The 57,671-nt window shown below is 38.8% G+C and carries 57 protein-coding genes, 1 other RNA gene and 3 other annotated features (1 of these 61 running past the window's edge); of the genes, 6 read left to right on the forward strand and 52 right to left on the reverse strand.

All coding sequences use genetic code 11. The features are described from left to right. Positions 1 to 130 precede the first annotated feature (130 nt). The 14 genes from BAZO_RS11705 to BAZO_RS11765 form a co-directional block, all read right to left on the reverse strand. Positions 131 to 421 carry a DUF1292 domain-containing protein gene (locus BAZO_RS11705; protein WP_003331743.1) on the reverse strand — a complete coding sequence of 97 codons (291 nt, stop codon included), beginning with the start codon at positions 419 to 421 and terminating at the stop codon, positions 131 to 133. A 13-nt stretch (positions 422 to 434) separates the two neighbouring features. Next, on the reverse strand, positions 435 to 851 hold the full coding sequence (ruvX, locus tag BAZO_RS11710; protein ID WP_003331744.1) for a Holliday junction resolvase RuvX: 417 nt from the start codon (positions 849 to 851) through the stop codon (positions 435 to 437). Next, complete coding sequence (locus tag BAZO_RS11715; RefSeq protein ID WP_003331745.1) at positions 851 to 1,123, reverse strand: IreB family regulatory phosphoprotein; 273 nt, start codon at positions 1,121 to 1,123, stop codon at positions 851 to 853. Before BAZO_RS11715 ends, ruvX begins: the two co-directional genes overlap by 1 nt. 89 nt (positions 1,124 to 1,212) lie before the next feature. Continuing rightward, positions 1,213 to 3,849 (reverse strand): alanine--tRNA ligase, encoded by a 2,637-nt coding sequence (gene alaS, locus BAZO_RS11720; RefSeq protein WP_003331746.1) that lies wholly within the window; start codon positions 3,847 to 3,849, stop codon positions 1,213 to 1,215. A 71-nt stretch (positions 3,850 to 3,920) separates the two neighbouring features. Continuing rightward, positions 3,921 to 4,151 (reverse strand) — a binding site (T-box leader). A gap of 65 nt (positions 4,152 to 4,216) precedes the next feature. After that, positions 4,217 to 5,299 (reverse strand): AI-2E family transporter, encoded by a 1,083-nt coding sequence (locus BAZO_RS11725; protein WP_003331747.1) that lies wholly within the window; start codon positions 5,297 to 5,299, stop codon positions 4,217 to 4,219. Positions 5,300 to 5,492: 193 nt separating this feature from the next. Continuing rightward, positions 5,493 to 5,630 carry a YrzQ family protein gene (locus tag BAZO_RS21760; RefSeq protein WP_003331748.1) on the reverse strand — a complete coding sequence of 46 codons (138 nt, stop codon included), beginning with the start codon at positions 5,628 to 5,630 and terminating at the stop codon, positions 5,493 to 5,495. Between the two features lie 26 nt (positions 5,631 to 5,656). Beyond that, positions 5,657 to 5,848 carry a hypothetical protein gene (locus tag BAZO_RS11730; protein ID WP_003331749.1) on the reverse strand — a complete coding sequence of 64 codons (192 nt, stop codon included), beginning with the start codon at positions 5,846 to 5,848 and terminating at the stop codon, positions 5,657 to 5,659. A gap of 47 nt (positions 5,849 to 5,895) precedes the next feature. Next, a complete protein-coding gene (locus tag BAZO_RS11735; RefSeq protein ID WP_003331750.1) occupies positions 5,896 to 6,390 on the reverse strand; it encodes a PRC-barrel domain-containing protein in 495 nt (164 codons plus the stop codon). Between the two features lie 78 nt (positions 6,391 to 6,468). Then, entirely contained in the window at positions 6,469 to 8,814 is a 2,346-nt protein-coding gene (recD2, locus tag BAZO_RS11740) for an SF1B family DNA helicase RecD2 (protein ID WP_003331751.1), read from the reverse strand. Positions 8,815 to 8,826: 12 nt separating this feature from the next. Continuing rightward, positions 8,827 to 9,492 (reverse strand): tetratricopeptide repeat protein, encoded by a 666-nt coding sequence (locus tag BAZO_RS11745; RefSeq protein WP_003331752.1) that lies wholly within the window; start codon positions 9,490 to 9,492, stop codon positions 8,827 to 8,829. A gap of 53 nt (positions 9,493 to 9,545) precedes the next feature. Continuing rightward, a complete protein-coding gene (gene mnmA / locus BAZO_RS11750) occupies positions 9,546 to 10,664 on the reverse strand; it encodes a tRNA 2-thiouridine(34) synthase MnmA (RefSeq protein WP_003331753.1) in 1,119 nt (372 codons plus the stop codon). 20 nt (positions 10,665 to 10,684) lie between these two features. Next, entirely contained in the window at positions 10,685 to 11,836 is a 1,152-nt protein-coding gene (locus BAZO_RS11755; protein WP_039957471.1) for a cysteine desulfurase family protein, read from the reverse strand. Between the two features lie 116 nt (positions 11,837 to 11,952). Continuing rightward, positions 11,953 to 12,372 carry a cysteine metabolism transcriptional regulator CymR gene (gene cymR, locus BAZO_RS11760; RefSeq protein ID WP_003331756.1) on the reverse strand — a complete coding sequence of 140 codons (420 nt, stop codon included), beginning with the start codon at positions 12,370 to 12,372 and terminating at the stop codon, positions 11,953 to 11,955. Positions 12,373 to 12,594: 222 nt separating this feature from the next. Then, positions 12,595 to 13,239: a YczE/YyaS/YitT family protein gene (locus BAZO_RS11765; protein WP_003331757.1), complete on the reverse strand. Its 645-nt coding sequence runs from the start codon at positions 13,237 to 13,239 to the stop codon at positions 12,595 to 12,597. Positions 13,240 to 13,413: 174 nt separating this feature from the next. Here BAZO_RS11765 and BAZO_RS11770 point away from each other — a divergent pair, with 174 nt between their 5' ends. Both BAZO_RS11770 and BAZO_RS11775 read left to right on the forward strand, forming a co-directional pair. Continuing rightward, complete coding sequence (locus BAZO_RS11770; protein ID WP_039957477.1) at positions 13,414 to 14,673, forward strand: replication-associated recombination protein A; 1,260 nt, start codon at positions 13,414 to 13,416, stop codon at positions 14,671 to 14,673. A 103-nt stretch (positions 14,674 to 14,776) separates the two neighbouring features. Beyond that, complete coding sequence (locus BAZO_RS11775; RefSeq protein WP_003331759.1) at positions 14,777 to 15,493, forward strand: RsfA family transcriptional regulator; 717 nt, start codon at positions 14,777 to 14,779, stop codon at positions 15,491 to 15,493. 45 nt (positions 15,494 to 15,538) lie between these two features. Here BAZO_RS11775 and BAZO_RS11780 read toward each other — a convergent pair whose 3' ends face one another. From BAZO_RS11780 to BAZO_RS11835, 13 genes are all read right to left on the reverse strand, one after another. Beyond that, positions 15,539 to 16,303: a tRNA threonylcarbamoyladenosine dehydratase gene (locus BAZO_RS11780; protein WP_003331760.1), complete on the reverse strand. Its 765-nt coding sequence runs from the start codon at positions 16,301 to 16,303 to the stop codon at positions 15,539 to 15,541. Positions 16,304 to 16,505: 202 nt separating this feature from the next. Beyond that, a non-coding RNA gene (gene ssrS, locus BAZO_RS21765) (6S RNA) lies at positions 16,506 to 16,713 on the reverse strand. Between the two features lie 43 nt (positions 16,714 to 16,756). Next, on the reverse strand, positions 16,757 to 18,529 hold the full coding sequence (aspS, locus tag BAZO_RS11785) for an aspartate--tRNA ligase (protein WP_003331761.1): 1,773 nt from the start codon (positions 18,527 to 18,529) through the stop codon (positions 16,757 to 16,759). Between the two features lie 13 nt (positions 18,530 to 18,542). Next, complete coding sequence (gene hisS, locus BAZO_RS11790; protein WP_003331762.1) at positions 18,543 to 19,811, reverse strand: histidine--tRNA ligase; 1,269 nt, start codon at positions 19,809 to 19,811, stop codon at positions 18,543 to 18,545. Between the two features lie 247 nt (positions 19,812 to 20,058). Further along, entirely contained in the window at positions 20,059 to 21,627 is a 1,569-nt protein-coding gene (locus BAZO_RS11795; protein WP_003331763.1) for an IS200/IS605 family accessory protein TnpB-related protein, read from the reverse strand. 309 nt (positions 21,628 to 21,936) lie between these two features. Further along, positions 21,937 to 22,177: a binding site (T-box leader), on the reverse strand. Positions 22,178 to 22,263: 86 nt separating this feature from the next. Next, positions 22,264 to 22,440 (reverse strand): hypothetical protein, encoded by a 177-nt coding sequence (locus BAZO_RS11800; RefSeq protein ID WP_003331764.1) that lies wholly within the window; start codon positions 22,438 to 22,440, stop codon positions 22,264 to 22,266. Between the two features lie 121 nt (positions 22,441 to 22,561). Then, positions 22,562 to 23,002 carry a D-aminoacyl-tRNA deacylase gene (gene dtd / locus BAZO_RS11805; protein WP_003331765.1) on the reverse strand — a complete coding sequence of 147 codons (441 nt, stop codon included), beginning with the start codon at positions 23,000 to 23,002 and terminating at the stop codon, positions 22,562 to 22,564. 68 nt (positions 23,003 to 23,070) lie between these two features. Then, positions 23,071 to 25,272: a RelA/SpoT family protein gene (locus BAZO_RS11810; protein WP_003331766.1), complete on the reverse strand. Its 2,202-nt coding sequence runs from the start codon at positions 25,270 to 25,272 to the stop codon at positions 23,071 to 23,073. 147 nt (positions 25,273 to 25,419) lie between these two features. Next, positions 25,420 to 25,932: an adenine phosphoribosyltransferase gene (locus BAZO_RS11815; RefSeq protein ID WP_003331767.1), complete on the reverse strand. Its 513-nt coding sequence runs from the start codon at positions 25,930 to 25,932 to the stop codon at positions 25,420 to 25,422. Continuing rightward, positions 25,929 to 28,295: a single-stranded-DNA-specific exonuclease RecJ gene (gene recJ / locus BAZO_RS11820; protein ID WP_003331768.1), complete on the reverse strand. Its 2,367-nt coding sequence runs from the start codon at positions 28,293 to 28,295 to the stop codon at positions 25,929 to 25,931. Before recJ ends, BAZO_RS11815 begins: the two co-directional genes overlap by 4 nt. A gap of 80 nt (positions 28,296 to 28,375) precedes the next feature. Next, positions 28,376 to 29,269, reverse strand: a complete 894-nt coding sequence (locus tag BAZO_RS11825) for a cation diffusion facilitator family transporter (protein ID WP_003331770.1) — start codon at positions 29,267 to 29,269, stop codon at positions 28,376 to 28,378. 113 nt (positions 29,270 to 29,382) lie between these two features. Then, positions 29,383 to 31,656, reverse strand: a complete 2,274-nt coding sequence (gene secDF, locus BAZO_RS11830; RefSeq protein WP_003331771.1) for a protein translocase subunit SecDF — start codon at positions 31,654 to 31,656, stop codon at positions 29,383 to 29,385. A gap of 192 nt (positions 31,657 to 31,848) precedes the next feature. Further along, positions 31,849 to 32,130: a post-transcriptional regulator gene (locus BAZO_RS11835; RefSeq protein ID WP_003331772.1), complete on the reverse strand. Its 282-nt coding sequence runs from the start codon at positions 32,128 to 32,130 to the stop codon at positions 31,849 to 31,851. 110 nt (positions 32,131 to 32,240) lie between these two features. On the opposite strand from BAZO_RS11835, the gene spoVB reads away from it, so the two are divergent. Beyond that, the gene (gene spoVB / locus BAZO_RS11840) at positions 32,241 to 33,830 is read left to right on the forward strand and encodes a stage V sporulation protein B (RefSeq protein ID WP_003331773.1); all 1,590 of its coding nucleotides are present in this window, start codon (positions 32,241 to 32,243) and stop codon (positions 33,828 to 33,830) included. Positions 33,831 to 33,860: 30 nt separating this feature from the next. Here spoVB and BAZO_RS11845 read toward each other — a convergent pair whose 3' ends face one another. Continuing rightward, a complete protein-coding gene (locus BAZO_RS11845) occupies positions 33,861 to 34,523 on the reverse strand; it encodes a DUF421 domain-containing protein (protein ID WP_003331774.1) in 663 nt (220 codons plus the stop codon). Between the two features lie 234 nt (positions 34,524 to 34,757). Here BAZO_RS11845 and BAZO_RS11850 point away from each other — a divergent pair, with 234 nt between their 5' ends. Continuing rightward, positions 34,758 to 35,135 carry a TIGR04086 family membrane protein gene (locus BAZO_RS11850; protein WP_003331775.1) on the forward strand — a complete coding sequence of 126 codons (378 nt, stop codon included), beginning with the start codon at positions 34,758 to 34,760 and terminating at the stop codon, positions 35,133 to 35,135. 65 nt (positions 35,136 to 35,200) lie between these two features. Here BAZO_RS11850 and yajC read toward each other — a convergent pair whose 3' ends face one another. From yajC to nadB, 13 genes are all read right to left on the reverse strand, one after another. Next, positions 35,201 to 35,461, reverse strand: coding sequence for a preprotein translocase subunit YajC (gene yajC / locus BAZO_RS11855; protein WP_003331776.1), 261 nt, complete (start codon positions 35,459 to 35,461; stop codon positions 35,201 to 35,203). Between the two features lie 104 nt (positions 35,462 to 35,565). After that, complete coding sequence (gene tgt, locus BAZO_RS11860; protein ID WP_003331777.1) at positions 35,566 to 36,705, reverse strand: tRNA guanosine(34) transglycosylase Tgt; 1,140 nt, start codon at positions 36,703 to 36,705, stop codon at positions 35,566 to 35,568. A gap of 15 nt (positions 36,706 to 36,720) precedes the next feature. After that, positions 36,721 to 37,749, reverse strand: coding sequence for a tRNA preQ1(34) S-adenosylmethionine ribosyltransferase-isomerase QueA (queA, locus tag BAZO_RS11865; RefSeq protein WP_003331778.1), 1,029 nt, complete (start codon positions 37,747 to 37,749; stop codon positions 36,721 to 36,723). Positions 37,750 to 37,773: 24 nt separating this feature from the next. Continuing rightward, a complete protein-coding gene (locus tag BAZO_RS11870) occupies positions 37,774 to 37,965 on the reverse strand; it encodes a DUF2905 domain-containing protein (RefSeq protein WP_003331779.1) in 192 nt (63 codons plus the stop codon). Beyond that, positions 37,965 to 38,966 (reverse strand): Holliday junction branch migration DNA helicase RuvB, encoded by a 1,002-nt coding sequence (gene ruvB / locus BAZO_RS11875; protein WP_003331780.1) that lies wholly within the window; start codon positions 38,964 to 38,966, stop codon positions 37,965 to 37,967. The genes BAZO_RS11870 and ruvB overlap by 1 nt, the downstream gene beginning before the upstream one ends. 14 nt (positions 38,967 to 38,980) lie before the next feature. Beyond that, positions 38,981 to 39,592, reverse strand: coding sequence for a Holliday junction branch migration protein RuvA (gene ruvA, locus BAZO_RS11880; RefSeq protein WP_003331781.1), 612 nt, complete (start codon positions 39,590 to 39,592; stop codon positions 38,981 to 38,983). 194 nt (positions 39,593 to 39,786) lie between these two features. Next, the gene (locus tag BAZO_RS11885) at positions 39,787 to 40,329 is read right to left on the reverse strand and encodes an intercompartmental signaling factor BofC (RefSeq protein ID WP_003331782.1); all 543 of its coding nucleotides are present in this window, start codon (positions 40,327 to 40,329) and stop codon (positions 39,787 to 39,789) included. A gap of 142 nt (positions 40,330 to 40,471) precedes the next feature. Further along, positions 40,472 to 41,059: a YhcN/YlaJ family sporulation lipoprotein gene (locus tag BAZO_RS11890; protein WP_003331784.1), complete on the reverse strand. Its 588-nt coding sequence runs from the start codon at positions 41,057 to 41,059 to the stop codon at positions 40,472 to 40,474. Between the two features lie 126 nt (positions 41,060 to 41,185). Beyond that, positions 41,186 to 41,926 carry an NAD(+) synthase gene (gene nadE, locus BAZO_RS11895; RefSeq protein ID WP_003331785.1) on the reverse strand — a complete coding sequence of 247 codons (741 nt, stop codon included), beginning with the start codon at positions 41,924 to 41,926 and terminating at the stop codon, positions 41,186 to 41,188. Between the two features lie 189 nt (positions 41,927 to 42,115). Next, entirely contained in the window at positions 42,116 to 43,612 is a 1,497-nt protein-coding gene (safA, locus tag BAZO_RS23055; RefSeq protein ID WP_003331786.1) for a SafA/ExsA family spore coat assembly protein, read from the reverse strand. Positions 43,613 to 43,753: 141 nt separating this feature from the next. Beyond that, positions 43,754 to 44,863, reverse strand: a complete 1,110-nt coding sequence (nadA, locus tag BAZO_RS11905) for a quinolinate synthase NadA (RefSeq protein WP_003331787.1) — start codon at positions 44,861 to 44,863, stop codon at positions 43,754 to 43,756. Then, positions 44,863 to 45,705, reverse strand: coding sequence for a carboxylating nicotinate-nucleotide diphosphorylase (gene nadC / locus BAZO_RS11910; RefSeq protein WP_003331788.1), 843 nt, complete (start codon positions 45,703 to 45,705; stop codon positions 44,863 to 44,865). Before nadC ends, nadA begins: the two co-directional genes overlap by 1 nt. Continuing rightward, entirely contained in the window at positions 45,702 to 47,270 is a 1,569-nt protein-coding gene (gene nadB / locus BAZO_RS11915) for an L-aspartate oxidase (protein WP_003331789.1), read from the reverse strand. The genes nadC and nadB overlap by 4 nt, the downstream gene beginning before the upstream one ends. A 198-nt stretch (positions 47,271 to 47,468) precedes the next feature. On the opposite strand from nadB, the gene BAZO_RS11920 reads away from it, so the two are divergent. Together BAZO_RS11920 and BAZO_RS11925 are read left to right on the forward strand one after the other, a co-directional pair. After that, positions 47,469 to 48,608, forward strand: coding sequence for an IscS subfamily cysteine desulfurase (locus BAZO_RS11920; protein ID WP_003331790.1), 1,140 nt, complete (start codon positions 47,469 to 47,471; stop codon positions 48,606 to 48,608). A gap of 13 nt (positions 48,609 to 48,621) precedes the next feature. Continuing rightward, positions 48,622 to 49,170 (forward strand): transcription repressor NadR, encoded by a 549-nt coding sequence (locus BAZO_RS11925; RefSeq protein WP_003331791.1) that lies wholly within the window; start codon positions 48,622 to 48,624, stop codon positions 49,168 to 49,170. A 12-nt stretch (positions 49,171 to 49,182) separates the two neighbouring features. On the opposite strand, the gene pheA is transcribed toward BAZO_RS11925, so the two are convergent. The 11 genes from pheA to minD all read right to left on the reverse strand — a co-directional run. Continuing rightward, on the reverse strand, positions 49,183 to 50,064 hold the full coding sequence (pheA, locus tag BAZO_RS11930) for a prephenate dehydratase (RefSeq protein ID WP_003331792.1): 882 nt from the start codon (positions 50,062 to 50,064) through the stop codon (positions 49,183 to 49,185). Between the two features lie 31 nt (positions 50,065 to 50,095). Next, positions 50,096 to 50,536, reverse strand: coding sequence for an ACT domain-containing protein (locus BAZO_RS11935; protein ID WP_003331793.1), 441 nt, complete (start codon positions 50,534 to 50,536; stop codon positions 50,096 to 50,098). A 259-nt stretch (positions 50,537 to 50,795) separates the two neighbouring features. Then, the gene (gene obgE / locus BAZO_RS11940) at positions 50,796 to 52,079 is read right to left on the reverse strand and encodes a GTPase ObgE (protein WP_003331794.1); all 1,284 of its coding nucleotides are present in this window, start codon (positions 52,077 to 52,079) and stop codon (positions 50,796 to 50,798) included. 23 nt (positions 52,080 to 52,102) lie between these two features. Beyond that, positions 52,103 to 52,642 carry a sporulation initiation phosphotransferase B gene (locus BAZO_RS11945; protein WP_003331796.1) on the reverse strand — a complete coding sequence of 180 codons (540 nt, stop codon included), beginning with the start codon at positions 52,640 to 52,642 and terminating at the stop codon, positions 52,103 to 52,105. A 169-nt stretch (positions 52,643 to 52,811) separates the two neighbouring features. After that, positions 52,812 to 53,096 (reverse strand): 50S ribosomal protein L27, encoded by a 285-nt coding sequence (gene rpmA / locus BAZO_RS11950; RefSeq protein ID WP_003331797.1) that lies wholly within the window; start codon positions 53,094 to 53,096, stop codon positions 52,812 to 52,814. Positions 53,097 to 53,229: 133 nt separating this feature from the next. Continuing rightward, positions 53,230 to 53,565: a ribosomal-processing cysteine protease Prp gene (locus BAZO_RS11955; protein ID WP_003331798.1), complete on the reverse strand. Its 336-nt coding sequence runs from the start codon at positions 53,563 to 53,565 to the stop codon at positions 53,230 to 53,232. Positions 53,566 to 53,577: 12 nt separating this feature from the next. Continuing rightward, positions 53,578 to 53,886, reverse strand: a complete 309-nt coding sequence (gene rplU / locus BAZO_RS11960) for a 50S ribosomal protein L21 (protein ID WP_003331799.1) — start codon at positions 53,884 to 53,886, stop codon at positions 53,578 to 53,580. A 13-nt stretch (positions 53,887 to 53,899) separates the two neighbouring features. Next, positions 53,900 to 53,974: a sequence feature (ribosomal protein L21 leader region), on the reverse strand. Between the two features lie 60 nt (positions 53,975 to 54,034). Then, the gene (locus BAZO_RS11965; protein WP_003331800.1) at positions 54,035 to 55,525 is read right to left on the reverse strand and encodes an Rne/Rng family ribonuclease; all 1,491 of its coding nucleotides are present in this window, start codon (positions 55,523 to 55,525) and stop codon (positions 54,035 to 54,037) included. Positions 55,526 to 55,748: 223 nt separating this feature from the next. Next, a complete protein-coding gene (locus BAZO_RS11970; protein WP_039957476.1) occupies positions 55,749 to 56,609 on the reverse strand; it encodes a M50 family metallopeptidase in 861 nt (286 codons plus the stop codon). A gap of 14 nt (positions 56,610 to 56,623) precedes the next feature. Continuing rightward, a complete protein-coding gene (locus BAZO_RS11975) occupies positions 56,624 to 57,427 on the reverse strand; it encodes a M23 family metallopeptidase (RefSeq protein WP_051015812.1) in 804 nt (267 codons plus the stop codon). Between the two features lie 167 nt (positions 57,428 to 57,594). Beyond that, a protein-coding gene (gene minD, locus BAZO_RS11980) for a septum site-determining protein MinD (RefSeq protein ID WP_003331803.1) crosses the window boundary here: on the reverse strand, positions 57,595 to 57,671 show its 3' portion. Its footprint extends 721 nt past the window's final position; only the last 77 of its 798 coding nucleotides appear in the window; the start codon falls outside the window, past its right edge — the gene reads right to left on this strand; its stop codon occupies positions 57,595 to 57,597.

Here is a 57,671-nt window from a genome sequence, read left to right on the forward strand (position 1 = left end):
CTCTGTTTGGTGAGGATTAATCTTTGTTATCTATTATCAAACGGGCTGCGAACTCTGTTTGGTGAGGATTAATCGTTTTGGTGATCTAAAAAAGACGAACCAGTACAGGTCCGCCTTTTAAACTATATTATTATTCTTCGTCCTCTTCTTGTTCTGAGAAGGTGTTTAACATCTCTTCAACTATATCCCACTCTTCATCAGTTTCAATAGGGAATAAAGCAAGGTCTTCTTCATCTTCACCATCTTCGAAACGGAAGGCAAATACTTCAACTTCTTCGTCTTCGTCGCTAGCGCCGACAGGTTCTACTACCATATAGGATTTACCAGATTCTTCTACATCAAACGTAAATAAAACTTCAAATAGATGCTCTTCACCGTTTTCATCTGGAATAATAATTCGTTCTTTTTCTTCTTTAGCCATTAGTTTCCACTCCTTATTGTTTACTATCAAGGTATCCTTGCAAAATCATGACAGCTGCCATTTTATCTATTACTTTTTTTCGCTTTTTACGACTGACGTCACCACTTAGTAAGATCCGTTCAGCAGCCATAGTTGATAGTCTTTCATCCCAAAGAACTACCTCAATATGAAATTTCTTTTTCAAAAGTTCAGCAAATTCCAGGCAAGCTTCCCCACGCGGACCTACTGTTCCGTTCATATTTTTTGGAAAACCAACAACTATCTTTTCAGGATTATACTCATTAATAAATGTCTTAATCCGGTCAAGCCCATAATCATTTTGATCTGCATCTATTTTAATTGTTTCAATACCTTGTGCAGTCCATCCTAGTTCATCGCTGACAGCAACACCGATCGTTTTTGTACCTACATCTAAGCCAATCACTCTCATTAGTTTGTGCCTTCCCGATGAGTCTCTAAATAGGATTTCACTAATTCTTCAATTAATTCGTCTCTTTCAAGTTTGCGAATAATATTACGTGCATCCTTGTGGCGTGGGATATAGGCAGGGTCGCCTGAAAGTAAATAGCCTACTATTTGGTTAATCGGATTATAACCTTTTTCCTGTAAGGCTTCATATACTGTAAAAAGTACATCCTTCACATTTGTATCAATTGGCTCTTCTTGAAAATTAAATCGCATCGTATTATCCAGTGAGCTCATCATGACACCTCCGTTCTAGAAGTGAGTGAGAGATTAGACTCTCGCTCTTTTTCATGTTCATATATCCATTGTACACTATATTGAAGCATTTACGAAATAGATTTCATCCACTCTTCTGCATAATTTAAGGCATCTACTAGTTGTTCTGGATTTTTTCCACCGGCTTGGGCCATATCCGGACGGCCACCACCACCACCACCACAACGTGTCGCAACCTCTTTAATTAATTTTCCGGCATGATAGCCCTTTTCTATTAAATCCTTTGTTACTCCGGCTGTAAGATTCACTTTATCATCACTTACTGCTCCAAGGATAATCACCGCTGAACCTAATTTTCCTTTTAAGTCGTCTACCATTGTACGAAGGCTATTCATGTCTTTAACATTTACCTTCTTCGCAAGCAGTTTTACTCCGTTGATTTCTTTTACTTCATTCACAAGGTTAGATGATTCAATATTGCTTAATTTCGCAGACAATGATTCATTTTCACGCTCGAGCTGACGAAGTTCACCATGCAATGCCTCGACTCTAGCAGGCACATCTTTTAAATTCGTTTTTAATTTATTAGCAGCTTCTTTTAAGATATTGATTTGGTCATTCATTAATAGATATGCACCTTGTCCTGTAACGGCTTCGATACGACGAGTTCCTGCACCGATACCGGATTCAGAAACGATTTTAAATAAACCGATTTGCGCTGAATTCGATACGTGACAACCTCCGCAAAGCTCTAAACTGTAATCCCCGACCTTAACCACACGTACAACATCTCCATATTTTTCGCCAAATAGAGCCATTGCACCCATTTCTTTTGCTTCTTTTAAGGCTTTTTGAGAGATTTCCACATCAAGGCTATTCCAAATTTTATCGTTTACAATCGCTTCTACTTTATCCAGTTCCTCCGGCTTTACTTGTCCGAAATGAGAGAAGTCAAAACGCAAGCGATCCGGTGAGACTAATGAACCAGCCTGTGCAACATGGTTGCCAAGAACATCCTTTAACGCTTGGTGCAGCAAGTGTGTTGCCGTATGGTTTTTAATGATCGCATTACGCTTTACTTCATCAATTTTTGCTGTTACTTTCACGCCTTTAGTTAAGATGCCTTTTTCAACAACAACGGAATGAAGATGCTGCCCATTTGGTGCTTTTTGAACATCTTTAACACAAAGTGTCAGCCCGTCATTGACTAAATATCCTTGGTCAGCAATCTGACCACCAGATTCTGCATAGAACGGTGTCACATCCAGAATAATTTGGGCCTCATCACCTGTTTGAACATGTTCAATAAATTCATTGTTTTGTAAAACAACTTCAATCAGAGACTCTGCATCAACTTGGTCATAACCGATAAATTTACTTTCAATCTTAATATCTCCAAGTACACCACCTTGTACTTGCATGGAGCCTTCATCATGGCGTGCACTACGAGCTCTCTCGCGTTGTTTCTCCATTTGTACATTAAAGCCATCTTTGTCGATCGTCATGCCCTCTTCCTCGGCATACTCCTCTGTCAACTCATACGGGAAGCCATATGTATCATATAAACGGAAGGCATCTTCGCCAGGAATAACAGTACTTCCTTGGCTTTTGGCTTTTTTAATAACCTCGGAAAGAATAGCTAGACCCTCATGTAATGTTTCATGGAATCGCTCTTCTTCGTTTTTAATAACCTTTTGAATAAATTCAGTTTTTTCCTTTACCTCCGGATAAAAATCAACCATAATTTCTCCAACTACTGGTACAAGTTCAAACATAAATGGACGATTAATATTTATTTTCTTTGCATAACGAACAGCACGGCGCAGTAATCGACGTAATACGTAGCCACGGCCTTCGTTTGAAGGAAGGGCACCATCACCAACCGCAAAAGTTACTGTACGAATATGATCTGCAATAACTTTAAATGCCTCATCTTTTTCAGTGCTTTCATTATATTTTTGACCTGAAATTTCTTCGGTTGCCTGAATAATTGGCATAAAAAGGTCTGTATCAAAGTTGGTTGGAACCTCTTGCATGACAGAAGCTACACGCTCTAAGCCCATTCCCGTATCAATATTTTTCTTTGGAAGCGGCGTATAAGTATGGTCTGGGTTATGGTTAAATTCAGAGAAAACTAAGTTCCAGATTTCGAGGTATCTTTCATTTTCTCCACCTGGATATAACTCAGGGTCATTAGGGTCATTTCCAAATGCTTCGCCACGGTCATAGAAAATCTCCGTATTTGGACCACTTGGACCTTCCCCGATATCCCAGAAGTTTCCTTCAATGCGAATGATTCTTTCAGCAGGGATTCCAATATCGTTTAACCAATAATCATACGCTTCATTATCCTCGGGATGGATGGTTACTGATAGTTTTTCAGGCTCAAGTCCAAGCCACTTCTCACTCGTTAAAAATTCCCATGCAAATTCAATCGCTTCTTTTTTAAAATAATCGCCGATTGAGAAATTTCCAAGCATTTCAAAGAATGTATGATGTCGTGCAGTTTTCCCTACATTTTCAATGTCATTGGTACGAATGGACTTTTGGGCATTACAAATACGCGGATTCTCAGGAATAACACGTCCATCAAAGTATTTTTTTAATGTGGCAACCCCACTGTTAATCCATAATAATGATGGATCTTCATGCGGAATGAGGGAACGGCTTGGTTCCACAGCATGTCCTTTTTCCTTAAAGAAATCTAAGTACATTTGCCGAATTTGGGCAGCTGTTAATTTTTTCATTATTAAATCCTCCTAATTATGTAAAATTAATTTTTTATAAAGTTAAAAAAGCTCCCATCCCTACAGTAAACTGCAGGGACGAGAGCTATTATCCTCGCGGTACCACCCTGATTACGAAAATCCCTTCCATTCGGAGAATTTTCATCACCTTTCACTACCTTAACGCGGTAAACGGCTTAGCTTTAAATCCAAGCACTCAGGAGTAGCGTTCGATTACCCTTCATTTAGAGTTCCTTTCAGCCTAGGGAAACTCTTCTCTTTTAAATGGGCTATAATCTACTTCGTTCCGTCATCATTCGGTTATAATCAAAATAAAGTTAAACATTACTAACCCATTTTAGACAAATACTGCAATATTTGTCAAACGTTAATCGATAGTTTCTTGTGTTTGTTTTTCGAAGTTAAGTTTTAAATGAGTGACCATCACCCGCAAAATAGCGAGAACTGGGACAGCCAATATCAAACCGATAACTCCGCCTATCTCTTCGCCTGCGAGTAAAGCTAAAATGATCACAACGGGGTGCATACGAAGACTTTTTCCAACTATTAATGGAGATAGAATATTTCCTTCTAGGAATTGCAGAATACCAATAATAATAGCTACAATAATGACCATTTTTATAGATATTGTCGAGGCTACAATGATCGTTGGTACAGCCCCAATAATCGGTCCGAAATAAGGAATAATATTCGTCACCCCAATAATGCTTCCCAATAATAGCGGGTAACTCATATCTGCAATCCAAAGTGCCGCTGAGGCTACAACACCAATAATGATACAAACAAACAGCTGTCCCCTTATGTAATTACCAAGCGATTCATCAATGTCTTTTAACAACTCCATTCCTGCTCTTCTCCATTTCCTTGGTGTCATATACCATGCTGCTTTTTTAAATAAGCTTATATCTTTTAACAGATAAAATACAATTAACGGTATAAGGGCAATAAGTACAAGAGAATTGAGCAATCCTTTCAAAAATGTCATAATAGATGAAATGAATTGATTCACTGCAGTTTCAACACCGCTAATTCCTTGTTCAATACGTGTATGAATTTCTTCCGGAAAATTTTTCGTTTGAAAATCGATTTCTTCAATCCATGTACGGTATGTATTCATTAAATATGGAAGATTTTCACTTAAATCCTTTAATTGTTTAATTATTTGTGGGAACAGCTTATAAAGGCCAAAACCGATTCCTCCGAAAAATAACAAATAAATGCCTAAAATTGCAACTGTTCTAGGAATTCCCCGGTTATAAAGTCCTTCCACTATTGGAAGCAATAAATAGGTGATAAAACCCGAAATAAGAACTGGCATAAAAACGGTTAAAATGATCCGGTAAATGGGTTCCCAAATTGGAGTCAGCTTAAGAAATACGAAAATGCACAAAAAAACGATCAATAATGTAGCGGCCCGTATTAACCATTTATAACTCCGGGAAAATCCCATAACCACCCAACTCCATTTCTAATCAAATGCGCCTTGGCGTATTTGTGCCCAGATTTCTTCGAGCTTGCTCGAAAATCTACCTTTAAAAATCGCAAGGCTTGCCGGAGGCTTTAACTATATTCAGTAGTGCTTCTACTAAATATAGTTAAAAAGGCTGAGGATTTAGCCTCAGCCCTTACAAATCATTTATTTTTTAATAAATAGCCTTGGAAATACGTTTTCGCATTCTCTTCATTGTCCGGGCATTTATTATATTATTGTTCCCTTTACTCATACTATAAGCAGCTGCACCAATTCCTAAAGCTAGTAGCGATGTCATTGTTTTATTCATAAGAACCGTCACCCCTAGAAGAAAGTTTACATTTCTAATCGCAAATCCTCTTCCGAAAAAAGATCATCTAATGAACTGAGTGTACCGTCTTCTTCCACTTGATGGGTAAAGAAACGATCTTTGTTTACTGATAATTCAATAAAGCAGTTCCAGCAATAATATTGGTTCACACCGATCTTTCCAATATCTTTACTGGCACAATTAGGGCACTTCATCATAGGGTACTGTCACTCCTCTTTCCTTACAACATGTATGATTTTATTTCTTATCTATTTTCGTTTTCTTTTAGATCAACGATTACGACATTTTCACCGATAGTTAAAGGGTTTCTTGATTTAAAAATCTTTCGACCTTCCGTCATATCGGCAAAAAATCCATCTGTAACTTCATACCCTACAATGGTTCCCAATTCTTCTTTAAAATATACATCTTCTACCAATCCAAGCTTTTCACCTTCGCTTGTCACTAAAGGTTTACCAATGATTCGGTCTTGGCCGTTTTCAAGAAAATGCATTCCCATCAACTTTTGAGTCATACGCTCTTCTTCCGGTTCATTAGCTAACATGATCCCATCCGCTCCAAAAGAGAAAATCTGGGAAAGAGGTATGAGTTTGTTTTTTTTCAATAGCCCCTTTGTATCCATCATTAACCCGTTTACAGTGCCCATTTTATCGAAACAAAGATCCAATACTTTTCCAAGTTCCTTCCCAGAACTTATGTCATAAACTGGTAAGTCTTTAATCGACGAGAACGTTCGCATAAGGACCCCACCCCTCGAACATTCATACACTTGAGTCGACCGCACCACCTTAGTCAACTCATACTTATATTACGGAATTTACATAAAATCATACGGAGATAATGTTTCCATGTTTTCATTTCCGTGTTCTTGGACATCAGTTCCCTCAAACCGCTCTATAATTTTCTCCGCCAATGTCGTTTGTCTTAAACCTTCATCTTGGCGCAACACGCCATTTCTTAATGCATCCTCTTCCCCGCACAGAATCAAATAATCTTTACTACGAGTAACAGCTGTATAAATTAAATTTCTCCTTAGCATCCGATAATACCCTTTCACTATCGGCAAAATGACAATTGGAAATTCACTACCTTGTGATTTATGGATAGAGCAGCAATAGGCATGGGTAATATTATTCAGATCCTGTCTTGTATACAACACTTCGGTTCCTTCATAGCTGATAATGATTTGATCTTGCTTCTCTATATTTTCTTTGGCATAAATGATGCTCACAATTTCACCAATGTCCCCGTTAAATACATTATCATCGGGTTGATTCATAAGCTGCAATACTTTATCGCCGACACGGTAAACTATTTCACCGAACAAAAGCTCTCGTCGCCCATCAGCTTTTGGATTAAACAAATTTTGGAGCATTTTATTTAAAGCATCAATACCAGCTGAGCCTCTATACATTGGAGCAAGCACTTGAACATCCTTAGCCGTATATCCTTTTTTTAGTGCATTTGCACTAACCTGGCGAACGACATCCAACACTTGGTCTTGTTTACATTTAAAAAAGGCTCTGTCCACTTTAGGTTTGGCTATATCCTCAGGAATTACACCAACCTTCATACTGTGTGCTAAATCAATAATGGATGAGCCTTCAGATTGACGATAAATATCTGTTAAACGCACAACGTCAATCTTTTCAGTTCTAAGCAAATCCTTTAGCACCTGACCAGGGCCTACAGAAGGTAATTGATCCTCATCTCCAACAATGATTACCTGAATTTTCTGAGGCAACGCTTTAAATAGCTGATTAGCAAGCCACACATCAACCATCGAAAATTCATCGATAATGACAAGCTTTCCGTCAATTGGATTATCTTCATCATGACTGAAGCCTTCAGAGCCATTCCAACCAAGAAGACGATGAATGGTTACAGCCGGAAGACCCGTGGATTCCGTCATTCGTTTTGCCGCTCTGCCTGTCGGGGCGCAAAGGATAATAGGAAAGCCGTCATCCTTATCATAATCTTTAGGATTTAAGGAACAGCCGTGCAGCTCCGAATAGATTTCGACAATCCCTTTAATTACAGTCGTTTTTCCAGTGCCTGGACCTCCGGTTAAAATCATTAATGGAGAAGAAATAGCGGTCTGAATTGCTTTTTTCTGTGAAGGCGCATATTGGACCTTTAATCTTTCCTCCAAACCTCCGAGTGCCTTTAAAAATTCAGATTCAGGAAATTGTTCAGTAAACTCACTCTGTTCCGTAATTTTCTTTAAGCTTGTAACTAAGCCCTTTTCGGAAAAATAAAGCGATGGCAGATAAACTCTGTCCTCTTCAATGATAATTTTTCCTTCTTCACCAAGACCAATTATTTCCCGAGAAATGTCGATTTCCGAAACCTTGTTCCCTTTTGCTTTTTCGTTAATCAATTTATAAACTTGTAACAAAAAAGGCTCCAACTTTAAGTAAACATGACCCTCTTGTATAGATTGCTGGTTTAAAATATAGATACAGCCTGCTCGGATTCGGTCTGGATGATTACCAGATATACCAAGTGCCTGTCCTAATTCATCGGCTCTGGCAAAACCAATTCCTTCAACATCCTCAATCATTTTATAAGGATTATTTTGAATAATTTCGAGTGTATCTTCCTTATAGGTTTGATAAATTTTCATCGAAAGCTGTGGACCAAAGCCGTAATTTGATAGGGAAATCATGATTTGTTCTAGCCCTTGGTGATGCTTTAAAGTATCATAAAGCAATTTTGCTTTTTCCTCAGGCAATTTCGGTATCGTTGTCAAAACAGAAGGGTTTTCTAAAATTTTGGAAATAGCCCTTTCTCCTAATGTATCAACAATTTTTTTAGCTGTTTTTTTACCGATACCTACAAATAAATCACTGGAAAGGTATTGGATGATTCCATCCTTTGATTGAGGCAATTCCTTCCGAAATTGGTTGACTTGATATTGCAGCCCGTGTCTAGGGTGGTTGTGAAGGTTACCAAAAAATGTATAGACCTCATCTTCATGTATATATGGGAAATAACCAGCAACAACAACTTCTTTATCCTCATATTGCTCGTTCGTCTCGGTAATTCGAATTCTCGCAACTGAATATAATGTTTGTTCATTGTGAAAAATCATAACAATGACCTTTCCTTTTATATATTTCTTTTGTTCTTCCATTAAATCCATTGATTGCTGTTTTTCCATTGTTATTCCCCTTTAATGCTTACGAAAGAATTCCTCAACATTTTTCTTTCCGTTTGCAGCCAAGAAATGGTCCGGTTGAATGTTTAAAGCATTTTCAAACATCTCAAGTGCTTTTTCAGATTGATCTTTGAAAGCATAAGCAACGCCCAAGTTGTAATAGGCATCAGGATGCTCATCATTTAATTCGATTGTTTTTTCAAAATGAGGTATTGCTTCATCAACCATTTCCAGCAATGCCAAACATAAACCATATTGAAAATGGGCTTCTTCATCTAAATCATTCAATTCAATCGCTCTTTGGAAATATGGTAAGGCTAACTTTTCCTGACCCAGCTGGGCTAAACACATCGCGAGCATAAAATAAACATCTGCTTCCTGAAGCCCAAGCTTTACCGCTTGTTCAAAGTTATCCTTAGCTTTCACATAATCTTCCTGATTGTAGTATGTATTTCCTGCTCCAAAATACGCAGTTGCTAAAGAATCATCGATTTCAATAGCCTTATTAAAAAAGGCGATGGCGCGGACATTTTCCCCTACTGCTGCAAGTAAATTACCAAAATTTATATAGGCGATAGGATCATTGGGGTCTTGCTCAAGAATTTCATTAAAAATTCGGGCTGCTTCTTCATATTTTCCTTGCTGCATATATTGAATTCCTATGCTATTTTTATCTATCATTTTGTCTCCTCCTTCTAAAATTAAGAAGCAAGAGAACCATCTCTTGCTTCTTCCTACACGTATGTCAAACGTTCATTATTTTTATATACCGCATCAATGGTTGCCCCACCTAAGCATTCGTCACCATTATAAAAAACGACAGATTGCCCTGGTGTAATCGCCCTAACCGGTTCACCAAATATTACTCTAACTTTATCTTCTTCGATTATTTCCACTGTTACCGGGATATCCGGTTGACGGTAGCGGAATTTGGCTGTACAAACAAATGGTTCAGTTGGCTTTCGATCGCTCACCCAGCTTCCATTAACTGCGATGAGGGAATCGGAATATAGAGCATCGTTATGAAAGCCTTGTCCAACGTAAAGAACGTTTTCCTTTAAGTTTTTACCGATCGCAAACCATGGTTCCCCAGAGCCGCCAATTCCTAGACCATGCCTTTGGCCGATTGTATGATACATAAGGCCTTCATGAGTACCTTTAACTTCACCATCTAATGTCGTCATTTTCCCAGGCTGTGCCGGTAAGTAATTACTTAAAAATTCTTTGAAATTACGTTCACCAATAAAACAAATTCCAGTGCTATCCTTTTTAGTAGCTGTCGCTAAACCTGCTTCTGCTGCAATTTTGCGGACTTCAGATTTTGGCAGGTGCCCTAATGGAAACATAACTTTAGAAAGCTGTGCCTGACCTAATTGATTAAGAAAGTAGGTCTGATCTTTATTATCATCCACACCACGGAGCATTTTATATTCGCCATCACGGTATTCAACTTGTGCATAGTGACCTGTTGCTAAATAATCCGCACCTAATGTAAGGGCATGCTCTAGAAAAGCTTTAAATTTAATTTCTTTATTACACATTACGTCCGGATTTGGGGTACGCCCAGCTTTATATTCGTCTAAAAAATACGTAAACACCTTATCCCAATATTGTTTTTCAAAATTTACAGCATAATAGGGGATGTCAATTTGATTACAGACGCGAACAACATCATTAAAGTCTTCAGTAGCCGTACAAACACCATTTTCATCAGTGTCGTCCCAGTTTTTCATAAAAATGCCGATTACATCATAACCTTGTTGCTTCAATAGTAATGCCGCAACAGATGAATCAACACCACCAGACATGCCGACGACAACTCTTGTCTCAGCCGGAGTTTTAGGATTGTTCAACTTGGTCACCTCCTATCCTTTTATCGTTCTGTTATTTTTTTTACAATTTTCGTTATACTTAATGCCGCTTTTTCAATTTCGTCCAACGTATTTTCGAAACCAAAACTAAATCGAATTGAATTAGTAGTTCTGCTTGATTCATTCCCAAACATTGCCACGAGAACATGGGAAGGTTCAATCGACCCTGCTGTACATGCAGACCCGCTAGAGGCAGCAATACCTGCTAAATCAAGATTTACTAGCATTGATTCAACATTGGTTCCGGAAAATGAAATATTTAAGACATGGGGTAGAGAGGATTTTGCACCTTCTCCGTTGATTTCAAACTGAATTTTTTCTTGTTCGAAAATAGATGCCATCCGATGTTTAAATTGTTCATATTTCTCAATTTTCCCCTGTAATCCATCGTGGGCAAGACGTACAGCCTCTTTAAAGCCAGCAATTCCAGCTACATTTTCTGTTCCAGCACGGCGTTTCCGTTCCTGCTCCCCGCCATATTGGCGCGGAACAAATTTTATCCCATTTTTTGCATATAAAAATCCAATCCCTTTTGGACCTTTTATTTTATGAGCAGATACTGACATTAAATCTAAATGCAAATCTTTAACGTCAATTAGCTGCGTGCCATATGCTTGAACTGCATCAGAGTGGAATATTATAGGAGAATCAGAGAGCAATTCACCAATTTCCTTTATCGGTTGAATCGTTCCAACCTCATTATTCCCATACATGATAGATACTAATATCGTAGACTCTGTAATTGCCGCCTTTAATGCATCTAAATTAATTTCTCCAAATTCATTTACTGGCAAATAGGTAATCTCAAAGCCTTCTTTTTCTAGCTGATTGCAAGTGTGTAAAATAGCATGATGTTCAATCGAAGTTGTTATGATGTGATTTCCCTTTTCTTTATTTGCCATAGCGACCCCGAATAGTGCAGTATTATCAGCTTCAGTACCACCGCTTGTAAAAATAATTTCATTTTCTGATGCATTAATGGATTTAGCAATAAAAGCCCTTGCATCATCAATTATATGTCGCGCTTGTCTTCCAAAGGAATGAATACTTGATGGGTTTCCGAAAGTATTTACCATACAGTCCATCATCACCCGAGCCACCTCAGGGTGAGCTGGAGTTGTAGCTGCATGGTCTAAGTAAATTCGTTGTTGCATAATTTCACCTACCTAATCAAATACGCCTTGGCGTATTTGCACCCAGATTTTTTCGAGCTCGCTCGAAAAACTACCTTTGAAAATCTGAGGCATCCGCCGGAGGCTTAACTTTTAAGTTAAATGTAGAACATATAGGCATCTTGAGCGTTGTCGCCTTCATAATCTGCAAGATATTGAAGTGTTGTTGTATCTAGTACCTCTTTTACCGCATCTCTAATTTTTATCCATAATTCACGCTTTGCAGGCTCTTCATCCTCCAAAACTTCAACAGGACTAATTGGTCCCTCAAGAACTCGAATAATATCACCTGCTGTAATATTTTCGGCATCCCTTGCTAAAATATAACCACCATATGCCCCGCGGATACTTTTTACTAAACCAGCATTGCGTAAAGGGGCAATCAATTGCTCAAGATAATGCTCTGATAAATCATGGTCTTTTGCGATATTTTTAAGAGGAATAGGTCCCTCTCCTTGTTTTTTCGCCAACGCAATCATGATCGTCAGCCCGTAACGACCTTTTGTAGAAATTTTCACAGTTTTCACTCCTTATCAAATATGCCTCGGCATATTTGCGCCGGAGGCTTTAACTTCATTCAGCCTAAGATTGGAGCCCATTGAATTTATATACTAATCTGTATACCTCAAGTCATTTGTGCAATAGGGAAACTCTACAGAATGAAGTTATTTTACGACAATTTCCGACGCATCTTAGTCACCGCTATTATACCATGAAATGATTAAAAGTGCCTTTTGATGTTATAAGCTATTGTTTGGCACACGATCTTCGATAACCTCAACGGGTCTCTTCTTCAACCAATAATCTGTCATTTTTTGGCATTGCGGCAGGGCAAATCCGGCTATATGGCCGATTAATAAACTGAGGATGACGGTTCCAATACCGACCGGGCCACCTAACATCCAACCCACCGCCAAAACAGTAACCTCCATAATTAGTCGAACCCATTGTACCTTTATTCCTGTCCTTTGCATAAGGGCTAACATTAGACTATCTCTTGGACCAGTCCCAACATTTGCTGAAATATAAATAGCCATCCCATAAGCATTAAGGATGATTCCAATTAACAACATAATAAATTGACCGAGCATCGTTTCCGGTGTATCAAGCCATGGTATTAACATATACATGTCGATAAAAATTCCACATAAGAGCATATTTAAAAATGCACCTATTTTAGGGATAGCTTTTGACAAAATTGCGGAAGAACCAAGTACAAATACACCAACAATGATCGACCAGCTTCCTATCGTTAAACCAAACTGTTTATAAAGGCCGATATGAAGGACATCCCATGGGGCACTACCAAGATTAGCTACAATCACCAAAACAAGACCTAAGGTCATGATTAACAGCCCAATTAAGTAAACTAACCATTTTCTCATATAAATCCTTCTCTCCTAATCAAATGCACATTATGTAATTGTAGCACGATATTTAGCAAATATGAAATATAAGAAAAGCATGAAATTATATGATAAAGTATTAAAAGGAGCAATAAAAAAGAGGTGATTTGATTGCTGTTTGATTTCTTAGTTGAGGAACCCCTCTCTTATCGAATGCGACCTCGTAATATAGATGAGATCGTCGGTCAAAAACATGTGATAGGTAAAGGTACTTCACTTTATAAGATGATTCAAAATGGATATGTTCCTTCTATGTTGCTTTACGGGCCTCCAGGTGTAGGAAAAACATCGATTGCCAAAGCAATCGCCGGGACCGTTAGTTTTCCGTTTGAAGGTATCAATGCAACAACAGCCGGAAAAAAAGAAATAGAACAAGCGGTTGAAATCGCAAAAGCAGAAGGTAAATTAATTTTATTTATTGATGAAATTCATAGATTTAATAAAGCACAGCAAGACTATCTTTTACCACATGTAGAACGCGGATTAATTACCTTAATCGGGGCTACGACAGAAAACCCATTTCACGATGTAAATCCTGCGATTAGGAGCAGATGCGGACAAATTAAAGAATTAAAGCCACTTATGCCAAGTGACCTAGAAGAATTATTATGGCGCGCTTTGTTAGATGAAGAGCGCGGCTTAGGAAAAATGAATATCGAAATATCAAAAGAAGCCGTCGAAATGATTTCTGTTTCAACAAATGGGGATGCCCGATCAGCTTTAAATACTCTAGAAGAAATAACACGTGCATCCAAAAACAACAAATCAGGAAAAATAGAGGTCGAAATCGAAGTAGTAAAAGAATGCGTTGAAAATAAAGGGTTTTCCCATGATAAACATGGTGATATCTTTTATAATCTTTTATCCTGCCTGCAAAAGTCCATTCGTGGAAGTGACGTTTCCGCTGCTCTCCATTATTTAGCTAGACTGATCGAAGGTGGGGACATAACTTCTATTTGTCGCAGATTAATAGTAATTGCCTACGAAGATATAGGACTTTCTGCACCAGAGGTCGGTGTCCATACTGTAGCGGCAGTCGAAGCGGTCGAACGCCTAGGTTTACCGGAGGCAAGAATACCTTTAGCGAACGTAGTCATTGAACTATGTCTATCACCTAAATCAAATAGTGCCTATAAAGCTTTAGATGCAGCGATTGAAGATGTAAGGAAAGGATTGATTGGTGAAATTCCACCCCATTTAAAAGATGCCCATTACAAGGGAGCAGCCGTAATGGGGCATGGCACAGGCTATAAATACCCCCATGATTACCCTAATTCCTGGGTAAAGCAACAGTATTTGCCTGATCTATTAAAGGACAAGCAATACTATTCCCCAAAGGAAAGCGGACAAGAAAAGCACTTTTCAAAGGTTTATGAACGACTTGAGGAGCTAAAAAAGAAAAAGGACCGATAAGTCTACTTTATATCATTCCCTAAAACTAGCATTGGTTTGCAAAAGTATAATCATATTACAATTGGGCAAACTACTAGAAACTAGATATTAGGGAGATGAACATATGAAAATTAGACAGGACGCATGGTCCCATGAAGATGACCTGCTTTTAGCAGAGACGGTATTACGGCATATTCGCGAAGGCAGTACACAGTTGAACGCTTTTGAAGAGGTTGGTGATAAATTAAATAGAACATCGGCAGCTTGTGGATTCCGTTGGAATGCTGAGGTACGCAAGAAATACTACCAAGCGATGGAACTAGCGAAAAAGCAGCGAAAAGATCGGAAAAGAGCTCTAGCGGGGCAATCACAGCAATATATTAATCACAACCACCAATCTATGGTGAATGAAGTATCGGTCCCAGCGCAAACGACTGCCCCCGCGCAAGCAAAAACGGTGGAAACCGTATTCGATTACACAACATATAATAATATCAATAAAACCAATGAGCTATTAACTAGACAAGTAGAAATAAAGGAAGAATTTGCGAACGAAATTAATTTAGATTCCGTGATTTCCTATCTTTATTCAGTAAAAAATTTAGGAATGAATTCTCAAATTTTACAGTCTGAAAATGAAAGACTTAACAGAGAAAATCGACACTTGTTAGAGGAAAAAGAAAAAATAGAAAGAACGTTACAGCGATTAAAGCAGGAAAATATCGTTATTCAAGAGGATTATCAAGCTCTTGTACAAATAATGGATAGAGCCAGACGGATGGTTTCGTTTACCGATCCAAACAATCTTAACAATGATGATTTTGGACAAATTGCAAAATGAGGCTGAATGTTCAGCCTCATTTTTTGTCCAGCGCTTCCGCTTTTCCTATTCCGGAGCTACCCTATCGATTTTAATATCTTTTAAAATTTGTTGAACTACATATGCTCCCATGATTAAGCCTGCAGTTGAAGGGCAAAAAGCATTTGAAGCAGGTGGCATTTTTGCCTTTCTAATTGCTGAATTCTCATTAGCAATTTCTTTTCTAATTTCTTCACGAATGACAATCGGGCTTTCATCTGAAAAGACTACTGGAATACCCTTGCGTATCCCTTCTTTGCGAAGCTTCTGACGAACAACCTTGGCAATCGGATCTGTATGGGTTTTGGAAATGTCGGCAATTCTAAAGCGCGTAGGATCCATTTTGTTAGCCGCACCCATACTTGATATGATCGGTATGTTTCTTTTTAAACATTCCTTCATTAAATGGATTTTATAAATAATTGTATCTGATGCATCAATGACAAAATCCAACCCATAATTAAAAATTTCTTCGTATGTTTCTTCCGTATAAAACATTTTTAAGGCAATAACTTCACACTCTGGATTAATGTCAGCAATGCGTTCCTTCATCAGTTCTGCCTTCGATTTTCCAATCGTTGATAATAGAGCAATTAACTGTCTGTTAACATTCGTTATATCGACATCGTCCTTATCTATTAAAACTAATCTGCCCACCCCTGTACGTGCTAATGACTCTGCTGCAAAAGAGCCGACACCGCCAATACCTAAGACGGCAACAGTCGTATTTTTTAATAAATCCAATCCTTCTTTACCAAAGGCAAGTTCATTTCTAGAAAATTGATGTAGCAATGTTTTCACTCTCCAAAACGTATGAATTAGTAATGTTTTATCCTAAATTGATTCGTTTCATTCAGGTTTACTTTTCCTATAATTTTACTTGGTAATCAACTGAATAACAATATTCTTGGTTAAAAATATTCGACTTGCGGAATATTAATTTGCATAAAAAACCCTAAGCAACTCTATGCTTAGGGTTATCATTCTTAAGTATGAAAGTCCCGTTTGTGTCGTCACTCGGCCTTTGTTTTGAACCCGCTTAAAGCAGGTGGGTGCTCTATTTCAGGCCTTTGTACTTCCTCCGGGCGGCGGAAATGCCAGCTTCCGATTGAGGCATGTACGTAACTAGAAAACTCCAAGCTCCCCTAGTTAATATGTTCGGTCAAAACGAATAGGTTAAATAACGTGCACCTCAGGACTTTGTATTTAAATCTTAACATATTGATGTTTTAATATCAATATGATTTATAGTTTAACCTGTAAATTCAATTCCAATAATTGATCATGACTAACATGACTTGGTGCATTTGTCATAATGTCGCTTGCACTTGCAGTTTTCGGGAACGCAATTGTATCGCGAAGATTTGTGCGTCCAGCAAGAAGCATAACAAAACGATCAAGTCCAATCGCTATACCACCATGTGGAGGTGTTCCATAATCAAACGCATCTAATAAGAAGCCAAATTGTTCGCGAGCTTCCTCTTCAGGCATTCCTAGAACTTTGAACATTTTTTCTTGAATATCACGCTCATAAATACGTGAAGAACCGCCGCCAAGCTCGTAGCCGTTTAAGACGATGTCATAGGCTTGTGCACGAACTTGACCAGGATTTGTTTCTAATAATGGCAAATCTTCACGCACCGGCATTGTGAATGGATGGTGCGCTGCGAAATAACGGCCAGCATCCGCATCAAACTCTAAGAGCGGCCAATCCGTAATCCATAAGAAATTGAATTTGTTTTCATCGATTAATTGTAAATCCTTTGCAAGCTTCCCGCGAAGAGCGCCTAAGCTATCTGCAACAACCTGCTTGGAATCAGCTACTAACAAAAGTAAGTCTCCAACTTCTGCCTCAAGAGTTTTTTGAATTCCAGCTTGTTGGTCTTCATTGAAGAACTTAGAAATCGGACCTTTCAAGCCATCTTCCTCCACTTTAAACCAAGCCAACCCTTTTGCTCCGTAACGGCTTACATATTCCATTAACGCATCGATATCTTTTCTAGAGTATTTTTCAGCAGCACCTTTTACGTTAATCGCTTTAACTTGTCCGCCGCCTGAAATTGCATTGGCAAATACTTTAAACTCAGTATCTTTTACTAATTCGCCGACATCCACAAGCTCCATACCGAAACGTGTATCCGGCTTATCAGATCCGTAACGTGACATTGCTTCGTCATAAGTCATCCGAGGGAATGGAGTTTGGATGTTAACGCCTTTTACTTCTTTAAGCACTAATGTCATCATTTTTTCCATTAAGGCAATTAAATCTTCTTTATCTAAAAATGAAGTCTCAATATCAACTTGTGTAAACTCAGGTTGACGATCGGCACGAAGGTCCTCATCACGGAAACAACGTGCGATTTGATAATAACGATCAATACCTGAAACCATTAATAGCTGTTTGAACAGCTGTGGTGATTGTGGCAACGCATAAAATTGACCTTCATGAACACGACTTGGAACTAGATAGTCGCGTGCTCCTTCAGGGGTACTTTTTGTTAAAATTGGTGTCTCTACATCTAAGAAACCGTGTTGGTCTAAGAAATTACGGATTGTTGTAGATACTTGATGACGCATTTTTAATGTATTAAACATTTCCGGACGGCGAAGATCAAGATAACGATATTTCAAGCGAAGTTCTTCAGATGCATCAACATCGTCTTCAATCATAAATGGCGGTGTTTTGGATGCATTAATAATCGCTATTTCTTCAGCTAAAACTTCAATTGTTCCAGTTGGAATTTTATTATTAAAAGTACCTTCCGCACGTGCAACAACTTTTCCTTTAATATCTAAAACATACTCACTTCTTACACGGTCAGCAATTTTAACATTTTCTTCACCTGAAACTTCCGGGCTAAAAACAACTTGGATAATCCCTGTACGGTCCCTTAAATCTAAAAAGATTAGACCACCAAGGTCACGTCTTTTTTGAACCCAGCCTTTTAATTGAACGGACTCACCAACATGCTCTTCACGTAATTCACCACAATAATGACTTCTTCCTAACTCTGACATTCCTAAATCCTCCTTAACTTCTTTCAAGTAAATATTCGATAAAGTTTGACAGCTGAACTTCTTCTTGTGTACCAGTTGCCATGTCTTTTACATTAATTACATTTTTAGCAAGCTCGTCTTCACCAAGCACTGCAACATATTTAACATTCAGACGGTCCGCCGCTTTAAATTGAGCTTTTAATTTGCGATCCTGGTAGTCCTTATCAGCTGTGAACCCCGCTTTTCTTAATTCATATAAAAGAGAAGCCGATTTGTCTCTGGCCGAATCTCCAAGGGCAACAAGATAGCAATCAAGTCCTTTTTCAATCGGCAGAGTAATACCCTCGGCTTTTAAGGCTAAAAGTAATCTCTCAATACTTAACGCAAAGCCAATTCCCGGTGTTGCTGGGCCGCCAATTTCTTCAGTGAGGCCATTATAACGTCCTCCACCCATTAAAGTGGTAATCGCACCAAAACCTTCTGCATCACTCATGATTTCAAAGGCAGTGTGATTATAGTAATCTAAGCCACGCACTAAACGTGAATCGATTTCAAACTCGACACCTATGTCTGTTAAATACATTTTTACTTTTTCAAAGAAGGCTTGCGATTCCTCGTTTAAATAATCTAAAATGGATGGAGCCGATTTCATCAATTCATGATCACGGTCTTTTTTACAGTCTAAAATTCTCATTGGGTTTTTCTCAAGTCGGCTTTGACAATCTGAACAAAACTCACCGATTCTTGGTTTAAAATGGGCTATTAAAGCATTACGGTGCTCTTTTCGGCTTTCAAGATCCCCTAGGCTGTTAATCACAAGCTTTAAATGTTTTAGGCCCAGTTCCCGGTATACATCCATAGCGAGCGCTATAACCTCTGCGTCAATCGCAGGGTCATTACTGCCAAGGGCTTCTACCCCAAATTGGACGAATTGGCGCCAACGGCCTGCTTGTGGGCGTTCGTAGCGAAACATTTGACCTATGTAAAATAGCTTCGTTGGCTGGTTGGGGTCTCCATACATTTTATTTTCAACATAAGATCGAACAGTTGGAGCAGTCCCTTCCGGACGCAATGTCATGCTGCGACCACCACGATCTTCGAATGTATACATTTCTTTTTGAACAATATCTGTCGTTTCACCTACACCTCTTTGGAACAGCTCTGTTTGTTCAAAAATCGGTGTACGAATTTCGCTATAATTATATCGTTTCGTAATTTCTCTCATTTTTTGTTCCACATACTGCCATTCTTCAACTACACCTGGTAGGATATCCTGCGTACCGCGTGGAATATTAATCGCCATATTTTTTCCCTGGTTACTAAAATCTATAAAAAACTATCATTTATTTTTTATAGTGGTACCTTCGCCCCCGAACCAAGAAACTGGGACTTCTGTGACGATTCTCACGTCATTCCGTCAGGAGAGGGATCTAACCTCTGTCATGCACCAGATGTGCAAAACAACCTGCGGTGCTCTGTTAGAGCCAGCAATACGAAAGACCATTCCTTCTAGGTCAGCCTTTCGCAAGGTCTACTTTAGTAACCGAGGTTTACACCTCCTTCAATTTAAATACATGGTTCTCTAATCGTAATGTTTTATGAATAACATTCCATAATTTCCAAATATGATTTTCTTTAAATGTGTCAATGTTATTTAAAAGCATCCCAATATATTTTCTTCGCTGCTTACCTGTTTTTGTTTTTTTCTCGGATACTTCCATTGTCCCGAGAGTTTTAACTAAATGCGGTTTCACAACGTTTTGTATTTGTTTTAATACTTCTTTTGGAAGTTTTTCTTCAAAATAAAGACCTCTTCTTCCAATCACGAAAGAAGCTGCTTCATGAACAGATAATCCGTACATTTTGGTGTATTTAAAACGTCCGATCACAGATGTATAAGCTGGATTGACCATTTTAATTTTAAATCCAAACTTTACTCCTCTTAAAATTAACGCTTTTTGCATTTTGGTTTTCGCAAAAGAATGAGTTAATCGATTAACTCGACGATTTGTATCATGATCCTGTTTTATTTTTATATCTTCTAAAACGAAAGCACCGACATTCCAAGAAAGAAGGTAATCCATTATTTCTTTTGCCAATTCGCCTGCAATATTTGTCCTGCGGTTACTTTTCACATATTCCATTTCGTGACAGTAAAAGGTTTTACTTTCAAGTAAATTCCCTTGTTTTGTCAAAATAGAAACAGCAATTTTATCAATGTTCACATCAATTCCTGCCACAATATCAGAGGTTATCTTTTCGTCCCATTTCAACATTGAACCTAAAGTGTTGATATCGTGTGTAATATGCACGTACACCTTTTTATTCTTACGTTTTAATTCAATAGAATACACATTGTATTCTTCGATGGATTTTCCATTAGGAGTAGCCCCTGCTATATTCGGCATCACAACATTGACGATTTCATCGAAATACTTATCAGGTATATTCAATTTAAATAGTAATCTTGGGCTATGTTTGCCTTCTTTTGCTAGAAGTGGATTCGCGACTTCAAGATAAAATTGATGATCTGTTTCGTTCCAAACGATACGTGTATTCAAATTTCCCTTTTTGGATTTATCTCCACGAGAATAAAGGGTATTAGAACGAATTTCCTTCCATTTCTCTTTCGAAATTTTGTTTTCCATTCGGTCAAAAAAGTTACGTTTTCCACCGAAAATGACGGTTGGAATTGAATTGTGTTCTTGATGTTTAAGCAGTTCCTTTTCCTTTTCTTTTAGTTTTTCTAATCTGGAATGTAAACCTTTTAGACAAACCGCTAACGAAACCTTTTTAGGTTTTAGTTTTCCTGACATATAAAGATCCAATTTCTTTTCAGTCTTTTTAATTTTAGCTTGAATACCTTCGATACGTGAGGGCAGTAGTTCCTTTTGGCTTGTAATAATAGCCTGCGCTTGTAACACAGCATCTTCAGCAAAGCGTTTATTTAATTTGAATTGTGCATTGACCTGTTTAATTAATTCATCGGCTTTCTTCCCATCAAGAAGTCGGTTAAACGAAAAACGAATGGCGGAAGAAAACACAGCCATTAAATTAAATAACTCTTTTTCATCAGCCTTATTTTCAATGAATAATAGACCTGTGCGAGTCACTTTCATTTTTATCAACCTCTGTTATTATGATATAGATAATTATATCATAAATAGAAACAAACGTTCCTTGGAAAAGTATATTTTTGGAAGTATTTTAGAGGTTTATATAGTTTTGTGTATTTTTTTTGAAACTGTTTTAGCCTCCCGAACAATAAAATTTGAATTCGAAAAATTAGAAAGACACGATTTGCCGCCCACAATGGCGGAAGTACCTAAAGGTATGACCTGAAGGCCCTTGATGTCCTTTCTATACTGATTACCAATAAAATTTTAAACTTTATATCAGTACAAAAAAACCCCCACCCCTACATTAAATGTAGGGACGAGAGTTTACCCGTGGTGCCACCCTAGTTGAAAAGCAAAAAAATTAAATCCATATGCTTTTCCACTTTGTTCAGATAACGCCTGACACGTCCAGCTCCTACTATAGTTTATTTCAGAGTGGAACCTCTTGAGTGTTCTTCATTAAGTCATCATAGAGAAATGCTTTCAGCCTATGGCATTTCCTCTCTATCCATGTGTAATCCTAATTACTTTTCTCCGTTATAGGTTCAAAAAATTTAAATATGTAGTATCGATTTTTTTCGATAATATTTTCGCATTAATTACAATCTTATTGGATGAATAGCAGTCTTGTCAAGATTAATTTCTTTCAAGCCGCTTTTTCAAATCTTTAACTGTTCGCAGCGTTACTCCAAATTCTTGGGCAATTTCCATACTCGTTCCAGATTGTTCTTTTTGCATAAAATCATGAAAATCAACACCAAATAATTGATTTGCCGGATTCCCTGTCAGTTCTCCTTTTGCGCTATATCGCACCATCTTCATTCCCTTCATTGACACGTCTAATTATTTAGTTAGTCTTGTAATATCTTGCCCACAATTTACTAAATAATTACTTGTGAAGGAAAATTTGATTTAGCGACTTATTTACTCTAATTTATTTACCTTCAAGGATGATCGTAACAGGTCCGTCATTGATTAAGGAAACATCCATCATTGCGCCAAATATCCCTGTTTCAACTTGGACACCTTTTGACTTCAAGCGTTCATTAAATTTTTCATAAAGCTCATTCGCATACTCCGGCTTAGCGGCTTCCATAAAGTTAGGTCTTCTTCCTTTACGACAATCCCCATATAAAGTAAACTGCGAGATTGACAAAATAGCTCCACCAACATCGAGCAATGATAAATTCATTTTATCCTCTTCATCTTCAAAAATTCTAAGGTTCACTATCCTTTCAGCTATATAATTAACATCTTCAATTGTATCTGAATGAGTTATGCCAACTAAAAGTACCAAACCTTTCTCGATTTTCCCGACAATTTCTCCATTCACTTGAACACTTGCTTGTTTGCTTCTCTGAATAACAACTCTCATTGTGGTAGACAACTCCTTATGTAAAAAGGCGGCCATTCAGTTAGCGGCCGCCTTACGTTTTTTATTTCCTACTGCATAATTCTCCGTACAGAATAAATATCAGGGATTGATTTTATTCGATCAGCAATTTTTTGTAAATGATTTACGTTTTGAATTGGAATCGAAATATCGATTGTAACGATTTTATTTCGGTCCGTTCGACCTGATACTGCCGTAATATTTGTTTTTGCCTCATTTATTGCTTGAAGCACTTCATTTAAAAGACCGCGGCGGTCAAAACCGGTGATTTCAATATCGACATTGTACATTTTACCGCCCTCACCACCGCCCTCCCATTCTACTTCAAGGAGCCTTTCCTTCGCTTCCTCAGTATGAATATTCGGACAGTCAGTGCGGTGCACAGATACACCCCGCCCTTTTGTAATGAATCCTAAGATTTCATCCCCAGGTACAGGATTACAGCATTTTGATAATCTTACTAATAGATTATCAACGCCTTTTACAACGACACCTGTATCTTTTTTCTTCTTATGTGGTATACTTTTTACCTCGGAAACAGCTTTTAACAGCGATTCCTCAAGCTGAACCTGATCTTTTCTACGGCGAAGCTTTTCTGTTAATCTTGTTGCTATTTGGGCAGCGGTAATTCCGTTATAACCAACCGCAGCATACATATCTTCTTCGTTGGTAAAATTAAATTTTTCAGCAACGCGGTTCAGGTTTTCCGCTGTTAATACTTCTTTCAGTTCAAAGTCATGTTTTAAAATTTCTTTTTCAACTAACTCTTTCCCTTTGACAACATTTTCCTCACGACGTTGTTTCTTGAAAAACTGCCTAATTTTATTTTTAGCCTGTGAGGTTTGGCAGATCTTAATCCAGTCCTGGGAAGGTCCAAATGATTGCTTTGATGTTAAAATCTCAATGATATCACCCGTTTTTAACACATGGTCGAGCGGTACCATCTTCCCGTTCACTTTCGAACCAATCGTTTTGTTTCCAATCTCCGTGTGAATTCGGTAAGCAAAATCAATTGGGTTAGAGCCCCTAGGTAATTCATAAACATCGCCTTTAGGGGTAAACACAAACACCATATCCGAAAACAAATCAATTTTTAATGATTCCATAAATTCTTCTGCATCGTTTGTATCTTGCTGCCATTCAAGAATTTCACGGAACCACGTCATCTTCTCTTGGAGATTCTCTCGGTTTTGTGTAATTTGCTTCCCTTCTTTATAAGCCCAGTGGGCTGCAATCCCGTATTCAGCGATTTGGTGCATTTCAGTTGTTCGGATTTGAACTTCTAATGGGTCGCCTTTGGGACCTATGACTGTCGTATGCAAGGATTGATACATATTAGCCTTTGGCATCGCAATATAATCCTTAAACCTACCTGGCATTGGTTTCCAGCACGTATGAATAACACCGAGAACGGCATAACAGTCTTTAATGCTTTCAACTAAAACCCGAACTGCCAACAAATCATAAATTTCGTTAAATTGTTTATTTTGAAGGACCATTTTCCGATAAATGCTATAGATATGTTTCGGACGACCGGAAATATCGGCCTTCAAATGAACCTCATCCAACCGCTTGCGAATTTCATCGATAACTTCATGGACCTGGTTTTCGCGTTCTGCACGTTTATTTTTCATCAAATTCACGATTCGATAATATTGCTGTGGATTCAAGTACCTTAATGCAGTATCTTCAAGTTCCCATTTGATTGTTGAAATACCAAGTCGATGGGCAAGGGGTGCAAATATCTCAAGCGTTTCATTTGATATACGCCTTTGCTTTTCTGGAGGCAAATGCTTCAATGTTCTCATATTATGGAGACGGTCTGCAAGCTTAATTAGGATGACCCGTATATCTTGAGCCATTGCGATGAACATTTTGCGATGGTTTTCGGCTTGCTGTGCTTCTTTGGATTTATACTTAATCTTACCAAGCTTTGTAACACCATCAACTAACATCGCAACTTCTTTATTGAATGCAACTTCCAAATCCTTTAAAGTTACCTCTGTATCTTCAACAACATCATGAAGAAACCCTGCAGCAACTGCAACAGGGTCCATTTCAAGCTCCGCTAAAATCCCGGCAACTTGAATAGGGTGTATAATATAGGGTTCTCCCGATTTCCGATATTGTTCACTGTGGGCAGCTTCTGCATATTTATAGGCAGCTTCAACAAACGCTACATCTTCCTTTGGCAAATAGCGTCCTGCAAGGTCTAATACTTGTTCTATTGTAAGTACTTGTTCGTTAGCCATAAAATCGATCACCTAATATTCTATCCGAATAGAAAAATTCCTTATTTAATCTATTATCTTTAAATAAGGCCGTAATGTAAAGTGATTTGATAAAAAATCAAAAAACAAAGAGCACTCTGTGAGTACTCCTTGCGAAAAAATAAATAATTAATATTCCATTAAAGTTAAAACATCATACCCTTTAAGCTTAGAACGACCATCTAAATAAGTTAATTCAACTAAAAACGCTAAGCCAGCAACAACCCCGCCAAGCTGTTCTACTAATCGAATCGATGCATCCATCGTGCCACCGGTTGCCAACAAATCATCGACAATCAAGACTCTTTGTCCCGGTTTTATCGCATCTTTGTGCATTGTTAATATATCTTTTCCATATTCAAGTCCGTATTCAACGCGAATCACTTCTCTTGGAAGCTTCCCTTCCTTTCGAACTGGCGCAAAGCCAATTCCTAATGCATAGGCAACAGGGCAGCCAACAATAAATCCGCGAGCCTCTGGACCAACAATAACATCAATATCTTTATCTTTTGCATAGGCAACTATATCATCTACCGCACTTTTAAAGGCAGGACCATGATCCATCAATGGTGTAATATCTTTAAATTGAATTCCTTCTTTAGGCCAATCTGGTACTAATGCGATGTAATCTTTGTAGTTCATATTACGACTTCCTCCTCTACTATACAGGACGTTTTAATCACTCTATCAAACCATTCCTTTAAAGATTGATAAGAAGAGTATACTAGTTCTGCTTCCATCTTTAATAACTCTTGTTTTTGATTATAAGTTTTTGATGATTCAAAATCCCTTTTAGCTGGATTTTCGACAAGTGTAATCAGACCATTTTCTATTTTAGCAAATTCTAAATCAAAAAACACCTGTGTCATAAAATGAATCGTTTCTTTTGACCAACCTTTTTTCTTCGAAAGTGCATCTGCATATTTCTTAACATCAAATGGCTGTTGCTTTAATAAAAAAGCATAATACCATTTAAAATGATCTCGGGTAGGTAATGTACTAAAAAAATGCTCATCTTTATGGTCTAATACCGCATATATTCGTTCAGGCATTGCCTGCTGTAAAAGATCTTCCAATAATTTTGATTCATAAGGCAAATCTAATATGACAAGCGATTTACTATTATTTCTAATATGGTCGATCGAATTTAAATCCCGAACGAGAACAATTTGATGTTTCCAATCCTCTAATTGTAAGCGGGCAATTGTCTCTTCTCTAAATGCGATCATCGTTTCCTGTGTTCGATTAGAACTTTGCAGTTGTTTTTTTATTATTTCTTTTTTACCTCTAAAGTCAAATAACTGCCATTCCTCGACAGCTGCATCCTTTAGCATTAATTGCGGCTTTCTAAAGCCATTCCATTCGTTGATCGATAATTCACCGACTACTTTAACGGTTGACAATGGTGAGATTTCATCAGCCAAGTATCCGTACCCAAATCCGATTGCATCCAAAACCTGTCCGTCTTTTTCAAAAATAACCTTCAAATGGTTCATTCCACTGCCAATTTTTCGAATTTGTTGTAAGGAAACTCCCTCTATACAAACAAGCGGTTTGGGATTGCCAACCCCAAATGGTGCTAATTGCAGCATTTCTTCAATCGTTGCAACACTCACGTCATCCAATGAACATCTTATATCGACGTTCATTAATGGGGTGAAGTCCTCTTCTGTTAATATCTCACTAGCTAAATGATTTAATCGGTTTCTTAGTATTTCAACATCTTCTAATTTTAATATCATTCCCGCTGCCATTGCATGGCCGCCAAAGTGCGGAAGAATATCACGGCATGTAGATAGATTTTCGAACAAATCAAATCCCTCAATACTTCTTGCCGATCCTTTGGCGACACCTTTCTCCCTATCAATGCTTAAAACGATTGCTGGTCGATAAAATTTTTCAACAAGCCTCGAAGCAACAATACCAATAACACCCGGATTCCAGCCTTCTTTCGCGATCACTAACACCTTGTTTTCTTCCAGAGGAAAATGTTTTTCAACCTCGGCGATTGCTGCTTCTGTGATCTCATTTACTAGTGTTTGGCGATCACGATTGATTTCATCTATTTCAGCCGCGATCATTTCAGCTTCTTCCTTAGAATCAGTCATTAACAATTCGACTGCAGGATCAGCTGATCCTAGTCGTCCAACCGCATTAATCCTTGGTCCAATTGCAAAACCGATTGTTTCTTCATTAATTTCCTTGTCTTCCATTCCGGCTATTTTAAGAAGAGCTCGTAGTCCTGGATTGGTTGTATTCTGCATCGCTTTTAATCCCAAACTAGCAATTAAACGATTTTCATCTTTTAACGGAACTAAGTCTGAAATCGTACCAATTACCGCAAATTCAAGCAAATGCTTCGGTAATTTCCCTAATAAAGCATGGGCTACTTTAAAGGCAACTCCAACCCCAGCGAGTTCACCAAAAGGGTAATGGCCGCCCGGTTTTCGCGGATGTATAATCGCAAATGCCTCCGGTAATTCTGGTGACACTTCATGGTGGTCAGTAATAATTAAATCGATTCCTAACTCTTTTGCAATCTTTGCCGGGTGTATTGCAGAAATTCCCGTATCGACCGTAATGATTACAGTATAGCCTTCATTACCTGCCCATCTAAAAGCAGCCTCATTCGGGCCATACCCCTCTGTAAAACGATTAGGGATATAAAAATCTACCCTTGCTCCCTTTTCTTCTAATGCTCGAACCATAACCGTTGTACTTGATACTCCATCCGCATCATAGTCACCGTACACAAGAATCTTTTCATTGTTTTCAATTGCCGTTTCAATTCTTGCAATGGCAATATCCATTGAATCCAGTAAAAACGGATCATGAAAGTTCGCTGCATCTTTATTTAAAAAATGATTGGCAGTTTCTGCTGTTACAATTCCTCTATTTACTAATAAATTTGCAACAAGAGGTGATATATTAAGTTCATTTGATAATGCTTCTGATAAAATTCGATCACAATCTTGTATGATCCAACGTGATTTTGACTGTAACAAAAATACCACTCCTTAACCTGTTAATTATACAAAAAAGGTAAAGTAGTGGCAAATGGATATATTATTAAACCTCCAATCGATTATTCTGGTGCATAGGGGTTGATATGCACAAAAACATTATAAACATTATTCAACTTCAGCAACTGTTCTTTAACCTTTTTCCCGACCCGATGACCTTCTTCAACAGTTATAAACGGATCTACGGCGATCTTAATATCAACGATGACATAATGTCCATGTTCCCTTGCAAAAAGCTCGTTGATCCTTTTAACATCAGGAACCGTTTCAACCGTTTTTCGCAGTTCTTCCGTTTCATCCTCCTGTAAAACACGGTCCATCGTGTTTACAATTGATTCCGACCCAACCGTCCATGCCATTTTTAAAATTAATAAACATACTAATACCCCGGCCAACGGATCTGCATACTTGAGCCAAGGAACATTGAATCTTTCCCCTACTAACGCACTTCCAATTCCAATAAGGGCTGCAAGCGAGGAAAAAACGTCAGTACGGTGGTCATAGGCACTGACAATGATTGCATCACTTTTAACTTTTTTACCAATTCGAAATGTATATCGAAATAACATTTCTTTAATAAGGATTGAAATCAAGGCGCCATATACTGCTAACATATTCGGAGCAGATATTGGGTGGAAAAATGCTTCAATTGACCCTTTTCCCATTTCAACTCCAACTATAAAAAGCAATACAGCAACAATGATCGCTGCAATCGATTCTGCCTTCCCGTGACCGTAAGGGTGTTCTTTATCGGGTGGTTGTTTGGCAGCCCTTAACCCTACAAATACCGCAATCGAACCTAAAACATCCGATGCCGAATTGGCTGCATCCGCGACAAGGGCACGGCTGTTTCCCATTACTCCAAGGATCCCTTTTACAATGGCTAACACGACATTCCCAATTGCCCCAACGACAGCTGCACGTTCCGCCTGTCGAAATCTTTCGTTTGTTTCCACATCATCACCTCGGGAAAATCTATATGAGTAGATTACCCTATTTAAGAGATAAAATTTCTTTGCAACTGGACAAAAAAAAAATCGGCATTATGCCGATTTTTCTCTGTTTTCCCTTAAACTTGTGGTTCAGGATCATAATCTTTTTCTTTATCCTTTGGTTTTGTTTTCGTTTTACCAAGTGTTTTAGCCTTCATAACTAACCAAAGCTGCGCAGCAATGAAGATGGAAGAATACGCGCCAGCTATTAAACCAACTAATAAAGCTAATGAGAAATTTTTGATCGATTCCGCTCCAAAAATCCAAAGTACTCCCGATGCAATTAAAACGGTTAAAACCGTGTTGATAGAACGGGCCATCACCTGGATCAAACTTTTATTGACAATTTCCGCTAAATCATCATAGGTTTTCACACGTTTCTTTATTTTCATATTTTCGCGAATTCGGTCAAACGTAACAATCGTGTCGTGTACCGAGAAACCGACGACCGTAAGAACCGCAGCGATAAATGTCAAGTCAACCTCAATTCTTAAAATGCTGAAGATGGTGATAATTAAAAATGCATCATGTAATAGCGAAACAATCGTCGCAAACCCGAAATACCATTCGAAACGGAAGGCTACATAAAGGACAATACCAAGGGATGCAAACATAATTCCTTTGAAAGCATTCTTAGCAAGTTCCTTACCTACAGTTGGTGATACTGTACTGATGTTTGGCTCAACACCGTATTTATCAACAAAATGGGCTTTTACTTTGGCAACTTCCTCTTTGGAAAGGACACCAACAAAACGAGATATGCTCATTTCATTATTATTACCTGCTAATGTAATATCCTCAATCTTATACCCTAATTCATCAAATTCCTTCGTTAATACGTCTTTCGTTAACTGATGATTAGGTGCTTGAATTTCAATCCTTGTACCACTCGCAAAATCAATCCCTAAGTTGAGACCCATTGTTAAAAGGGCAATTATACCAATGACAGTCATGGCCCCTGACACCATAAAATAGATCCTGTGATGTTTGATAAAGTCAGCGTTTCTTAATGGACCTCGAACAACAAGTTCTTCTTCGTTATATTCATGAATATCACGAATTTGGCTCTTTTTCACGCCAAACCAGCTAACTTTGTTATTTAAGAAACGGCTATTGACCCATAATTGTAATAATAATCTAGAGCCCCAGACAGCTGTTACAAAGCTAACCAAGATACTAATAATCAACATTGTCGCAAAACCCTTAACCGAGCTTGTACCGTAGTAGAATAAAACAACCGCTGCTATAATCGAAGTTAAGTTAGCATCGAGAATAGTTCTGAAGGAGTGTTTACTACCGGCTCGAAATGCCGACATCATTGATTTCCCCGCTCTAATTTCTTCTTTTATCCGCTCATAGGTGAGAATGTTGGCATCTACCGCCATAGCAATCCCAAGAATTAACGCTGCAATTCCCGGTAGCGTTAAAACAGCATTCATCCAGTCAAACACTACTAGTATGAGCCAAATATAGATAGATAACGCAACAACCGCAATAAATCCAAGGAAACGGTAATATACCAACATGAACAAGTAAATTAATGCAATACCGATTAGCCCTGCAAAAATTGTATCATGTAAGGCTAGTTCACCGAATGATGCTCCAATTGATGTTGAGAACACTTCATGTAAATCAACTGGTAATGATCCGGCATTCAAAAGGTCAGCCAATTGCTTTGCTTCTTCAATCGTAAAGTTCCCGCTAATCATTACATTTTTCGTATTTAAAACCTGGCTAACAGTTGCAGCCGATAAATACTTTTGTTGACTAGGGTCTTTTTGTGATTCTGCTGCAAACGAGTCAACACCGTCAATGAAATCCAACCAAATTACCATAAGGTTGTTTGGCTTCATGCTTAAAATTTGCTGTGTAACTTGTCCAAATTTATCAGCATCTTTAAGAGTTAGAGTGACGATAGGCCTATTTTTGTCATCGAATGATTGAGCAGCACCGCCTTCCTGTAAATCCCCACCATCCAACAATTTCTGGTCAAACACGTCTCTAAATGTAAGCTTTGCTTGTGTAGAAAGAATTTCACGAGCTTTCTCCTGGTCTTGCACGCCTGCTAACTGAACGCGAATCCGATCATTTCCTTCAATTTGGATAATAGGCTCACTTACGCCTAATACGTTAATCCGTTTATTTAAAGCACTGACCGTGCTTAATAAGAGATCACGGTCGACCTTTTGATTTGCATTAATAGGCTTCACATCATATAAAATTTCAAATCCACCTTGAAGATCAAGTCCTAATTTAATGTTTTTCAGAATTCCATTTGTTGAGAATCCCATCAGATTTCCTACCAGCAGGACGATCAGGAAAAATGCTAATATCCGTCCTCTTTTAACCATAAATTGCTCCTCCTTTTAAGAACAAAAGACGACAATATGCGCGGCTTCTATTCTTTCTTAACCTGCACGAAAAAACAACGGGATTAACTCCCGTTCCAAATAAAACTAATCTATTTATGTAAATATAATAACAGTATGTCCATTATAGAAAAATGTCGTAACAGATGTCAATTTGTTACCCGGATTTCTCGTTTACTTCTCATTTTCAAATTGACTAAAATAATCAGGGCCTTTGAAGGCTTCGATTGTCAAATAGCTCATATACTCGCCTACACTAAGTGTTAAAATATCAGCAACAACCTCATGGAGAAACTTGTCCGCTTTTTTCTTCCATTTCTTTTTATGCAAACAGTCCCATACCTCTTGGATGGTTACTCGATCATACCCCATTAATACAAACTCTTCCATCTTACTTTGCAGTACAGGCTCTACTTGATGTTTATAAAAATCTACAGGATGTCTCTCTACCTCCATTTTTATCCCTCCTTAAGATTACCAAAGATAAACTTGTCATGCTTGCCCATGTTAACAGCATATAAATTATTGTATCGTTTATCGTTAGATTTTTGAAGGTAGGGGCGAAAATGTCTAAACAATTTAAACAAAGTTTTTTAAGAGGAACTTTAATTTTAATTTTAGCAGGGCTCGTTACCCGCTTTTTGGGATTTGTTAATCGAATTGTTGTTGCAAGAATTATGGGGGAAGAGGGCGTCGGACTGTATATGATGGCCGTGCCCACTTTTATCCTAGCCATAACGCTTACACAGTTGGGGCTGCCTGTTGCCATATCGAAGTTAGTGGCAGAGGCTGAGACATTAGGTGATCGCCATAAAATCAAGAAAATTCTCGTCGTTTCCCTTGCAGTTACCGGAGTCACAAGTATTATTTTCACAACGGGCATGATCGTCCTTGCACCGATTTTATCAAATACTTTATTAACGGATTCACGAACCTATTACCCGTTAATAGCGATATCACCAGTTGTTCCCATTATCGCATTGTCCTCCGTTTTACGCGGATATTTCCAAGGACTGCAAAACATGCGTCCTGCTGCTTATTCACAGGTAATTGAACAAGTTGTTCGTATTGCTTTAGTGGCCGTTATTACAAAAGCATTATTGCCATATGGTGTGGAATTTGCGGCAGCAGGTGCAATGATTTCCGCCGTATTAGGCGAATTGGCATCGTTACTATTTATGCTGACGATGTTTAAAATGAGAAAACAAATTAAGGTTCGCCGCAATTTTTTTAAACAAATGAAAGCTGGGAAAAGCACTTTAGATGATTTGCTGAGAATTGCCCTTCCAACAACAGGAAGCCGCTTAATTGGATCACTTTCGTACTTTGTCGAACCCATCGTTGTTTCCCAAAGTTTAGCGATTGCAGGTGTGGCAACGGCACTGGCAACGATGCAATACGGGCAACTGACAGGATATGCAATCCCGCTTCTCTTACTTCCATCCTTTGTTACAACATCTTTGTCAGTTTCTTTAGTTCCCGCTATTAGTGAAGCGGCTGCCAAAGGGCAATCATTAGTCATCGAACATCGCTTGCAGCAAGCATTACGGTTATCATTAGTGACAGGCGGACTTTCCATTGTGATATTATATGTATTTGCAACACCGCTCATGGAATTAATGTTTAATACAACTAAACCCGCTGTCTATGTGCAGTTAATGGCTCCTTTTTTCTTATTGTCTTATTTCCAAGGTCCTTTACAGGCTACTTTACAAGCACTTGACCTAGCAAAAGCAGCCATGATTAACAGCCTTATTGGTGCTGTTGTAAAAATAGTTGCGATATTTGCATTTGCATCAAGACCGGAATTTGGGATTATGGGGGTAGCCATTGCGATTGTACTAGGAATATTACTTGTCACTCTTCTGCATTTTGCCACGATTATTAAAACAATTAGTTACACTTTTTATGTAAAAGATTATCTTAAAAGTATTGTAACGATAGTTGCTTCTGGTATATTCGGCGGATATATTTTTACACATTTCATTATTGATGCATCACTGTTAACAAGAACTTTAATAGCCATTATGGGTACCTCTATTTTGTACTTCTTATTGCTGATTATTTTAAAATTAGTGTCAAAAGAAGAAATAAATAGAATTCCTTATGTTGGCCCTCGTTTAGCCATGCTAATTCCAGATAGTAAAAAACGATAAGGCTCCTTTTATAAAGAAGAAGCCTTATTTTTATTTTTTGTCATCCTTGACATCAACAAACAACTTTCCATTATCGTCGATCGAACAATAGGTTATATTTTTTAGTTCTTTGTGCCCTAATTTCCGAAGCTCTTGCCGTAACCACAAATTTGTTTTATGAATTCGCTTTAACTGGTCTTCTTGGACTTTTCCGTCCTTTATTAACGGAAAAGGAAGGTTGAATGCTTGATCTGTTTGATTATATTTATCTTTCTCAAAAACAGAAAGCTTTCCTGTTGTTTCTAGTATGGCGAATTCAACATCAGCTACGTTTTTAATGTCCTTTTCACGCAATTGTGTCAAAAGGTCATCAATATTATAGCGTTGCCTCCTCATTTCTTCTTCATTAATTTGTCCCTGATCAATAATGAGCGACGGTTGACCATCTACAGCATCGCGTACTTTTTGACTTTTTAAAGAAAAAATTGACAGCGTAAGCTGAATTAATAGCAATAATATCATTGGCAGTACGGCGATGAGTAACGGCTTATCCGGCTTCTCAATTGCTACCACCGCCATCTCACCTATCATAATAAAAACCACCAAATCTAAAAGACTTAATTCCCCGATCTCTCGTTTTCCCATTAATCGAAAGATAATAACGATCAACAAATATAGAAACAGAGTCCGCAAAATTACTGTCCAAATTTCCAATTTGATCGCTCCTTATCACGTACATCTTTGTCGACCCTTTATATAGTTTGACCTTGAGAGTCATAAACATAATACGAAGGTTTTTCCAATTTTCTTTGTCCGGCCCCGGCGCCTAGCGACTAGTGGACTTCGCTTAACAGGCGCCTCCGCTTTTCTTGTTCTAAAATTTGTCCGAACGAATAAGTTTTTAATAAGGGTTGAACAACCTCTATGGGAATTGAAGGAGGCGTATAAATGGCAAAAAACTCGTTTGCGGCAATTTTATATGGAGTAATAACGACCTTTGTCATCGTTCTAACATCTAGTATTGTTTTATCCTTACTACTTCGTTTTACTAAAATCCAAGAATCTTCTTTAACTTGGGTAATTTTAACCCTTTCCTTCCTTGCGCTATTTATTGGGGGATTCGTTTCAGGTGGTAAAGGGAAACAAAAGGGGTGGTTTGTCGGCGGTGGTACAGGAGTGTTATTTACGTTGTTGATATTCCTAGTTCAATTTTTGGGGTACCAGACGAGCTTTTCGATTGAGCAGATGTCCTATCACATTGGATATATTATCATCGCTGTCTTAGGAGGAGTAATTGGGGTTAATATAACAGGGAAGAGAGCATAATAGAAGAAAAGCTGAAGCTGGACAATGAAAAGCGGAAGTACCCAACAAGCACTTCCGCTTTATTTTTAATCGTGTTTTACCTCACGAACAGCGTTACGGTCAAATGTTAACCTTGACCCGTCACCACATTTAATGACAACTTTGTCTTCATCAATTGAATCAATGATCCCGTGAAGTCCCCCGATTGTTACGACACGATCATTTTTCTGAAGATTTGACTGCATTGATTGTACAGCCTTTTGGCGTTTTTGCTGTGGACGAATAAGCAAAAAGTAGAAAATCGCAAACATCGCTATTAATGGTAATAATTGAACGAGTGTATCCATATTTTTATTTCACCCCTTTCACTGCTTGTCTATGTATTTGGTATTGATAGAACATATTCTACAACCATCCAAAATATTCTATGTTAATTCAAAAGAACACCAGATTAGAAATTTTTCGCATCAGGTCGATTAAACCCATACTGTTCAAAAAATTCTTCACGGAAATCACCTAGGCGGTCCTCACGGATGGCTTGTCGAACATTCTCCATTAATTTTAACAGAAAATATAGATTATGGTAAGTAGTAAGCCTTATACCGAACGTTTCATTACATCTAATTAAATGACGAATGTAAGCACGGGAATAATTTTTACATACTTTACAGTCACAATTTGGATCTAATGGTGTAAAATCTCTAGCATACTTAGCATTTCGAACTACTAGTCGGCCAACACTTGTCATGACTGTACCGTTTCTGGCAATACGTGTAGGCAACACACAGTCAAACATATCAATGCCACGAATAGACCCATCTATTAAGGAATCCGGCGAGCCAACCCCCATTAAATACCGTGGCTTATTCTCCGGAAGCCATGGTGTTGTAAACTCTAAGACACGGTTCATCACTTCTTTTGGTTCTCCAACAGAAAGACCGCCAACTGCATACCCTGGGAAATCTAGTGAGACCAGGTCTTTTGCACTTTGCTTTCGAAACTCTTCATATTCTCCGCCTTGCACAATGCCAAATAACCCTTGGGTCTCTTTTCTTGAATGTGCTTCTAAACAGCGTTCAGCCCATCTGCTTGTCCGCTCCACGGAATTTTTCATGTATTCAGGTGTTGCCGGATATGGTGGGCATTCATCAAATGCCATCATAATATCAGAACCTAAAGCATTTTGAATTTGCATCGCTTTTTCAGGCGAAAGAAATAGCTTCTCTCCATTCAAATGGTTTCTAAAGTGAACGCCTTCTTCCGTAATATCGCGGAGATCACTTAAACTAAACACTTGAAATCCGCCGGAGTCCGTTAAAATCGAACCGTCCCAATTCATAAATGAATGGAGACCTCCCGCTTCCTGCACAATATCTTCCCCTGGTCTTAACCAAAGGTGGTATGTATTACTTAATATAATCCCTGCACCCATTTCCTTTAGTTCATCAGGACTCATTGTCTTTACTGTTGCAAGTGTCCCTACCGGCATGAATACTGGTGTTTCAAATGTACTGTGCGGTGTCGTTACCCGCCCAAGCCTAGCTCCTGTTTGTTTACATGTTTTAATCAATTCATAACGAATAGCCGTCACTGAAATTCCCCTTTACTAAATGATAAGCATTGCATCGCCAAAGCTGAAAAAGCGATACCTTTCTTTAACTGCCTCTTCATAGGCCTTTAATACATGTTCACGTCCAGCCAAAGCACTGATTAACATCATTAATGTAGATTTTGGCAGATGGAAGTTTGTCAGCATCCCATTAATGGCTTTAAACTCATAGCCTGGGTAAATAAAAATATCTGTCCAACCTGATGTTTCCTGAAATTGACCATCATGCCCGGAAGCGATCGTTTCAAGCGTTCTTGTTGAAGTGGTCCCTACTGAAATGATTCGACCGCCATCAGCCTTAACCCGATTTAATAAATCCGCAGTTTCTTGCGTCATTTGATAAAATTCCGCATGCATATCGTGATCTTCTACAGATTCCGCACTTACAGGTCTGAATGTACCTAGACCAACATGTAAAGTAATAAAAGCAACGTGAACCCCTTTTTGCTTAATTTCTTCGAGAAGTTCTTTTGTAAAATGCAAACCAGCTGTAGGCGCGGCTGCTGATCCACGTTCTCTTGCAAAAACAGTTTGGTACCGTTCTTTGTCATCGAGCTGCTCTTTTATGTAATGAGGCAGCGGCATTTCGCCAAGCAAATCTAAAACTTCGTAAAAAATCCCATCATAGGAGAATTCAAAATGTCGACCGCCATGATCACCTTCACTTATACATTTCGCTTTTAAGCGACCATCACCAAATGTAATAATTGTACCCACTTTGACCCGTTTAGCCGGTTTTGCTAGCGTCTCCCAGACGTCATTTTCGACCTGCTTTAATAAAAGAACTTCTATTTGGGCACCCGTATCTTCTTTTACACCAAAAAGTCGTGCCGGTAACACACGTGTATCATTTAAAATAAGACAATCATCGGCTTGTAAATAATCAATAATATTTCTAAACTGTTCGTGCTTAAAGTCACCTGTTTGTTTATCAAGCACCATTAACCTTGAAGCGGTTCTTTCTGTGAGAGGTGTTTGGGCGATAAGCTCTTCAGGTAAATTAAAATTAAATAAATCAACTTTCATAGTTGTCTAGTTGTCTCCTTCACATTATCTAAATCGGCCAATTACATAAAAAATTAATGATAAAACAATACTTACAACAATTGAAGTAACGATTGGAAAATAAAAAGTGGTATTTCCCTTTTTGAAGACAATATCACCGGGCAGTTTCCCGATAAATTGCCAAAGAAATCCTACTACGATGAGGACCACTCCCATGAGCATTAACATTTTTCCCATTATTTTTTCGGCACCTCCAAATGGAAATGTTCATATACGTGCGGAGTTACAACTCTCCCTCTAGGAGTCCGCTGTAAAAAGCCTATCTGTAACAAATAGGGTTCATAAACTTCCTCAATTGTATGTGGTTCTTCTCCAATTGTTGCAGCAATCGTATCAAGACCCACAGGACCACCGCGGAATTTCTCAATAATTCCTATTAATAATTTATGATCAATATGGTCTAATCCTAATCGGTCAACCTGAAGCATTTCCAACGAATGGTTGGCTAAATCTGCTGTAATTGTACCATTACCCTGTACTTGTGCAAAATCCCGAACCCTTTTTAATAAACGATTGGCAATCCTTGGGGTCCCTCTTGAACGGCGGGCAATTTCTATGGAAGCAAGATCGTCTATTTCTATCGAAAAAATATCAGCGGTCCGTTCAACAATATGGGTTAATTCCTCTACTTTATAATATTCTAAACGGCAATGCACCCCAAAGCGGTCGCGCAATGGTGCTGTTAATAGCCCTACCCTTGTCGTTGCCCCCACCAAAGTAAACGGTGGTAAATCAATTCTTACAGACCTTGCACCAGGACCTTTGCCGATCACAATATCAATACAAAAATCTTCTAAAGCTGAGTAAAGAACCTCCTCCACGGTACGCTGTAAACGATGAATTTCATCGATAAACAGGACATCACCAGGTTCAAGCGATGTTAATATCGCGGCCAAATCTCCCGGACGTTCGATTGCAGGGCCTGAAGTTGTTCTTATTTGAACGTCCATTTCATTCGCAATGATCGTTGCTAACGTCGTTTTCCCTAGTCCTGGTGGTCCGTAAAGTAAAACATGATCCAAAGATTCATTTCTCATTTTTGCTGCTTTTATAAAAACCTGTAAATTTTGCTTTACTTTTTCCTGCCCAATATATTGTGCTAAAACTCGCGGCCTAAGGCTTTGTTCAAACAAATCCTCATCAGCTGTATATTCACTTGAAACTAAGCGCTCGTTCACTTAAAACGCCTCCTCTACCTGAGTAAGAGCTGCAAAGCCTTCTTTATATATTGATCTGTTGGTAACTGTTCTTGTTGCAACTGCGGAATCACTTTTGTAATCTCTTTTTCAGCATAGCCTAACACTTTTAAAGCTTCAATTGCTTCCTCTAAGTCGTGTGAATATTTCCCTGAATTTATGACAACTTTTTCAGGTTCAAATAAATCGGGCATTAAATCCAACAACAAATCGTTAAGCTTACCCTTTAAATCTAGGATCATTTGTCTAGCGGTTTTCTTGCCTACGCCCGGAAACTTTACTAAAAACTTTTCATTTTCATCTTCAATGGCTTGAACAACTGCATCCGGCTGTCCAGCAGCAAGGATTGCCATTGCCCCCTTCGGACCAATTCCAGAAACATTTAATAGTTTGGTAAATAATGTTCGTTCCTGCCTTGTTTCAAAGCCATATAAGGCAATCACGTCTTCACGGACATACTGAAACGTGAATATCTTGATCGTTTGCCCTAAATCCTTTTGGAACAAAAACGGATTCGGTGTGTAGATTTGATATCCAACCCCTGATACATCAACTACTATAAATTCCGGGCTAATAAAATCAACTTTTCCATTAATAAATTCAATCAAAAGATTCCTCTCCCTATGCGAACGTGCATTTCTATATATACTTTAACCATTCTACCATATTTCGTTTGCATAGTAGAAGAAACATATATAGAAAAGCGAAAGCGCCCGTTCAGCGAAGTTTACTAGTCGCTGGGTGCTTGAGCTAGACAAACAAAAGGGTTAGACACTCAATCTTAGTGCCTAACCCAAGTCCCTTATTGTTTAATGGAAAGTGTCTTAAAGCTTTCGATAACCTGAATATAATGATCCTTTGATACGACAGGAATTCCTTTCTTTAATTCCTCCTGCTGCCTACTTTCAAGTTTACTAATATCAATTTGGAAGAAAGACTGGATCACTTCTTCAGATTCTGCTGGCAAGCCTTTGAAGATGGTTAATGTTCCGTCCTCAGATATTCCGAAATAGCCATTCGCTTTTAGTAGTGGAGAGATATCATCGACCGCTTTTCTAAATATCATCTGTCCTTCTTTTTGATCCACCAATTGCCAATCACGATATTGTGCCCAAAAGTCCTCCATAGACCAAATCGTTTCCGTGACAGTCTCCTCACTTGTATTCCCATCAAGATATTGTTGTTGTAAAATTACATTTACGGTTAGCGGTCCAGTAACTTCGAGCGCTTGGGTCTCTTCTTTGATTTGTTCAATTTTTACTCCATTATTCTCAGCAGCCGTATGATAGAGCAAAAAGAATATAGAAAAACCTGCGATTACTAGACTTAAAACTAAATACTTCACGGCATGAGCCCTCTTAAATAAAGGAGTCATAATGGTCACCTCGATTTTGATTAAATAAAAAAACTTCTATTCTGGTGTCACTATTAGTTTCACCATGGAATAGAAGTTTTATCCTAAATACTGTAGAATTTTTCTCAATTATTTACTTCCGTGACCCGAACATTCCTTTGTCAGTAACAACTCTTACTTCCCGCCCATTTGCCATTCCTTCTACAATTCGGCGGACCTTCTTTTCAATAGCTTGGCTGTCATCATCGTCCGTATCAATGACAACCAAAATTGTATTACCATCGATAATGGCTGCAACATCATTGACATTGGCAACATGTTCAATGCGATCCGTTATTCTTTGGGCAACGATGTTATCATGACCGGTATTATATGATCTTGTTGGAACACCGTTGAAAGTGGTATTTAAATGTCCATGATAATTATAGTCATCATAGCCATAATTCCCATCACCATATTTTGAAAAAGCCCCATCTTGCTCACCTAAGTCATTTCCTCCATTAAGAGTCCGCACTTGGTTAACCATGTGCTGATCATTAAACCCACGGTCATTGATAAATCGAAAAGCCCCGGAATCGCGATTTGCATTTTTATCATTCGAATAAAACGCGACTTGTTCTAGCGGTGAATTTTCATCTTGAGCCGAATCATTAATACCACAGCCTGTAAGAGCAAAGCCGATCATTATCATTATTGAAAGCGATAAAAGTATACCTCTCATGCCGAAAAGCCTCCCGCCATTTTTAGAGGATTTTGGGGACATTTTTTTGGGTCCCATTGTTAGGTTGGCAGATGGAGGCTTATTTTACTCTTTTATTTAGCTGGTAACTTTTACATAGTGCTACTTTTAGAACTTTGGCGGGTGTGCAGCCAAGTTTCTTTTGTGTTCTGAACGTCTATGGAGCCTTTCAATAATCTCACGGTCTTTTTCCGGGATTTCTTCACCATTTAAATAGCGGTCAATCGTATCGTAGGTTGTCCCCATTTCATTTTCATCTGTTTGTCCTTCCCAAAGGCCGGCACTTGGTGATTTTGTAATAATAGGCTCGGGTACACCGAGTTCCTCGGCCATTTCCCTTACTTCACCTTTAGTTAAATGTACAAGGGGAACGAGGTCAACTCCACCATCCCCGTATTTTGTAAAATAGCCTGTATACCATTCGGCGGCATTATCCGTGCCAATTACCAAATACCCATAATTATTAGCAACCGTATAGAGGGTGCTCATTCTGAGACGTGCTCTTAAATTGGCATCACCTAATGTGAGAGACTTTTCATTGAGTTCTCCAATTCCCTTAAGTTGATCTTGAATTTGTGAGAAGAGAAGCTGATGTGATTCGGTTAAATCAATTGTTAAAGCTTTTATCCCGCTGCCTTCAACAACAAGCATTGCATCCTCTTGATCTTTAGGATTGCTTTTACACGGCATGATGACTCCCATTGAATCATTTGGAAAAGCCTTTTTAATTAGATAAGCGACAACGGCAGAATCGATTCCTCCTGATATACCAACGATTGCACCATTAAGACCTGCACCTTTTACTTGCTCCTGGAGCCAGTTTACAAGCTGTTCTATTTTTTGCTTCATTTTTTTCTTCCTTTCAACCGATTCTATTTTTGCACTTTAAGCAAGTTTAACTTTGTTATGGTTTAAAGTATAAGAAAAAACATCGCAATTTGCCATTATGGGCAAATTACGTGTTTTTCTAATCCATATTATCACAGAAAAAGAGGCGATGGTATTATAATCGCCTCTTTAGCCAGTTTCTATTTATTTTTACCACTCATCTTCTTCATCATCTAAAACATCATTTCTAAATGAAGGTTCACCAAAATTTGTTGCAGGCATCTGTGTTTGGAATTGTGCAAACGGAAATTCAGGCGGCGCAAATGTTCCTTGAGGTGCTTGAGGTCCTGCACCTGCAAAACCTGTTTGTGGTGCCCCGAATCCTGCTGGCGGGATGCCGCCATAGCCTCCTTGTGGACCTCCAAATCCAGTTTGCATTGTTGGCATTCCAGTAAAACCAGTTGGTACACCCATAGTGCCTACAGGGACACTGCCATATCCAGACGGGACTCCTGCAACACCCGTTGGCATACCTCCATAACCTGCTGGCGGGATGCCGCTAAATCCGGCTCCTGGTACTCCTCCATAACCTGCTAGCGGGATGCTGCTAAATCCGGCTCCTGGTACCCCTCCATAACCTGCTGGTGGGATGCCGCTAAATCCGGCTCCTGGTACCCCTCCATAGCCTGCCGGTGGGATGCCGCTAAATCCGGCTCCTGGTACCCCTCCATAGCCCGCAGGCATCGCTCCGAAGGCAGGAGGGTCCAGCTTAGGTCCGCCACAACCACAATCTCCACCTGCAGCTGTCATTTGGCTAACTGGTGCTGCCGGTGCATTTATTGGTGAAAGGCCTGGATACATTTGTTCTATACCATCATTTTCATCATCAAACATCGCCGGACTAATAGCCGTTGGTTGCGGTGTAAAAGGTGCCCCCTGCATTTCCGGCATCGCACCGTATCCTGCTGGATTAAACATACCCGCCTGCATTCCATAAGGAACAGCAACAGGTGGACATGGATATGGCGGACATGGCATCGGTGGACATGGCATTGGCTGAAAACCACACGGTAATCCTGAGCCAGGCATTAAACCAGTCATTGGTACACAAGGGTAAGCCGGTGGAGGTTCCGGCAACGGTAGAGCTGGCATTGTCGGTGGCACTACTGGTTCTTCTTTAACTTCCTCAACTGGTTTTTCTTTCACTGGTGCCTCTTTAATTGGAAAAGTAGGTATGTTGAATGTATAATTATACATATTTTGTTCGATATTATAATCAATTTCAGATTGTTCAATAGGCATTTGTGGTATTGGTGGCAGCACAATTGGCGTTTCTTTTATCACCGGAGGAACAGGCATTTCCTTCGGTACGACTGGTGTTGGTATGATTTTTTGTGGCATTTCTTTTGGCACAACAGGCATTGGTGCTGGGGTTGGCTGAATTGGCTTCGGCATTTGTGTTGGCGGCATTTGTATCGGCATTTCCTTCGGTGCCAAATGTGATAAGGACACCTCTTCTTTTGAATGCGGATTTCCGTGTTTCTTGACGGGCACACTGCCGGTTGGAATTTTAATTTTCATACCAGGCATAATCATATCAGGATTGCTGAGCTGGGTATTTACTTGTTTTAGCTCGTTAAAATCTACACCATATTTTTGGGCGATTTTCCATAGTGTATCGCCTTTTTGCACGATATGAATTTTCACGGTGCATAAACCTCCTCTAAAAAAGTCTTTATCATTATATGGGCTCATGGGCAAAATGCTACCTTTATTTATCTTCTTTCGTAACAATTTATGCTAAAAAAATAATTTTATGAAAAAAGCCGATACGAAATGTATCAGCTTTTACACGATTTTTAACATTTTATCTAATGCAAGCAACGCATCTTTTGCAATTTCTTGATCAACAGTGATTTGATTGAACTGTTCCTTTTGTTCAATCGTTTCCAGCGCCCATAATAAATGTGGTAAATCAATTCGATTCATAGTCATACAAGGACACATATTCGGATTCAGTGACATAATTTCTTTATCCGGATGTTCAGCAATAATTCTTTTCACAAGGTTCATTTCTGTCCCGATTGCCCATTTGCTGCCAGCTGGGGCCTTTTTGATTGTTTCAATAATATAACTTGTTGAACCATTGTAATCAGATTCTTTCACAACTTCATGACTGCATTCAGGATGGACAAGAATATTCATATCCGGCTTCGTTCTACGAATTTCTTCCACATTTTCTACAGTAAAGCTTTCATGCACGGAACAGTGACCCTTCCATAATATTACTTTTACATTTTCAAGGTCGCCGTCATATTCAAATTTATCATGAATCGGATCCCAAACTGCCATTTGCTCCAATGGAATTCCTAAATCAACACATGTGTTACGGCCTAAATGCTGATCCGGTAGGAATAACAGGCGCTCTTTTTGAGATAATGCCCACTCAATCATTTTTTTCGCATTTGAGGATGTTACAGTTGCACCGCCATTCCGGCCACAGAATGCTTTAATTGCTGCAGTAGAGTTAATATAAGTAACTGGAAGAACCGTGTCACCAAATGTTTCTTGGAGCACCTTCCAGGCTCTTTCTGTTTGCTCCATATCGGCCATATCGGCCATCGAACAGCCTGCTCTCATATCAGGCAAAATCACCATCTGATCGCCTCTAGTTAACATATCAGCCGTTTCAGCCATAAAGTGAACGCCGCAAAATACAATATATTCAGCTTTATCATTCTTGGCTGCCAATTGTGCCAAGCGTAATGAATCCCCTGTTGCATCCGCAAATTGAACTACCTCATCCTTTTGATAGTGATGACAAGGTAGGAATAATCTTTCACCAAACTTTTCCTTTATTTCACGGACTCGATTTTCCATTTCTTCAACACTCATATTTTTATAACGTTCAGGAATCGTTGTATTATTTTTCGCTGATAAAACATCCAAAATCCCCATTATTTCACTCCCCCTTCAAGATTAAAGCTGATATCCAGTGCAGTTACAGAATGTGTTAGCATTCCCAGTGAAATATAATCAACCATTGTATCGCGATAATTTCCAATCGTCTCGAGTGTAAGACCGCCAGAAATTTCGGTTACGATTCCTTTAGGGACGAGCTTTACATACTCAGCAACCTCTTCTGGTGAGCGATTATCAAACATAATGACATCCGCACCGGCTTCAACAGCCTCTAACACCTGTTCCTTTGATTCTGTTTCAACTTCAATTTTAACCATATGTCCAGCCTGTGAACGCACCTTTGAAACGGCTTCCTTAATTCCGCCTGCAAATGTAATATGGTTGTCCTTTATCATGACACCGTCATATAAACCAAATCGATGATTATAGCCGCCTCCACAACGAACTGCATATTTATCTAACATACGTAAGCCCGGCATTGTTTTTCTTGTATCACAAATTTTAGTATGATCACTATTAAGAGCTTGAACAGCCGCATGAGTAGCTGTTGCTACTCCACTCATCCGTTGCATAAGATTTAAAATAACCCGTTCAGCACTTAATAAATAAGCGACAGGTCCATGAACAGAAGCGATGACGTCTCCTTTTTTAACCAGCTCTCCATCTTGCTTATAAAGGGTTACTTCAATTGATGGGTCAAAAAAGGCATATGCTTCTTTGATAATATCGACTCCCGCTAACACACCGTCATTCTTAACTAGAAAATTTCCTTTTGACACTTTTTCTAACGGGAATATATACTCACTCGTTAAATCTAATTCTCCTAAATCCTCAATAAAAAACTCTTGTAATTGTTTACGCAGCTTTACCTTGTTCATTTTTGAGCAATCCTCTCATTATTTTTTATTAATTTACGAACAATTTTTTTCTTTGTCCAATTCGTTTCTTCTTCGGGAAAATCTGAACGGTAATGTCCACCGCGGCTTTCTTCTCGCATTAAAGCTGATGTGGTAATAAGCCAGGCTGCTTGAAGCATGTTATAAACGCCAATTTGTTCATGGGTTAGAGCATCTAGGTCAAAGTTTTTATCTTCAGAAGGCAAGTACCGTTCCAACCATTCTATTGCGGTCTGTAAGCTTGTTTTATCCCGAATAATGCCGACATATTTCATCATAACGGTTTTTATTTCTTCCTCTTCGGGCAAATGAAGCTCTTTACACGTTTTATCATCTGATTCAATCGTCGGAATATCAAAGACCTCTGATCGTTCAAAAGCAAGGTGTTCAGCCAATTCCGTTGCAAATACAATTCCTTCAAGCAACGAATTACTTGCCAACCTGTTCGCACCGTGTACACCCGTACAAGCAACCTCACCAATCGCATATAGATGCTCTACTGATGTTTGTCCCTGTTGGTTAACTTCAACGCCCCCCATGTGAAAATGGGCGCCTGGAACAACTGGTATTCTCCCCGCTGTTAGATCTACTCCATTTTCTACACATAACTCAGTGATTGTTGGAAAGCGTTTTTTAAAATCTTTTATCATCGAAATATCTAAAAATATTTGTTCTCCATTTAAAACGGCACGGTTAATTTCTCTTGCCACAACATCTCTTGGAGCTAGATCCTCTAGAGGGTGAATGCCATGCATTAAGCGCTTCCCACCCTCTGTAATTAGAACAGCACCTTCTCCTCGGACTGCCTCGGAAATTAAGCCTTTTACTTCTCCATTGACATATAGTAATGTCGGATGGAATTGAACAAACTCCAAATCTACTAAATTAGCACCTGCACGGTAGGCTAAGACAAGCCCATCACCGGTCACTGTTGGGTCATTTGATGTAAATGAATATAAGCCACCACTGCCGCCTGCTGCCAAAATAGTATCCCTTGAATAAATTATTTTAGACCTTCCGGAATTTGTTTTCACCTTTATCCCAAAACAATGATTCTCTTCGACTAGTAAATCAACAACTAACATATTTTCAATAATTTTCACCTTTGGATTAATACGAAGGCGATTCAGCATGAAGTCAACAAGAGCTTTTCCGGTAGCATCCCCACCGGCATGAAGAATTCTTCTTATCCCATGTGCACCTTCCTGCCCAAGAACGAGATGCCCCCTTGCATCTTTATCAAAGGACATTCCTTTATCAATCAAGGCACGAAGTAATTCCGGCCCTCTTTGTACTAAGGTTTCAACGGCCTCTTCATCATTGTGGAAATTCCCGGCAACCATTGTATCAGAAAAATGATTTGTCCAATGATCATTGCGGGATATTGCTGCTGCTACACCACCCTGCGCTCGGCATGAATTACTATTTTCTTTTTTTGACTTTGTGATAATAATCACATTCTTATGATAACTTAAACGATCTGCCGCTACCAACGCAGCAATGCCACTTCCAATAATGACAACATCTGCGATATGTCTATCAGTCATTATCTGGAACCCCCACATCCTACCAATTAGGTTTAATATTGAAATCTAAAACAATTGTCTTGACACCTATATTTACACATAATTAAACTAATGACAAGAGTTTTTTTATGGCATTGTCACAATTCTGACAATTATTACAAAAGACTTCATTAGTTGACACATTTCTCAACTAATGAAAACCGTTAGGAGAGGAATGTAATGATCTATTTAGATTATGCAGCAACAACACCTATGAGTGAGAAAGCAATAAATGTATATAGTCAAGTGGCTACTGAGTATTACGGCAATTCAAGCAGCCTCCACGATATGGGCCTGGCAGCACAAACTATTTTAGAAGAATCAAGAAAAACGATAGCCGGTTTTTTTAATGGGGAGGCAAAAGGAGTTTATTTTACAAGCGGTGGCTCAGAGTCAAATTATTTTGCCATCCATTCCTTACTTAAAGGGAATAATAAAAAGGGAAAGCATATTATTTCAACTAAATTAGAGCATTCATCTATTGCAAATACATTAGAAGATTTACAAAAAGACGGTTATGAAATTACATTTGTTCCAGTCAATACTGAAGGAAGGGTTGAGTTAGAAGCACTATCTGAAGCAATCCGCCCAGATACTGTTTTGGCCTCTATTCATCATGGGAATTCGGAAATAGGAACGATTCAAGATTTAGTTGCGATTGGAGAGATATTAAAGAAACATGATATTATTTTTCATAGTGATTGTGTCCAAACCTTTGGTAAGATTGAGATAGATGTTAAAAAAGCAAATCTAGACAGCATCTCAGTATCTAGCCATAAAATATACGGTCCAAAAGGGGTTGGCGCTTGCTATATAAACCCATCCAGAACGTGGCAGCCTGTCATTCCGGGAACAACACACGAAAACAGTTTTAGACCCGGAACGGTTAACGTTCCAGGAATCGCCGCTTTCATTACAGCTGCTGAAGAAGTTCTTCCAATTATGGACGTAGAACAGGAAAGATTTCAAGGTTTAAGAAGAAAGCTTGTTGACGGTATTCAAGGGGACGCCTGGAAAATATCTGAAGTAGGACCAAGCAGCAAGCGGTTGGAGCATATTATTGGACTATCTATAGCCGGAATTGAAGGTCAATATATCATGCTTGAGTGCAACCGTTACGGAGTAGCGATTTCAACGGGCAGTGCCTGCGCCGTTGGCATGCAAAAACCTTCAAAGACTCTACTTGCCATTGGAAAATCCAAGGAAGAGGCGAAACAATTTATTCGTCTATCGCTTGGAAAATTAACAACGGATGCTGAAATAGAAGAAACGATCGATATCTTTCAAAGATTTTTAAAAAAGTATTTTAATGATTTATAAGGGAGCGAAATTCATGACTGGTGGAAAAAAGATACTCGGAGAAGAGAGGCGAAATTTGATCCTGGATTGGTTGAAGCTAAGTGACAAGCCGCTTACGGGAAGCTATATCGCTGAAAAGGTAAACGTGAGCCGGCAGGTGATCAGTCAGGATATAACATTACTTAAGGCCCGAAATGAACCAATCATTGCGACATCCCAAGGCTATCTTTATTTAAAAGAACAACAGTACAGTCGCCCTTCCAGGGTGATCATCAGTACCCATAATCCTGAGCAAACGAAAGAAGAGCTTTATTTAATGGTTGACTGTGGGGTAACCGTTAAGGACGTCAAGGTTGAACACCCACTCTATGGAAATTTAACGGCACCGATTGGTGTTAGCAATCGAAGTGATGTTGACCAGTTTTATGAAAAAGTAAAAGCAACCAAAGCACCGCTTTTATTACAGCTTACAGGAGGACCCCATTCCCATACTATTGAAGCGGACAATGAGGAACAGCTTGAACAAGCCATTCAAAAACTTACAGCTGCGGGTTTTATCATGAAAAATGCGACTTCCACCTGAAGTCGCATTTTGTTATTTTTGAATAGCGCTTTGTTCTTTACCGATAAAATAATATGGATAGCTTCCCAACACTCTTACTGAACAGTTAAGTGCTTCAAGCTCAGCCACAACTCCAGGTATTAGTACCTCATCCATCTTCATTTCAACATCGACAAGAAAGAAATAGTTTCCAAGACCTGTTTTCATTGGTCTTGATTCGATTTTTGATAAGTTTAATTTTCGCCAAGCAAACGCTGATAACACCTGATGCAAAGCACCCGCATAATCTGACGGTAAAGTAACCATTAATGTCGTACGGTCACCACCATAATATCGATGTTCGGTACTAAGATCTACCGCGTTTTTATGTAGGATCACAAATCGAGTGTGGTTATTATCATAATCATGGATATCTTTTTTGATAATTTCCAAGCCATATTCCTTTGCCGCTAATTCATTACCAATCGCTGCAATGCATTCTTCTGGATGCTCATGAACATACTCCGCTGCAGCCCCTGTTGATTTTACATATTGAAGGTCCACAGTAGGCATTTTTGTATGTAAAAACTTATGACATTGAGCAATCGCATGTGAATGAGAAAGAACAGACGTCACACTTTCCCACATTTCTTTGTTTTGTGGATGCACCATAAGATGTTGGCGAATCGGAACCACAATTTCACCCACAATCGGCAGGTTTTGTTCATGAATTAAATAATCAATCGTGATATTGACAGATCCTTCAATTGCATTTTCAAGTGGTACAACTGCAAATTCCACATCCCCTTTTGTGACAGCATCGATACTTGCTGGAATGGTTTCATATGGAATTTTTTCTTCAGTAGGAAATAATTCATTTACAGCAATTTTTGTAAAAGTCCCCTTTGGACCAAGATAGCCAACTTTTGTAGACACGTCGTTTCTCTCCCTTATAAACTTAATGAAGTTAAGCACCAGAGCCTAGAATCTCAACCTTTTCCACAAATTCCAGCCCCTTTAAACTTTGAATTAAGACATTAATATCTTCCTTCATCCCAGAAGTATTTAAAGATAGTGTAACATTTGCCTTCCCTTGAAGGGGAATATTTTGATTGATCGTTAATACATTACAACCAGCATCAGCAACCATTGCCAGCATTTGCGATAACGTACCGGAGCGGTCTTCAAGGTGAAAAAAAAGTGTGATAATCCGTTCCTTCACAATCGTATGAAATGGAAAAATCCCGTCTCGATATTTATAAAAAGCACTTCGACTTAAGTCCACCATTTGGACAGCATCCGCAACGGAATCAGCCTTTCCTCTTTCAATAAGGGCCTTTGCTTCTAGAGTTTTTTTCATAGCCTCAGGTAAAAAGTCTTCCCGAATTAAGTAATAGCTTTGTTCCATATTATCTTTATTAGTTTTCACCCATAACCCCTCGACAATTATAGAAAAAGACTGCATGATCAAATACGCCTTGGCGTATTTGCGCCCAGCGGATATTATCGAGCTCCCATGCTCGAAAACTACCTTTAAAAATCTGAGGCATCCGCCGGAGGCGTTAACTTCATTCAGCAGAGGTTAGTATCCCAACTGAATTAAAATACTAATTTGTATTCATTTCTCTACTTCCGCTGAATGAAGTTACTAGCAGTCTTTTCCAAGACTATTCTATAAATTCAAATTCAAATTCCAACAGCCTTACGATATCCCCATTTTTTGCCCCGCGTTCCCTTAGAGCTTCATCAACTCCAAGTCCCCTCATTTGACGGGCAAAACGACGGATTGATTCATCCCTTGAAAAATTAGTCATCTTAAACATTTTCTCAATATATGCACCCGATATTACGAATGCACCATCATCATCTCTTGTAATTTCAAACGGTATTTCTTGTGCTTCATGTTTATATAAAATGTGTGTTTCCTCGACCTCTTGTTCTTCCAATGGAAACTCAGGTGTTGTCTCTAATAGGTCGGCTATTTTAAAGAGCAGGTCCCTTAAACCTTGCCTTGTTACAGCGGAAATTGGGAAAATCGGTACATCCTCTTCCAACTGCTCTTTAAATTTTTCTAAGTTTTCCTCGGAACCAGGGATATCCATTTTATTCGCAACAATGATCTGAGGTCTTTCTGTTAAGCGCAAATTATACTGCCTTAACTCCTCATTAATTGTGACATAATCGGTATAAGGATCACGGCCTTCCATAGCTGACATATCAATAACATGAACAATAACCCTTGTTCTTTCAATATGTCGCAAAAATTGATGCCCTAATCCAACTCCTTGATGTGCACCCTCAATTAACCCAGGCAAATCGGCCATCACGAAGCTTCGTCCATCCTCTGTCTCAACAACTCCAAGGTTTGGCACGATCGTTGTGAAGTGATATTCTGCAATTTTAGGCTTTGCTGACGAAACAACGGAAAGAAGCGTTGATTTCCCAACGCTTGGAAATCCAACTAGTCCAACATCTGCAAGTACTTTTAATTCAAGTATTACATCCCGTTCTTGGCCTGGCTCCCCATTTTCCGCAATTTCCGGAGCCGGGTTTGCCGGCGTTGCAAAACGAGTATTACCACGGCCGCCACGGCCACCTTTGGCAATTACAGCCCTTTGACCGTTGATCGTTAAATCGGCTATCTTTTCATTTGTCGCTACATCCCTGACAACTGTACCTGGTGGCACCTTGACAATCATTGGCTGAGCATTTTTTCCATGCATACTTTTAGACATCCCATGTTCACCACGATCTGCCTTAAAATGCCGCTGATAGCGAAAATCCATTAGCGTACGCAAGCCTTCATCTACTTCAAAAACAACATCTGCTCCATTACCGCCATCGCCCCCTGCAGGGCCGCCCTTTGGAACATATTTCTCACGACGGTAGGCAACCATACCGTTCCCACCGTCTCCACCTTTTACATATACTTTGACATAATCTACGAACATTGTTGTCACCTCTCAATCTAAAGCTAAAACGAAATTTGAGTTACTACTACCATTTCTTCATTATGTACTTCATACTCTAAAACTTGAATCAAAGCACCATTCTTTCGTTCTTCCAGATAGTTTGAAATTATACTTTTATCTTCTATTATTCCTCTAAAATCGAAAATGAAACGAACTTCCTGATCGGATAATTGGATTGAAAGAATTAGATGATTTTCTGCAAATGGTTTAATAACCTTGTTCAATTTATTTAAAAACGCAAAGCACCATGCTGTTATATCATAATCATGATTGGATAGGTTTCGCTCATCACCTAAAACCTCGAACTCAAGAAAAAAATGTTGCTCTTCCCAATTGAACAACATTAATAATGCTGCCAGTTGAGGTGCTTTTAAATTTGTTAGTTTGGATTCATTTTTTGTATCCATAATAATTCCTTCTATAATTTCATTAACACGATCCAATCGTTCTAAAGCGAGATTACCTTTGATTAGTTGTAGCTTATTTAACCAATCATGACGTGAATGCCTCAAAATTTCAACTGCATTCCATTCTTTTCCCATATTTTTACCCCTATAAGTTTTGATGTATGAATTATACCAAATATTTCACTTAATGGATAACCTGTTTATAAATATTCTCTACTTTATCTTATAGGGGCTTCCAATAATTCAAAAGGCTCCAACCAATATCTGGTTAGAGCCTTTTCTTCTCGGGTAAGATATAACTGAATTATTGAGCTACTGGGTATACACTTACTTGCTTCTTATCACGACCAACACGCTCGTAACGTACTACACCAGCTGTTTTAGCAAACAATGTGTCGTCACCACCACGACCCACGTTATTTCCTGGGTAGATTTTTGTACCACGTTGACGGTAAAGGATTTCTCCACCGTTAACAAATTGGCCATCAGCACGCTTAGCGCCTAGACGCTTAGAGATAGAGTCACGACCGTTCTTAGTACTACCTACCCCTTTTTTAGATGCGAAAAACTGAAGATCTAGTCTTAACATCAGTTTCACCTCCTATTACGGCTAACTATGACCGTCGAATTTCGTTGTTGTCTCGCCACTCCGTTCCTCACGTATATAATACGTTCCGGTACTCGTGACTTCGACGCCTAGAACTTCTCGGTCCTAGTTACCCTTAGTAATTGTCATTAATTTGAATGTATTTGCCGTAATCATTTTCAATCGTTTGTAGAGATACGAGCATCCCTTCAAGTAATAATTGTACTTTCTCGTTGGTGTCTTGATCAAGATGATCAGGAACAACACAGCGGAGAAAGCCTCCTTTTTTACCTTGTTCAATTCCAAGTTTCGTCTGACATAAACCATAAACCGCATTGACAGTTCCAAATGAAACAGCTGATACGGCTGCACACACTAAATCATGTCCATGTGGACCGGATTCAGCATGTCCGCTTATTTCAAACGAATGTATTGAATGGTCTGCACGCCTCGTAATGATAACTTTAATCATTCATTCAACCTATTAACCGTTAATTTTTTCGATAATAACTTTAGTGTAAGGTTGACGATGACCTTGCTTACGCTTGTAGTTTTTCTTAGACTTATACTTGAAAACGATAATTTTCTTAGCGCGACCTTGTTTTTCAACTTTACCTGTTACAGTAGCACCTTCTACAGTTGGGCTTCCAACTTTTACGTTTTCGCCACCTACCATTAACACTTTGTCAAAAGTTACAGTCTCACCAGCTTCAACGTTAAGCTTTTCGATGTAGATTGCTTGTCCTTCTTCAACTTTAACTTGTTTACCGCCTGTTTCGATAATTGCGTACATTCTCTGCACCTCCTCTTATACTAAGACTCGCCATCCCAGGTACCATTCAAATGGTTTTAAAACCTGTTCTGTGCGGTTGTAGCCGTGGTGCGCTACATTAAACACAATGAAAATCATAACATATTTAATTAAAAATTGTCAATTACAATTAGTGTGTCTTTTTCTTAGAAATTCTAGACTTGATCTCGCTTTCGGTACCAAAATTCCTGACTTCAAAATTATTGATTAGTTGGTCAGTGCTTGTCAGCAAAATTTTATAGCCTAAAGTCTCTTCAAGCTGCCTCAGCTTTACATTCGCATTTGCTTTGAATAGCTCCAGTACTGGCGTGGGGACTTCAACCCAAACGGCTTCGTGATCCATCCCTTTGTATTCCCAAAGCGCTCTTTCTAATTGGCGGGTTACCTGCTCTGGGGAATAGACTCTGCCTACATTGTGACAGGTTGGACAGGTCGTTGTTAATTTTTCAAGCAATGATTTTTGTTCTTTCTTTCGGGTCATTTCCAGGAGACCTAACTGGGTGAAGCCGTATACCTTTGTATAATTGCGGTCTGTCCTTAATGCGGCGTTAAGCTTATTTTTAATGTATTCCCGATCTTTTTGGGATTCCATATTGATAAAATCAATGATGATTATTCCACCGATATTACGGAGTCGAAGCTGTCGGGCAATTTCGAGGGCCGCAAGTTCATTGGATTTTAAGATTGTTTCTTTCACATTATGTTTTCCCGTAAACTTCCCTGAATTAACGTCAACAACAGTTAAAGCCTCTGTCTGTTCAATCATTAAACTCGCACCATTTTCAAGTTCTACATAAGGATTTAGAGTTTTTGGAATTTCTTGTTCAATACCAAAATAAGAAAATAAATCTTCCTTATTGATGAAGTGTTTAATTTCGGTGATAGTGTCATCATAAATAGAAAGTCTTTCTTTAAGCTTCCGAAAAACGATACCATCATCAACAATAATTTCGGTGGGTTCATCACCAATTAAATCTTGGACAATGAATTCTATGAGATCAGTATTTTTATAAAGAAGAGACGGAGTCTTTTTCCCGGCTTGCTCTTTATCGATTTCGCTCCAGTTTTCTTTCAAATACTCAATTTCTTTTTTTACAACTTCTGTTGTTTTGTTAGTACAGACAGTTCGAAAAATTAACCCCTCATTCTTATCGCAAATAGCTTGGCCAAAACGACGCCAAACCTCTCTTTCATCTTCATTGATTTTTTTCGATATGGCAATTTGTGTATCGTTGGGCATATAAACTACATATCGGCCAGAAAGCTCAAGTAATGTTTTCAATCTGGGACCCTTTTCTCCAAAAGCGGCCTTTGTCACTTGAACAATAACTTCCTGCCCTTCATGAAGCAAATTGGAAATAGACACTTTACGCTTTTCGTTGAGGTCTAAAGACTTATAATTTGCAAGCTGATCAATTTGCAGAAATCCATTACGTTCAAGCCCAATATTAACAAATGCAGCTTGCATCCCCGGAACGACCTTTTCAACCCGCCCTTTATAAATATTACCTACAATTGACTCGCCTTCGGACGATTCATAAAACAGCTCTACTAATTTATCATGCTCCAAAACGGCAACCCGCTTTTCAGAAGTTCGACAGTTCAAAATAATTTTTTTCAAAAGAATCTTTCCTTTGCTTAGGAGGTATATTTTAGTTCATTGTACTATAAACCGGGGAGTAGGGGGAACAATGGTAGCGATCGATGAGTAGCTGTTCTCCAGTTATCCTTTTAAAATGCGGACAATGGTTGTGGGACCGCTGCTTGCTCTGGCCTCATAATTTCTATCCCTTAATATTTGGTTGCACCAACATAAACAGGGCACAGTTCCCCGTGCCCCACTCCTATCCAAATATCTCCCTCATCGTGCCATTCGTTCTTTTTTCAGTAAAATACGCGTGAAGAAGCTCATTCTCATCAAATGTGAGTTGCTCGCGATCATTCCTTTTTATAATAATTTGATGCTTACATCCTCGACAGAACTGAGCAAAAACATCTACTAAGTGGTCCGTTTCATTTACGACGATTGGTCGCAAATCTTTGATCTCCCGGCTTCTCCCATAATATCGTTCCAATAAAAAGCGAATATGCGCAAACTTTCTTTGTTTCCACTCAATATAATGAGCGAAAATAACGAACGCAACTACAATCCACAAATTCAAATGAAATGGATAGATAACTAGTGTAGTTAAAATTAACAAGCATACAATACCAATCGAAATCATCAATGAATAGCGATGGGCTAAGCTGAACGGGAACTTAAGTGACATCCCGAGGAATACAAGCTTCCCACCATCCAATGGCCAAATCGGTAAAAGATTAAAGATTAAAATCATCAGATTATGCTTCAAAAATAAGTCATATGTATTTTGATCAATCCACCCGATAAAAAAAAGAATATAGGCAAGCGCCATCATCCAAAGGTGCTGCAGCGGCCCACTTATAATAACGAGCAGCTCCTCTTTTAAAGGACGATTGCCATGCTCATCCATTTCAGCAACGCCACCGAATGGCAATAGTTCAATTTTTTTTATCCGCCAGCGAAAATGATTGGCGGTAATCGCATGGCCCATTTCATGTACGAACACAATCGTAAATAGCATGATGATTTCTAAAAATCGTCCAGTTAGTACCCCAATACCTACAACAAGCCAGAACAAGGGATGAATTGAAATTTTACTGAAAATTTCTGTCACTCTAGACAATGGCCTCACCAACCTTAGTCAAAGTTGATCACCTGAATGGGGTCAATAAAAGAGTCACCCTCTTTAATTGCAAAATAAAAAGTTCCGGCTTGCCCATCCTCAGTATTGGTAACTTGACCTAATTGGGTACGACTTTTCACGAAATCATATAGTTTAACATTGATTGAATTCAAATTTCCATACCATGTTTCACTGCCATCGGAATGCTGAATAACAACTGTCTTGCCAATCTCTTCTTTGACGCTGACATCAATGATAATGCCATCATCAATGGCCTCAACGAAGGAATCACGACCTGTTTCAACCATAATCCCCTGACGGTCTTTTGAAAATGGCTCAAGCACACGGCCGGCCGCTGGCACTGCATAGACATGCTGAACATCTTCATTCTGATCAATTTGATTAGGTATCTGCTCCTTATTCGTTTCCGGCAATAGGGCAACCGGCTTACCAAATTGATTTTCATACCAATCCATTACAGCAGCAAATTGAAATTCCTTTTCCATCGTCTTACTGACGAAAGTACGTGCCTTTTCCCAGCGTGGAGACGGGTCCTTAAACAAAATCCCTACTATTAAAAATAAGCATACTGCTAATAAAACTTGTAAAATAATAAACTCAGTCCGAAAGACCGGATGTTTCGAGTTTGAGCCTGGCTCATAATCATAAAACGGAGTTTCCCCGTACCGTTCTTCATCTTTAGGTAGCGGATAGGCAGTTCTCCTCGATCCTGTTGGCGCTCCACCAATTGAACTACGCGCCTTTTTCCGTTTTGCTATTCTCCTTTTTACATCATCGACTTGATTTCTCACCTTCATCATTCCCCCGCTCAAGTATTGAAAAGGACCAATTGCCCTCGTTTTGAACAAGCATAACTATTAGTAATATCTATGACTTGTCCTCGGTGGATATGACTTTGAAAATAAGAATAAAAAAGAGCTTAGGACTCAAATATCCCAAACTCAAGCTTGTACTAATTCAAATTTTACTTCATTCCAAAAAACTTTTTCATTTTCGAAAACATGCCGCCCTTATCATCATCCAAAGAAAGGAGTGGCACAG

Source organism: Schinkia azotoformans LMG 9581, assembly GCF_000307855.1.
GTDB lineage: Bacteria > Bacillota > Bacilli > Bacillales > Bacillaceae_J > Schinkia > Schinkia azotoformans.

Coding starts and splice junctions, on each gene's coding strand:
- rpmA (WP_003331797.1), bottom strand. CDS start 53,096: ATGTTAAGACTAGATCTTCAGTTTTTCGCATCTAAAAAAGGGGTAGGT.
- BAZO_RS11735 (WP_003331750.1), bottom strand. CDS start 6,390: ATGCGAACGTTCTCGTCGATTAAAGACTTACCAGTTTATGACATAAGT.
- rplU (WP_003331799.1), bottom strand. CDS start 53,886: ATGTACGCAATTATCGAAACAGGCGGTAAACAAGTTAAAGTTGAAGAA.
- BAZO_RS11945 (WP_003331796.1), bottom strand. CDS start 52,642: ATGGGAAAAGAATGGAATGCAGTTGAAATTTTGAGGCATTCACGTCAT.
- BAZO_RS11925 (WP_003331791.1), top strand. CDS start 48,622: ATGACTGGTGGAAAAAAGATACTCGGAGAAGAGAGGCGAAATTTGATC.
- BAZO_RS11725 (WP_003331747.1), bottom strand. CDS start 5,299: ATGGGATTTTCCCGGAGTTATAAATGGTTAATACGGGCCGCTACATTA.
- BAZO_RS11730 (WP_003331749.1), bottom strand. CDS start 5,848: ATGATGAAGTGCCCTAATTGTGCCAGTAAAGATATTGGAAAGATCGGT.
- BAZO_RS11955 (WP_003331798.1), bottom strand. CDS start 53,565: ATGATTAAAGTTATCATTACGAGGCGTGCAGACCATTCAATACATTCG.
- BAZO_RS11975 (WP_051015812.1), bottom strand. CDS start 57,427: ATGAAGGTGAGAAATCAAGTCGATGATGTAAAAAGGAGAATAGCAAAA.
- nadE (WP_003331785.1), bottom strand. CDS start 41,926: ATGAAGCAAAAAATAGAACAGCTTGTAAACTGGCTCCAGGAGCAAGTA.
- obgE (WP_003331794.1), bottom strand. CDS start 52,079: ATGTTCGTAGATTATGTCAAAGTATATGTAAAAGGTGGAGACGGTGGG.
- recD2 (WP_003331751.1), bottom strand. CDS start 8,814: ATGGAAAAACAGCAATCAATGGATTTAATGGAAGAACAAAAGAAATAT.
- spoVB (WP_003331773.1), top strand. CDS start 32,241: ATGTCTAAACAATTTAAACAAAGTTTTTTAAGAGGAACTTTAATTTTA.
- yajC (WP_003331776.1), bottom strand. CDS start 35,461: ATGGATACACTCGTTCAATTATTACCATTAATAGCGATGTTTGCGATT.
- BAZO_RS11775 (WP_003331759.1), top strand. CDS start 14,777: ATGAAAATTAGACAGGACGCATGGTCCCATGAAGATGACCTGCTTTTA.
- BAZO_RS11765 (WP_003331757.1), bottom strand. CDS start 13,239: ATGAGAAAATGGTTAGTTTACTTAATTGGGCTGTTAATCATGACCTTA.
- nadA (WP_003331787.1), bottom strand. CDS start 44,863: ATGGGGATTTTGGATGTTTTATCAGCGAAAAATAATACAACGATTCCT.
- BAZO_RS11715 (WP_003331745.1), bottom strand. CDS start 1,123: ATGAGCTCACTGGATAATACGATGCGATTTAATTTTCAAGAAGAGCCA.
- aspS (WP_003331761.1), bottom strand. CDS start 18,529: ATGTCAGAGTTAGGAAGAAGTCATTATTGTGGTGAATTACGTGAAGAG.
- secDF (WP_003331771.1), bottom strand. CDS start 31,656: ATGGTTAAAAGAGGACGGATATTAGCATTTTTCCTGATCGTCCTGCTG.
- BAZO_RS11815 (WP_003331767.1), bottom strand. CDS start 25,932: ATGAACTACAAAGATTACATCGCATTAGTACCAGATTGGCCTAAAGAA.
- alaS (WP_003331746.1), bottom strand. CDS start 3,849: ATGAAAAAATTAACAGCTGCCCAAATTCGGCAAATGTACTTAGATTTC.
- BAZO_RS11935 (WP_003331793.1), bottom strand. CDS start 50,536: ATGGAACAAAGCTATTACTTAATTCGGGAAGACTTTTTACCTGAGGCT.
- queA (WP_003331778.1), bottom strand. CDS start 37,749: ATGAAAGTTGATTTATTTAATTTTAATTTACCTGAAGAGCTTATCGCC.
- BAZO_RS11770 (WP_039957477.1), top strand. CDS start 13,414: ATGCGACCTCGTAATATAGATGAGATCGTCGGTCAAAAACATGTGATA.
- BAZO_RS11850 (WP_003331775.1), top strand. CDS start 34,758: ATGGCAAAAAACTCGTTTGCGGCAATTTTATATGGAGTAATAACGACC.
- dtd (WP_003331765.1), bottom strand. CDS start 23,002: ATGAGAGTTGTTATTCAGAGAAGCAAACAAGCAAGTGTTCAAGTGAAT.
- BAZO_RS21760 (WP_003331748.1), bottom strand. CDS start 5,630: ATGAATAAAACAATGACATCGCTACTAGCTTTAGGAATTGGTGCAGCT.
- BAZO_RS11890 (WP_003331784.1), bottom strand. CDS start 41,059: ATGAGAGGTATACTTTTATCGCTTTCAATAATGATAATGATCGGCTTT.
- BAZO_RS11745 (WP_003331752.1), bottom strand. CDS start 9,492: ATGATAGATAAAAATAGCATAGGAATTCAATATATGCAGCAAGGAAAA.
- BAZO_RS11795 (WP_003331763.1), bottom strand. CDS start 21,627: ATGAAAGTGACTCGCACAGGTCTATTATTCATTGAAAATAAGGCTGAT.
- BAZO_RS11870 (WP_003331779.1), bottom strand. CDS start 37,965: ATGGGAAAAATGTTAATGCTCATGGGAGTGGTCCTCATCGTAGTAGGA.
- BAZO_RS11755 (WP_039957471.1), bottom strand. CDS start 11,836: ATGCAACAACGAATTTACTTAGACCATGCAGCTACAACTCCAGCTCAC.
- BAZO_RS11835 (WP_003331772.1), bottom strand. CDS start 32,130: ATGGAGGTAGAGAGACATCCTGTAGATTTTTATAAACATCAAGTAGAG.
- BAZO_RS11810 (WP_003331766.1), bottom strand. CDS start 25,272: ATGGCTAACGAACAAGTACTTACAATAGAACAAGTATTAGACCTTGCA.
- BAZO_RS11920 (WP_003331790.1), top strand. CDS start 47,469: ATGATCTATTTAGATTATGCAGCAACAACACCTATGAGTGAGAAAGCA.
- BAZO_RS11705 (WP_003331743.1), bottom strand. CDS start 421: ATGGCTAAAGAAGAAAAAGAACGAATTATTATTCCAGATGAAAACGGT.
- nadB (WP_003331789.1), bottom strand. CDS start 47,270: ATGACTGATAGACATATCGCAGATGTTGTCATTATTGGAAGTGGCATT.
- nadC (WP_003331788.1), bottom strand. CDS start 45,705: ATGAACAAGGTAAAGCTGCGTAAACAATTACAAGAGTTTTTTATTGAG.
- ruvX (WP_003331744.1), bottom strand. CDS start 851: ATGAGAGTGATTGGCTTAGATGTAGGTACAAAAACGATCGGTGTTGCT.
- hisS (WP_003331762.1), bottom strand. CDS start 19,811: ATGGCGATTAATATTCCACGCGGTACGCAGGATATCCTACCAGGTGTA.